This is a genomic window from Streptomyces melanogenes (genome assembly GCF_014649795.1).
Classification (GTDB): domain Bacteria; phylum Actinomycetota; class Actinomycetes; order Streptomycetales; family Streptomycetaceae; genus Streptomyces; species Streptomyces noboritoensis.
In genome coordinates this window covers 1-57671 of sequence record NZ_BMTS01000029.1, presented here as the reverse complement: position 1 = coordinate 57671, position 57671 = coordinate 1, and the positions used below count along the sequence as shown (strand labels likewise).

The window sequence follows — 57671 nt, the reverse complement described above, 5'->3', positions numbered from 1 at the left end:
GCAACCCATGCCGCTGACGACCGCACCGGACCCCGTCTCCACGAGCCTGAGCGCCTCGATCCTGAACCTGCTGCTGCCCCACCACCGCACGACCGACCACCATGAACCCGCGGTGAACGCGGAGTCGTTCCCGCACCAACTGCGCCAGATAGCGGCCTCCGTACGGGCCGGAGCCCCCGTCGTCTTCACTCTCCCCGGCTTCCCCTGCAAGTCCCCCAACCCGGCGAAGGTCCTCGGCCACCTCCCCGACCAGGGCGAACGCCTCTCGCTCCGGTTCCTGGACTCCCTGTGCAGAGACATCGGCCGGATATACCCACCGGGCGCCCGGATCGTCATCTGCTCCGACGGCCATGTCTTCGGGGACCTCGTGCACGTCCCCGACGACCACATCGACGCGTACTCCGACGAGTTGCGGGCACTCATCGCCGCGTCGGAGCTGGACCGGCTCTCCGTCTTCGACCTGCGCGATGTACTCGGCGATTTGTCGCACACCGCCAAACGCACCCACGTCCACGACCGTTACGCCCCGAGCGTGGAGACCCTGCGCGCCGAGGTCCGCACCGACGAGCAGACCCTCGCGCTGTACCGGGGCATCACACGCTTCCTGGTCGAGGACACGGCGGGTTTCACCGGTACCCGCTCGGCGCTGCAACGCGAGTGCCGCCTGCGGGCGTACGGCGTCATCCAGCGCAGCCGCGCCTGGGGCGACCTGATCGCCGAGCACCACGCGAGCGCGGTGCGTTTGTCCATCCACCCCCAACCGGTCGGCGCCGCCAAGTTCGGCATCCGCCTCCTGGACGCGCCCGACGCCTGGACCACGCCGTGGCACTCGGCGGCGCTGCGGCGGGCCGACGGCACATGGACGCTGATGCCGAGCGCGGCGGCGGCCCGACTCGGCCACCTCGTCGAGCAGGACGGACGGCCGAGCCACTTCGAGCAGCGGGCCTAGACCTCACCCGGTGGGCGCCGGGCAGATCCGCTTGGGCAACCCGCCCGCCAGGCTCCGGCGCTCCTCCGGGTCGAGGTCGCGGCCCAGGACCGCGCACACGCGGGTCTTCCAGCGGCCGGGGTCGAAGCGGAGCAGGTCCACCCGCCCGTCCTTGCCGACCCGCAGCACGACCTTGGCGTCCTTGGGGGCCGCGAGGAAGGTCTGGGATTCGTCGAAGTCGTACGACCGCACCTTGCCGGGGTCGGAGGGCTGGAGGAAGCGGACGGAGGTGTCGTTGGCCAGGAAGAACTCGGAGGTGTCGCCCACGAATCCGGCCTTGTAGCCGTCGAAATCCTTCAGCGGCCCGATCGGCCCGTACACCTTCTGCGGGTCTCCGCCGGGCCGTACCGACCACAGCTCGACCATGCCGCCGCCCGTGCGCACCGCCGCGTACCGTCCGCTGCGGTCGAAACCTGCGTCGACGACGTCCGTGCCCGGGGAGATGCGAAGTGGCTTGTTCTCGCGGCCCGTTCGCAGGTCGACGGCGTGTACGGCCGGGTCTCCGGAGATGATGACCTGGACGTGGCCCGGCACGCGGTGGCGGTACAGCTTGAACTTGGGGTGCTTGTCCTTGCTCAGCCCCGTGTCACCCATGTCGAACGGCTGCGACAGGCGTTTCCCGGTGCGGGCGTTCCAGTGCTCGACCAGGCTGCCGGAAACCGTGACGAGCTCGTCGTCGGCGGTGAAGACGTACTCCACCTGCTCCGGCTTGCCCTCCTTGTCGAGGGGCGGCTGGGCGGTGCTGATCTGCGCCACCTCGCGGAGGGTGGAGGTGTCCCGGATCATCACTCTCGTGCGGCCGACGAGGTCGGCCAGCAAGGTCTCGGCCCGGTTGATCTTCAGGTCGGACGGGGGCTGCGGGGAGGCCGCCAGGTCGCGTTTCACCTCGGTGAGGACCTTCGGGGGGCCGGGGGCATCCCATGCCTTCGCGGTCGAATCGATCAGCACCAACTGCTCGCCTTCCTCGCCCAGGTGGGCGAGCATCCGATCGCCGCTGTGGAGCAGCACCGGCGTGCTGGTGAGATGGGTGGTGTCCATCCCCAGCCTCCACCCGGTGACGGCGGTGTCCTCCCAGGCGACCATGGTGAGGGCGGGCTCCCGGCCGAGGAGACGCATGTTGGTGAGGGAGCTGATCCTGGGGCCGGAGAACTGCTTCGCTTCCCTTCCCGGGCGGGTGTCGACGAGGTGCCATTCCCCGTCCCAGACCCCGTAGTGCTCTCCCGTCCGGTCGATGGCCAGGCCGTGGCAGGGCGATTTGGCGGTGTAGCGGTGGATCTGGCGGCCGTCCGCGACCCGGACGGCCTGGTAGGTGGGGGTGCTCACGTTGGCGCCCGCGCGGCAGACGACCAGGACGCCGCCGTCGCCGGACAGGCCGAGCCGCGCGACTGACCCGTCCGTATAGGCTCTCTCCGCCAGCTGACGTGTCTTACCGGTGGCGATGTCGACCGCCACCATGGTCGACTCCTGGAGCGAGGGGCCGGGCCGCTGGGTCACCAGGGTGTTCTCGTCGGGGCCGTACCAGACGGCCTGCACCTTCGGCCCGGACGACGGCAGTTGCCGTCGCGTACCCGCGCGCAGGTCCCACAGCCACAGCCGCCCGTCGGTGTCCATCGCGACCGCGCGGGCGCCGCTCGGGGACAGGGCGGCGATGCCGTCCGTGCCCGAGAACCCCGACCGGACGAGGGTCTCGAAGGCGGCGCCGGGGATCGGGTTCGCGCCTCCCACCAGGTGTTTCGCGTCCCGTGTCGCCGGATCCACGGTGTGCCAGAACAGTGTGCCGTCCTTCGCCCCCAGGTAGGCGATCCGGCGGCCGTCCCTGCTCACCATCGGGGCGACGGCCTTGCCCGGCAGCGGTGTGCGCAGGACCCTGCCCCGGGCCCGTACGAACAGGGTCGCCCGGCCCGACCTGGTCGTCACCAGCGTCACCGTGCCGTCCGCGCTCATCGCGACCGCGTCGACCGTTCCCTGAGTGCCCGTCAGCGTCCAGTCCGCGTCCTTGAACTGGTCGTACCGCCGCAGCAGCGCACTGCGGGCCTCCTGGGTGGGGGCGATGTCGTACGCGGCGATCGCGGCCAGCGCCGCCTGGCCCGGGTCGGTCCTGGTGAGGTCGCGCGACATGATGGCCAGGGCGCGCGAGCGGGCCTCCGACCGGCGCTGGTCGCTGACGTGCGACTGGTAGACCAGGAACGTGCCGAGCCCGGCGATCAGCGCGAGCACCAGGGCGGCGGCGGTCCAGGCGGCGCGCAGCCGGGTGCGTCGGGCGCGGTGGCGGCGGCGGGCCAGTGCCAGGAACTCCCGCTCTTGTTCGGTGAGTTCACGCTCCCGTCCGCCGCCGAGCCAGTGTTCGGCTGCGGCGAGCTGGCGCGGGCCGGGCAGCAGGTCGGGGGTGCGGCCGCCGCGTTCCCAGCGCTGGCGGTCGTGGGCCAGTTCCGCCCGGCCCGCCAGGAACTCGCCGTCGGCCTTGACCTGGCGGCGCAGCGCGGGCCAGGCGGTGACCAGGGCCTCGTGGGCGAGTTCGGCGGTCTCCGGTTCCTCCTCGCCGCCGTGCAGGACGAGCAGGCGCCGCTCGGCGAACGCCCGCGCCAGCGCCCACCGCTCCTCGCCCGCCTCCTGTCGGGTGAGTCTGCGGCGCAGGGGGGTCTCGCTGCCGGGGTGGACCCGGACCAGGCCGGTGAGCAGCCGCAGCGCCTCGGCCTCCGTCCCCGGCCCGACTATCTCGTGCCAGGCCCGCTCCGAGTGGAGTGCGAGAGCGCCGCGTACGCCGCCCATCTCCTCGTACGCCGCCGAGCGCAGCCGTCCGGTGGCCCGCCGCTCCCACAGCTGTTCCAGTACGAAACCGAGCAGCGGCAGGATCCCCGGCTCGCCGCCCGCGTCGTCCAGGATGCGCCGCTCCAGGCCCGGGTCGTACGCCACCGCCGGGACCCGTTCCAGCGGCCGGACGACGACCTCGCGCAGTTGGTCGGGGGTCATGGGGGTGAGCGGGAGCGTGGCGCCGGCGCGCAGGGCGGGGCCCAGGCGCGGGTGCTTGAGCGTCGCGTCCATGAAGTCGGAGCGCAGGGTGAGCAGGACGCGTGCCCCCGGTGCGGGGTGCGCGGGAACGAGCAGGTCGGCGGCCTGGGCGAGCTCGTCCTCGGTACGGTCGAGGAGGGCCTCGGCCTGGTCGAGGACGATCAGGAGCCTGCCGGACGGGCTGCCCGTGGCCCGGTGGAGGGCATCGGCGAGGCCGAGCGAGGCGAGCCAGCCCTCGACCTGGTCGGCGCTGGCGGCCCGGGCGGGCAGCCCGTACGTCCCGGAACGTATCCGCTCGTACAGCTCGGTGGCGATCGCGGCCCGGGGGGAGGCGATGCGCCCGGCGTTCACCACCAGCACGTCGTATCCGGCCTGCCGCATCCGGGGCGCCACTCCGGCCAGGGCCAGCGACGACTTGCCCGAGCCGGACGGCCCGTACAGCGTGACGGCCCGGTGCTCGCCCCGCAGGGCGCGGACGACCTCGTCGATGTCGTCGTCGCGGCCGAAGTAGACGTCCGCGTCGCTCTCCTGGAAGGTGGCGAGTCCGCGGAACGGCGGGGCGGGGCTGATGACGGCGGCGAGCGCGGGCACCTCCCTCACCAGGGTGCGCGTACTGAGGACGAAGGCCTGCTGGGCGTCCTGTTCGGGCTGGGCGGCCACGACGAGGCCGACGGCGGCGCCGAGTTCGTTGTCCCAGACGGGGCTGCCGCTGAACCCCCGCCGGACGTGGGCGCTCTGCCCGTCGGCCCGGGAGAGCTGGATCCAGCCCTCGCTGGTGGCCCCGCTGAACTTGCCCCGGAACCACACCTCGCCCGGCTCCCCGCCGGTGAACCCGACGGCTCGGGCGCCGTGCTCCCAGACGGTGTCGGGGTCGGCCATGGGGAGGGGGGTGGTGCCGGGGACGGGCTCCGGGAGGCGGAGGACGGCTATGTCGCCGGTGCGGTCGGGGCGGGTGGGGATCCAGTGTTCGACGGTGGCGGGCTGGGCGGTCGGCGGGGTGTCGTCGTGGTCGGCCCCGGTCCCGGCCAGCGGGAAGTCGACGGTGAGCACGGCTCCCGTCGCCACGTTCTCCTGACGGGGCAGCCCCAGGGCGTCCGACACCACGTGGGCGCAGGTCACCACCAGGTCCGGGGCGACGAGGGCGCCCGCGCCGCAGACCGCGCCGTCGCGCCCCACGATCCGTACGACCGTCGAGGCCAGCACCTCGTCCGCGCTCCGCGACCGCGCCCCCGTCACCACGACCTCCGCGTCCTCGCGCCCCCGGGATGGCGGGACACCTGGTCAACTCCCTTGCGGAGTATCGTCTGCCGTCCCGCCTCTGCTGTCACTCCTGTTCCAGGTCAGAGTCACGGAGAAATTGGCCTCCGTGGCGGTGCTGGCGATCACGACGTCCGCCTCGGCCGACAGCGACACCCCGAATTCCAGGGTGATCTCGTCGGGCGAGTTCGCCAGGTCCCGGAACCGCCCCACGAAACTCTCCGCGACGGGCCGTACGGTGTCGAGCATCTGGCCGAAGGTCCGCTGGGCCCGGTTGACGGACCCGTCGCCCCGGCCCACCCGCACCAGGCTCTCGTCCACCTCGCGGACCTGGACGCGTATCGTCTCGTCGCTGCCTTCGGCCAGGGGCACTTCGACCGTACGGACAAGGCGTTCGCTCACGGCATCCTCCAGTTCGTCGGGGCTGGGGATCATAGCGAGCGGGTGCGGCGGCACCCGGCGGCGGCCCCGGGAACGGATCGCCCGCGAACGCCATCTACCGGGGTGCGCACCGACAGGACGGTAGAACTGGGCAGAGGGAACCCCCGTTCATCATCCGGCCATCCGACAGAGAGTCTTCAGGGTTCATGGGCCTCACAAGTACGACCGTTCTTCTGCTGGCCGTGATCTGCACGGTGCTGCTGTTCGCCGCCACGATCTGGGTGTGGCCGTTCCTGGCGCGGCGGGGGTGGATGCCGGTGGTGGGCCGGGTGGGCCTGATCCTCACGATCCAGGTGCTCCTGTTCTCCTCCGTCGGACTGGCGGCGAACAGGACGTTCCTGTTCTACGGGTCGTGGGCGGACCTGTTCGGGAACCAGTCAGGGGTGGGGGTGCTCGGCACACAGGCCATCGGCAACCCCGGGGTGAAGCTGGTGAGCAAGGAGGAGGTCCCCGTTCCGGGGTCCGGGACGCCGCACCTCAGCGGGGAGGTGCAGAAGATCTCGGTGCAGGGGGAACGGTCGCGGATCGTCAGCCCGGCGTACGTATATCTGCCGCCGGAGTACTTCCAGAAGGAGTACGAGACGAAGACCTTCCCCGCGGCCGTCGTACTGACCGGCTTCCCCGGCACCGCAGAGAACCTGCTCAAGGGGCTGCGGTACCCCAAGACGGCGTGGATGCAGGTCAAGCAGAAGAAGATGCAGCCGATGATCCTGGTGATGATGCGGCCGACGGTGGCTCCGCCGCGTAACACCCAGTGCATCGACATCCCCGGCGGTCCGCAGACGGAGACGTTCTTCGCGAAGGATCTGCCGAAGGCGATCTCGGGGACGTTCCGGGTGGGCACCGCGGCCCGCAACTGGGGTTTCATGGGTGACTCCACGGGCGGCTACTGCGCCCTGAAGCTCGCCCTCCAGCACCCCGAGGCGTACGCCGCCGGGGTCGGTCTGTCCGCCGACTACAACGCGGAGGTGGACCGCGACTCCGGCGACCTCTTCCACGGCAACAAGCAGGAGCAGAAGCGCGCCAACCTGCTGTGGAGCCTGGACCATCTGCCGCAGGGCCACTCGTCGTTCCTGGTCACGACGTCGAAGCACGGCGAGACCAACTACCGGGCCACCCAGCAGTTCATCGCGAAGGTGCGCAGCCCCGCCCGTGTCTCGTCGATCACGCTGGATACGGGCGGGCACAACTTCAACACGTGGCGGCGGGAGATTCCGCCGGCGCTGGGGTGGTTGAGCGGGCGGCTGCGGGCGGGGTGAGGCCTGCTAGTGGGCGACCCGCTCGGTGAGGAAGTCCTCCCAGGTCCGGGTCCCCACGACGGGGAGGTCGAGGGAGAGGTTGTCCCCGGCGCGGTAGGCGCGCCCGGCCTTGCCCGGCACGCGGACGGGCATCATGAGCCGGTGCTTGCCACGGGCCTGGAGGTAGCTGCGGTTGACGTCGCCCATCCCGTACACCTTGGGCCCGGCGAGATCGGCCACCAGCCCGGCGGGCTCGCTCAGCACCAACTCGACGAGCCGAGCGGCAACTTCCCGCGAATCAACCGGCTGAAAACGAATGCCACCGGGGACGGGGATGACCGGCATCTTGGCCATCTTCTCGGCCATGGTGAGCAGCAGGTCGTGGAACTGGGCGGCCCGCAGCGTAGTCCACGGAATCCCGGACTCGGCGATGGCCCGCTCGGCGCCGAGCTTGGCCTGGAAGTAGCCGAGGGGGACGGTGTCGGCGCCGATGACGGAGATGTAGACGATGTGCTTGACGCCGGCGCGGGCGGCGGCGTCGACGAGGTTACGGGTGGCGACGTCGTCCCCCTTGGGCCCACCGGCAAGATGCAGAACGGTCTCGACCCCGTCGAGGGCGGCATCGATCCCTTCCCCGCTGAGCAGGTCACACCCCACGTACTCCACACCGCTGTCGCGGCTCTCACGCGGATTCCGACTCAGCACGCGTACGGTACGCCCGGCCTCCCGCAGAAGGGGCAGGACGTGCCCGCCGAGGGTGCCGGTGCCGCCGGTGACCAGGATGGGGTTCGTCATGGCTCTTCGCTCCAGAACTCGTTACTCCGTGCCCCCGCCGGTGTCCGGTGGGGTGAGCCGCGCTTCTCGGTGGCTCTGCTTCTGTGAAACGTGGGGGTGGGGGAACGTGACACGATCGCGAGAATTTTTTGGAGGGGGTCAGGGGCAGGCCTGGCCGGGCGCTGTGGACGGGGGGCCGGACCGAGCACTCTCAGCCGGGCAGGTGAATGCGGGCGGCCGGGGGCGTGTCGGCTGGATTTCTGTCAGAAATGCCTGAATTCCTATTATGTGACCCATTATCAACGTATGATTTGTACTGTCCCGGTCGCGGTGTCCGCCGCCGCCCTCCTCCTGCCGCTGGTCGGCATGGCACCGACTGCTGCCGCACGTCCGCACCCGCCCGTACCCGGCACCAAGGAGATCCTGCGGGAGCGCGCCACCCGGCTGAACCCGACCGAGTACGAGTGGCTGTGCAAGCAGCCAGACAGTACGGAGCCCTCGTTGCACCCCGTACGCATGCACTCGTTCAAGCTTTTCAAGAACGTCCAGCCGGACGTGGACGAGGACCGGCTGGAACGCGACGGCTCCTCGCTGACCTGGACAGGACACGTGCGGGGCAAGCCGGAGTGGAAGGTCGTGGTGTCCGCGACCGGCATCTGCGACGTCAACCGGCATGCGACGAAGGCCGGCGTCGACGCGGTGTTCAACTTCGGTGAGCGGGTGTACCGCATCTCGATGCTGCACAACTGTCCCGGCTGGCTGCGGGTGACCGAGGAGGACCCGGCCCAGCGCCAGAAGCCGACAGGGGACGACACCGATCCCGAAAAGCCTTTCCCTCCCGCCGGGGAGCGCAGGGACGAGACCCTACGGCGGCTCAAGGGCCGGGTTTCCAGCGGGCCGGTGGTGATCGACATGATCGTCGGCTACACCCCGGCCGCGGCCCAGCGGATCGGCGGTGAGCAGGCCATCGCGTCCCGCATCCAGCTCGCCGAGTCCTACATCAACCAGGCGTTCGCCGACAGCAACGTCCAGGCGAGCGTGGACGTGGTCGGCTGGTACAACACCGGCTACTACGGCGACCAGACCGCGTCCGTGATGCTGCCGAAGCTCGAAAACCCCAACGACTACCAGCTCGGCGCGCGCGCCGCCCAACTGCGCCAGCAGTACGGGGTGGACCTGATCTCCGTCGTCAACGACGTGCCCTACGGCTCCTCCGGGCAGGCGAACCTGCCGATGCCGATCAGCGAGAAGAGCGACAACCAGGCATTCTCGGTCGTCGATGTGCAGTCGATCGTCAACTGGTACAACTTCGGCCATGAGATCGGCCACAACCTGGCTCTCTTCCACGACCGCGCGACGTTGACCCAGCAACTGGGCGGCCAGGACTACCGCCCCTACCTCACGACGCCGTACAGCACCGGCTACATCACCCCCAACCGGCAGTTCCACACCCTGATGGCATATTCCAGTGCCTGCGGACAGCCGTGCAGCGCGGTGAACCAGTACTCGAACACCGAGAACACCGTGAACGGTCAGCCGCTCGGCGACCAGGACAACAACAACGCCGCGGTCGCCCGTATGACCACGCCCATCGTCGCCGGGTACCGCGCCCTCAACATCTACCGCGAGCGCTACGCCCTGACGCTGGAGCCGTCCTCGGGTGGTTCGGTGCGCCCCTCCACGTACGGCCCCTACCGCCCCGGCGCTGCCGTCACCCTCACCGCCCGTCCCGACAGCGGGTACCGGGTGGCATGGTGGGAGGCCGACGGCATCCGGTACAACCTCACCACCACACAGGCCACGATCACCATGAACCGCGCTCACACCGTCAAGGCGGTCTTCACCCGCCTCTGAAGCTCCCCGCCTCGTTGAGCCGCACCGGCCCGTGCCCGTCCGTTGGCAGGACGGGGACGGGCCGGTCGGGGTGTTGTGGGGGCTTGGCGGACGCCGGTGCGAGCGCACCGCCACGTCCGGGGGGGCGCCCCTCGTCAGGATGGGCGACGCGGTCAGGCGTCCTTCTCCCCGAGCGCCAGGCGTAGCCAGTCCAGCGAGTTCTGGCTCAGCAGCTCGTCGGTCGGCCAGGCGGTTCGCCGTGTCGGTGACGAGGCGGGCGCGGCTGTTGTCGATCCAGCGCTGGGCGTGTTCGTAGCCCTGCGCCCGGTATTCGATGCCCTGGAGCATGTACTCCAGCTTGTCGGCGGCGCGGGCCCAGACGGCTTCGGGGGACTCCTTCGCCTCGTACTCGTCGACGAGCTCGCGTACCGCTGGTGCCAGCAGCTCGGGCATGCCCTCCGTCTGGTCAGCAGTCACCGCACGAGGATCTGCGGCGCCCACCGAGTACTTCTTGCCGAGGTAGTTGACGTCCCCGGTGCGCGTCTCCTGGGTGTCGTGCCAGACCGCCAGGAACGCGGCCCGGGCCGGGTCGGCGCCTTCCAGCTTCGCGATGATCGTGGCGATGAGGGAGGTGCGCCAGGAGTGCTCGGCGACGCTCTCCGGGTCGCGGACGCCGGCCATCCACCATCCCGTACGGCGGGCCTGCTTGAGCGTGCCCGCCTCGTACAGGAAGCGCGCCACCGCGAACAGGTCATCAGCCACGCCCGTCTCCTCAAGACGAAAGCCCCACCCCGGCGGGGGATGGGGCTACGCGTGCCCCGCGGAGCCAACCGCGAGTAGCGTTCTGGTGTCGAGTCAGAACGGAGTTCAGTATGCACGCTCTGCCGCATGACCACACCGGCGCACGCATCAAGCGCCTGCGCGCCGAAAGGCACCTCACCCAGAGGGCCCTCGCCGACCTCTCCCTCGTGCCCTACAGCACGCTGACCAAGACGGAACAGGGCGTCATCCCGACTTCGCCGTACGTGGCTGCCGCCGTCGCCCGCGCCCTCGGGGTCGAGGTCTCCGCGGTCACCGGGCAGCCGTACGTCGCCGAGCTGCGTGCCGACGAGCTGGACGTGCTGATAAGGCCGATCCGCGAGGCCCTGGACGTCTACGACCTCGGGGCAGACCCGGACATCACGCCACGCGCACATCGTCTCCTGGCCGACGACGCGGAAGCGCTCCTCGTCGCCGTGCGGGCGGGCGAGATCAAGCAGGTCGCGACCCGGGTCCCGGGACTGATCCAGGAGGCGACGACGGCCGCCCACTCCGCGCCGGGCCGAGACGCCTGGCTGCTGCTCGCCAGCACCTACCGCACGGCGTACGACGTCGCCTCGAAGCTTGGTTACTACGACCTGGCGACGATCGCTCTCACCCGCATGGACTGGGCCGCAGAGCGCGGATCGGACGCGGTCGTCGGCGGCATGTACCGGTACATGCGGGCCCTCACGTACATGCGTGCCGGGCAGTACCGCACCGGGGAGCGGTCGTCGACCTCGGCCTGCGCACGCTCGAACAGGCCGAGGCCGGCCGGGAACGCGACGTGTTGACGGGGCAGTTGCACCTCGGCGCGGCAGTCATGGCGGGCCGCTCGAAGGACGGTGGCCGAGCAACCGGGCACCTGGACGAGGCGGCGAGGCTAGCCGAGTCCACGGGTGAGGCCGTTGCCGTGCACTGGCTGTCGTTCGGGCCGACGAACGTCGGTGTCCACCGGGTCTCGGTGCTGGCCGAGCTGGACGAGTACGGGGAAGCAGCGGAGGCTGGACGGGGGCTAGCCATCCCGGCGGACTGGCCGGCGTCCCGGCGAAGCCATCACTACGCCGAGGTCGCACGGGCCCAGATGTGGACCGGCGATCTCGCCGAGTCGTTCCGCAATCTGGTGAAGGCGCGCAAGGCAGCCCCGCAGCAGGCGAGGTATCACCCCACGGTCCGCGAGACGTACTCCGGGCTTGAAGCCGCGAAGCGCCAACTGCCGGACTCGTTCCTGTCGTACGGCTCGTGGCTGGGCGCATAACCCTGCGCGAATCCTTGGCCCCGACTATCAACATGCCGTGATAGTCGGGGCCTTGGCGTGGGTGGACTCTGTCGGCACCAGCCCCGATGACATGGAGCCGACCATGGTCCGTCGCCACACTGCTGGGGGTCTTGAGCGCCGTCGCGTCGTTACTGACGCTGCGTCTGGCGTACCGGACCCCAGCCCCGCCGATCCCAAGGAGCCTGCCAACCCAGCGCTGTACCGGCACTGCGAGGTATGCCGCGAACCGGGCGCCGACATCGCCACCCGCATCTTCGTCGCCGACTCCGGCGCCAGCCACACCAGCTACGCGCACCGTGGCTGCGCCGAGGCGACCGAGCCCACCGGGGTGATCACGCCGTGATGAACCAGACCACCAGAGCCATCACCGACTGGCTCGCCTCCGCACACCACGTGCCCGCGCAGGCCCGACGCGAATTCGACGTAGGTATCGCCCTCGTGCCAACCGGCGACAAGTTCGACGCAATCCGTCTCCCCGCACCCATCGTCCACGCTGCCGCAGGCAACGAAAACCCCGACGCCGTCGCCGCGTTCCTCGCCAAAACCCTCCCCGGCGGAGCCGTCATCCACGACGCGTACGGCATCGGCGTCTGGTACTACGCACTCGTACCCCCAGGCACCCACACCCACTGGCGAACGCCAGACATCGAGTGCCTGCGCCCAGGCACCTGGCTAGGAGTCCCCCGCCTCGACCTCACCACACGCCCCGGCCCCCACTGGGCCCTCCCACCCCACGCCGTCGGCTCCCTGTGCCCGGCCGAAGCCGTCGCCGACCTCGTCGCCCTCGGGCAGGACAGGCTGCGTCAGACACCGAATCCCATGACTCCGTGACTCGCAGATCGTCTCCACCGAAATCCTTCGTGACGCCGACTTCCCGAACTTTCGTCTGCGGTTGACTCTCCATGAGCTCCTGACCGGCCCACAGAGAGAGCCAACGAAATTGAAGGCGATGCATTCCAAGAGGAAGCGGAAGAGAATTCTGGGCGCTGCGGCCACGCTCACCCTCCTCGGACTCATACCCACCGTCGCCATGGCGACCCAGGACGACGACAACGGCGGGAGACTGTCCGGAAGTCTGGAAGCCGGAAGCGGGAACACCTGGTACGCGGGCGGGAAGTTCCGTATATCCAATACATCCAAAAAACCCGTCGCCACCTGGAAGCTTGAATTCGACGTCACCGGAGGGAAATTCGAGAACCATTCGGCCTGGAACACCACCGCCGTACAGTCCGGCAGCCATGTGAAGCTCACCCCGAAGGAAGGTCATCCACTGCGCCCGTCGGGCACGCAGGACGTGCTGTGGGGCATCAGCGGACAGGGCACCTCCGGCCTGCGCATCACCAACTGCTCGCTCGACGGCAGCACGGTCAAGAGGTGCGGGAGAGACGCGCACGCCCCCGAGCCCAAGGAATCCGGCACGTACACGCCGAGCCCGCCGGCGAAAGCACCCGTTCCCCCGCGACAGGGCGGGTCCACTCCCCCACGGGACAGCGGCGTGGGGCAGGGGCCCGCCGGTTTCTCCGTCCGCGCGGCGTCGAAGACGGACGGCGCCACCAGACTCCGCCTGCTCCAGCTGACCTGGGCCGCGCCCGGCGGCTCGGACGCCATGCGGCGCTACGAGGTGTACGTGGACGACCGGCTCGCCTCCACCGTCTATACGAGCGCGAAGCGCGGCAAGGTCGCGCAGACCCTGCCCGTCGGCCCCTCCCCCGTACGCACCATGAAAATCAAGGTCAGGGCGCAGCAGAACGACGGCCGCTGGAGTGCCTTCTCCTCCGTACAGACAGTCGCCGTCCCCTGACCGCGCATCCCCCCCACACACCTGACGAGTAGGCAGATCATCAGCATGAGGAAACACCTCGGCGTCACAGCGGCGTGCGCGCTGCTGCTGGCGCCCCTGGCCCTCACCGAGGGCACGGCCTCCGCACACGGTACGTCCTTGTCTCCCCCCAGCCGGGCCCTGGTCTGCAAGGACCTCGGCGTCATGAACGGGGGCGGCGGCCGTACGAGGAGCGAGGCGTGCAACGCCGCCTATCAACGCAGTCGGGAGTACCCCTTCAAGGACTGGATGGGCGTGCTCCAGGCCGAAGTCGCCGGCCACCATCGCTCCTTCCTGCCCGACGGGAAGCTGTGCAGCGCCAACCGACCCAGGTTCGAAGGGCTCGACCTCGCGCGCACCGACTGGCCCGCCCAGAAACTGCGGTCCGACTCCGAGCAGACCCTCGTCTTCAGGGAGACCGCCCGGCACGCCCCCAGCCACTTCGAGTACTACGTCACCAAGGACGGCTACGACCCCGCCAAGCCGCTCGCCTGGAAGGACCTGGAGGCCATCCCCTTCCTCGTCGCCGAACAACCCGCCATCGACACCCACACCAGCTGGGCCACCCATCTGCCCGCCAAGAAGGGCAGGCACCTGATCTTCACCATCTGGCAGCGCGAACTCCCCTCCAGCGGCGAGGCGTTCTACGCCTGCTCGGACGTGGACTTCACCTGACAGGTCCCGGAAAGGAGGGATGGTGAACGCCTCTTGCGCGAAGTCGAGCAATCCACTGACCGGATTGTCACCAGCCGACTGATCGCTTGAAAAGTACAAGCGCGAGCGTTGAGTATGTCCGTGGACCGGCACGCTCAATTTAATGAGGTTGAACCGCATGACAGAGCTGGCTTCAGCATTGACCGAGGAACAGAGCACGCTGGTTCTCTTAGGGCCGTTCGCCGAGAAAGAGTCTCTTCCGGGCCATGGGGCAATGGGAGAAATACCGGTGGGGGTGCTGCGATCAGGCGGTGAATACCGACTGATCGCCTGCGAGTCCCTACGCGCCGGTGCGCCGCTGTTCTGGGTCGACGGCGAGACGACCGATGTGCCGAGCCGGTATTCCGTACAGGTCGACGAGGGCGTGCATCTCGATCTGCCCGAGGGGGTGGGGCAGGAGGAGATCATGGACGTCTACTTCTGGCGGTTCATGAATCACAGTTGCTCGCCGAACACCCGGATAGTGGGGCGGCAGGTGCTCGCCGTCACGGACATCGGAGCGGGCGAGGAGATCACCTTCCACTACGCGACCACCGAGTTCGCCCTGGCCGAGCCGTTCGACTGCCGGTGCGGCAGCCAGAACTGCGCGGGCCGTATCGCGGGTTTCTCCGCCGCCTCGGACGTCGAGCGCGCACGGCTGCGGCCCTGGCTCGCCCGGCATCTGCTGACCTCCCGGCTGTGACCACCGCCGCCGTACGGCATCCGGGCGCCGGCGCATGAGACGGATACGTTTCTCGCGAGCGGACGTCACCGCCTCGCTCGTGGTGTTCCTGGTGGCGCTGCCCCTGTGCGTCGGCGTCGCGGTCGCCTCGGGAGTGCCCGCCGAACTGGGCCTGGTCACCGGCATCGTGGGCGGCCTGCTCACCGGAGTGCTGCCCGGCAGCAGCCTCCAGGTCAGCGGGCCCGCCGCCGGACTCACCGTGTTGGTGTACGAGGCGGTGGAGACGTACGGGCCCGGCGCGCTCGGCGTCCTGGTGCTGCTGGCCGGGGTGCTCCAGATCGCGCTGGGCGCGTTGAAACTGGGGCGGTGGTTCCGGGCGATCTCCACGGGGGTGGTCCAGGGCATGCTCGCCGGGATCGGGCTCGTCCTGGTCGCCGGGCAGCTCTACACCCTCACCGGCGCCCACGCCCACGGCGGCGGCCTCGCCAACCTCACCGGGCTGCCCGACCTTGCCATAACCACGGCCTGTTCCGCCGATGCCGCCATTGCCCTGGGGATCGGTGGGGGCACCGTCAGTGTCCTCATTGCGTGGCCGCGCTGGCGCCGAGTCGCGCGCGTGGCTCCCGCACCCCTGGTCGCCACCGCCCTGGCCACCTGCGCGGTCGCGCTGTTCCACCTGCCCGTACCGCGCCTGGAGGTCAACGGGCTGGCCGACGCCGTCTCGCTGCCCGAGCGCGAGGACTTCGGCCGTCTCGCCGGTGGGCCGGTGCTGCTGAGCGCGCTCGGCACGCTCCTCGCGTTCACGCTGATCGCGTCCGCCGAGTCGCTGTTCAGCGCGGCCGCCGTGGACCGGCTGCACGACGGGCCGCGTACCGACTTCGACAAGGAGCTGATCGCCCAGGGCGTGGGCAACTCGGTCTGCGGGATCCTCGGTTCGCTGCCGATGACCGCCGTGATCGTGCGCAGCGCCGCCAACGTACAGGCGGGGGCCCGAACGAAGCTCTCCCGCGTCCTGCACGGTGTGTGGCTGCTGCTCTTCGCCGCGGCCTTCCCCGCCGCCCTGGGCGTCATCCCGCTGGCCGCGTTGGCGGGCGTACTGGTCCACGCGGGCGGCCAGCTCATCCCCGTACGGGACTTCGCACGGATGTGGCGTACGGACCGGGGAGAAGCCGTCGTCCTGGCCGGGACGGCCGCGGCGATCGTGGCGACCAACCTCTTCGAGGGGGTGCTCGCCGGGCTGCTCCTCGCGGTCGTCAAGACGGCGTGGGCGACCTCCCACGTGCACCTGGAGGTCAAGGACACCGAGGGAGGCGGTCTACGGGTGTACGCCACCGGCAGCGCCACGTTCCTGCGTCTGCCCGCGCTCCTGGACCAGTTGGAGGCGCTGCCGCGCGATCGCGCGCTGGAGCTCGACCTCAGCGGTTTGCGCCACCTCGACCACGCGTGCGCGACCGCGTTCGAGAGCTGGTCGAAGCGGCTGCTCGTGCCGGGCGCGCGGGCGGCCTAGGGCCTGTCCGCAGGGGCTCAACAGGGTGGGAGTGCGACCAGGCCGGGCGTACGACGTGTCCCGTCGCGCAGTCGGAGCCGTTCCTGCTCGACCGTCACCAAGGCCAGCTCCAGCGCGTGGACATGACTCCGGAGCTCCGCCTGCCGATCGCGCAACCCGCGACACTCGACGAGCAGATCGTCCCGCTCGGCGAGGAGTTCGTCGCGCTCCTCCTCCAGCGCCACGGCCTCCTGCGCGTCGAGCTCGCCGGCGGCCGCGGCCATGCGGAGCTCGGCCAGTTCGGCGGTACGGATCAGCTTGAACGGCGAGAAGTTCACGCGGACCTTCCTCAAGGGGCGGTGGTCCGACCGTCGTCCGGCCGGGGCAGCTTCGGGCTCCCGGCAAGCGAGTATCGCCGCCGCCGGGGCGTGCGCCGAGGGGTGTGGGGGTGCCTCGCCGGTGCCTCCCGCCGGCCATCCGGCCCTGGGCTCGTCCTTCCACGGGTGGATTCGAATAACGATCGTCTGCCATTTGATATCCCCCAACGGACAAGTGGAAATCAGCTTGCCCCCTATCCCCTGGAGCAGATTTGCACAAAAGGAAGCACAAGATGCGAGCAGCGCTCGCAATAAGCCTGACATTGAGTGCCGGGGGCACCGCGCTCGCCATGAACACCGCGCACGGCTCCGCCCCGCAGCGGTCGACGATCGGCAGCAAGCTGTCGAGCGCTTGCGCTGGTGCTCCGGCTTCGGGGGGCGCGAGCAGCACGCCTGACAGCCCCTCACCCGCCAAGCTCGGCACACCGGCTGAACCCGGCGCGCCTGCCGCACCCGCCCAGCCCGCCGAACCGACTGTGCCCGATTCGGGAGCCGTCGCCGAGGCCGGTGCGAGTGCCGGTGCCGGTGCCGCCGCCGAGGCTGGTGCCAGTACAGGTGCCAGCGCCGAGACCGGAGCCGGTGACAAGGCTGATCCCGCTACCCCCGACCCCGACCCCGCCGCCGGTGCCGGTGCCGACAACGCAACCCCGCCGGAGGCCAACGGCGACGCCGCCCAGTCCCCCGATCCCTCCCCGTCCGCCGACGGCAGCGGCTCGCCGACCTGCCGGGGCAACGAAGGCAAGCCCGCAGCCATCGTCTCCATGGGGGACAGTTTCATTTCGGGCGAGGGTGGACGCTGGAAGGGAAATGGCAGCGCACGGGGAAACAACATCGGCTCCATCTACGGCACCGACCTGGCATCCGTGAACTGCAATAAGTCCGAGAGCTGGTGCAATCACGATGCCACCCGGATCTATGGAGACACCGACGGCAAGTGCGACCGCTCCAACGTGGCGGAAATCAAGGGAGCCGATGTCGACGGGATCCCGCCGGAGCGACGCTTCAACATCGCCTGCTCCGGCGCCGAGACGCAGCATGTCACCAGTCAGACCTTCACGGGAGAGAGGCCGCAGACGGAACAGCTCGCCAAGATCGCCTCGACCAACAACGTCAAAGTGATCGCTTTGTCCATCGGCGGCAATGACCTGAAGTTCGCCGACATGCTCACCGACTGCGCCAAGAATTTCCTGAAGCCCATTTGGCCTCGCTGGCTCGGGGGCCACCCCTGCGAGGATCAGAAGGAACCCGAGTTCACCGGACGTCTTGAGCGTATGAAGACCGGAGTCGCGTCCTCACTGAAGGCCATCCGCACAGTGATGAAGGACGCCGGCTACGACGACGGCGCTTACACGCTGGTCCTCCAGTCCTACCCGAACCCACTGCCCGCCGCAGATCAGTTCCGTACTCGCGAAGACAGCTATGCCCGATTCACCACCGACGGCGCCCCCTTCTACAGTGCCGATGCCAACTGGGCGCGTACGTCTGTCATCCCCAAGATCAGCACAGCCCTACGGGATCTGGCCAGCAGTCAAAAGGCCGTATTCCTCGACCTGACCAATGCGTTCGCCGGGCACGAACTGGGCGCCGCAGATTCCCGTTTGGCGGCTTCGAACAACACCTTGACCAGTCCGTTGACCGGAGATCGAGCCGAATGGATCCGCTGGGTCGGATTTCCCCAAGGGTATCTACAAGAGGCGGTGCACCCCAACTACTACGGCCAGAAGGCGCTCAGCCGCTGCCTGACCGAGACCATTCGCCTGAGCACCAACGGGAAGCGAGAGTTCAGCTGCACAGGCGCCGCGAAGCAAGGGCCCGAGAGCGTGACGGTCTCATAGGCCGGCGGCTCGCATGCGATGTCTCCCCACGGCGAGGGGGAACTTCCCCTCGCCCCCTATCCCACGGAGCAGATTTGCACAAAAAGAAGCACAAGATACGAGCAGCACTCGCAGTGAGCCTGACGCTGAGCACCGGAGGCACGGCACTCGCCGTGAACGCCGCGCACGGCACCACCCCGCCCCGATCGCACGTCAGCAGCAAGACGTTGGCCGCCTGCCCCGGCGGCCTCCCGGGCGCCAACACGCCCGCCACCGCCGGAGGAACAGGCGCAGCCCCGGGCCGGGCTCCCGCCCCCGCCCCCGCCAAGGAACCTGCCGGTACCGACCGCAAGGACACCCCCACCCCGCCTACCCCCACCATCACTCCCACTCCCGCCCCGGCCCCTGGCACCGGCGATCAGGCAAGCCCTGCCAAGCCTCCCGCCCCTGCCCCTGCCCCTGCCCCTGCCCCTGCCCCTGCCCCTGCCAAGCAAGAACCCCCCGCCAGTCCCGACGACGGAAGCACCGCCGAGAACAGCAACACACCCGCTGACACCGACACCGCCGAGGCGCCTGCCGCCGACACGGACACCGAACTTCCCACTGACAGCACAAGCGTCACAGGCAACGACAACAGCGACATCGACAGCAACGAATCCGAAGGGAGCACTGCCGAAACAACCACGGCCGAGGAGACCGGACAAGCCGAGGAAGGCGAACAAGCCGACGCGGGTGGCGGACAGGCCGACGACAGCGGCGACGCACAGGCCAACGAGGAGGCGGACGTTCAGACCGAGGCCGCGCCCGGATGCCCGCCCGCCGGCTCGCCGGGAGCGGGCGGCACCACTCCGGCACCGCAGCCCGAAAGTCCCTCGGGTGCGGCAGATCCCGTAACCAAGGAGGACCCGTCCGCGGGCATCGACATCCACTGCGTGCCCGACGAGAAGAAGGCAGCGAATACACCGAAGAGCCAGATATGCCCGACCGATCCCAGCGGCGGGCCGACCCGGCAGGGTCGTAGCGCCCCGACATGGACCGAGGGGCTGGGACTTCCCTCGGAGCAGAATCCGGGAGCCGTATTCACCAAGGAACTGTACAAGCGGATCGCGAACCTCAACAACGACCAATTCGTATGGGTCCGGGATCACGTAATGCAGCAGTCTGCCTCGGATCCCGTCTGGGCGCGTCTGCAACGCAGCTTCTACGCGAACGGCTGCACGGGGGTGTCGTGGGTGAGCCAGCAGACCCTCAACGCCTGTCTTCAGCACGACTTCCGGTACACCGTCGGACCCAACTTGTTCCCGGGAACCCTCTCTTCGGAAAGGGATGCCGCCAACGTTCAGCTCGGGAACAATGTCGGCGGAGTTACGGGCTGGTTCGCGAAGTGGCTGACAAGGGTCGCCGGAGGGCTCTTCTACGCGTCTACGAAGGCTACCGGCCAGCCGGTGGGGAACCTCTTCGGAGTCATGGACCGAGGCGCGTGACCGGCCGGGCGCGCGGAGCGGTGCAGGGCCGGGCGGAGAGCACTCGGCCGTCCACCGTCCCGCCACGGCAGCGGCTGTCAGCCCAGCTCGACCGGCCCCGGCCCCGACCCGCCCGCCACCGGTTCGCCCACCGCCGGACCGGGCAGCTCGGGCAGCGACGGCTCTGCGGGCGGCGCCTGGGGCGACTGCGGCTGCTGCGCTCCCCCGCCCCCGCCCCCGGTCTGTCCGGGACCAACCCCGCCCGCCTGACCAGGGGTCGCCCCGCCCGTCCGACCGGGACCCCCTCCGCCGATCGAAGCGCCCACCCCGCCCTGCCCCCCGCCGGGGAACGACGCCAGTCCCAGCCCCCCTCCCAGAAAGCTGAGCCCGAAGCGTATGAGCTGCTGGATGGCCATGCCGAACAGGCTGGAGAGCTGCTGGTCGGCCGCGGCCAGCTCCGTCGTCCCCGCCGCCGCGTCGCGGGTGAACACCTTCGGGCCGACTGTGTAGCGGAAGTCGTGCTGAATGCAGCCGTTGACGATCTGTTGGGAGGAGAGACCCCTGACGGCCTTCCGCAATTCCTTCGGCGGGTCGTCCGTGCACCGCTTCGAGGCGAGACTGGTCCGCAGGAACTTCACCTGCACCTGGCTCACCCCCTTGTAATCACCCGCCTTTACGGCATCGCGCACCCTGATGAAGGCGGGGTTATCGAGATTCGCGATCTTCAGGTATTCGGTCCGCTCGACATCCGCCCCGGGTTTTTTCTCCTCGGACGGTTCGTCGCCCTTCCCGTCAGCTGCCCGGACCCTGACATCGGCGGCCCGGCCGGTCGCACGGGCGGGTTCCTCACCCGCGCCCGCATATACCGATGCCCCGGCCGTCACCGCGGCGAGCGAGGCCCCTACCCCAACCAGCACCCTTAACTTTGCTTTTTTGGGCATACCGTTCTCCGTCCCTCTGGGAGGCCAGACTCAGGCTGTTCTATCAGAGGCTCCACCCACGGGAATGGTGGCGGGTAAAACTTGCCCGAAGTGGACAAAGACTTCCGCATATTCGATGTCTAGAGCCTTAGCGCGAACGCCAGTTGGGGTCCGGAATCCCCCAATACCGGCAATGCCGCGTCGACCAGCGGGAGCGCCGCACCGGGCTCGCCCTCCCTCAGATGGCTGTACGCGACACCGGCCAGGCACGAGGCTGATAACTCACGCTCTCCGGCCACCGCGGCCGCCCGGGCGGCGACGAGGTAGTAGCGCTCGGCCGTGGTGCTCTCGCCGAGGCCGATGGCGAGTCCGGCGCACAGGCTCGCCGTCCGGGCGGCGAGGAAGAGGAGTTCGGCGTCGGTGCCGCGGTCGTCGGCCGCGGACAGGACGGTGACGAGCAGGGACAGATCGCTGCGGGCGGCCGGGAAGAGGATGTCCGGGCCGACGGTCTCCGCCATGGTCTCCAGGGCCTCGACCCTTGCCCGGGCCCACTTCACCGTGTCTGTACCGGTGTCGGGCGCCGTCCGAAGCTCCTCCGGGACCGGGACCGGGACCGGGACCGGGTCCGGCACGGGCCCCCCGTCGGCCACCGCCGCCCGCCACTGCTGGACGAAGGCATGCGCCAGCGGCGCGGTCACCGCGAAGCGGCGGGGGGCCGGGCCGGTGCCCAGCCTGCTCCCCTCGCGCAGGGCGTCCGTGGCTCCGGCCCGGGTCCAGGGCAGGGCGAGCAGGCCGGTGATGTCCTCCGTCGCCGACTCCAGCCAGGCGGGCCAGCCCAGCCGGGCCACCTCGCTCTCGGGAACGTGGTGGAGGTGGGCGATGGCCAGTTGCGCGGTGCGTTCCGGCACGGTCCTGCCGGACTCCCAGCGCGAGATCTTCTCACGACGCGCGGCCATGTGCCCGTACCCCAGCTGCTCGTGGGCGTCGGCCACCAGGCGGGCGTAGGACGGGTGCGAGGCCCCTATCGATTCCCGCAGGGAGGCCAAGGGGTGTTTTGCCATAAGGGGTTTTCGTCTTCCGAGAACAGGGCCGGGAGCAGGGACGGGAACGGGGTGCTCTCAGCGTTCGGCGTGCGGGGACCGGGACTCCCGCCACCGGGCCAACTGCCGGAGGACTTCGGCACGTTGCTCGCGGGTGAGGCGGTCGAGGTAGAGGGTCCCTGCCAGGTGGTCGCTCGTGTGCTGGAGGCGGCGCGCGAAGTGGCCGGTGCCCTCGACGACGACCTGGTTGCCGTCCTTGTCCCGCCCGCGCACCACCGTGCGGGCGGCGCGGAGCAGGTCGTGGCAGGTGCCCGGCAGGGACAGGCACCCCTCCTGGCGGAGGATGGGCGGGACGCCCGGGATCAGCGCGGTGTCGAGGACCGGGACGCAGAGGTGGCCGGTGTGGCGCACGCCCTCGTCGTCGACGCAGTCGTACACGAATACGTTCGCGTCCGCGCCCACTTGGTTCGCTGCGAGGGTGTCGCCCCGTACCTCGCACATCGTGGCGAACATGTCGTCGATCAGCCGGGAGAGGGCCTCGGTCGCGAACTCGGTGACGTCGGCGCACGGGCGGCGCAGGGCCGGATCGCCGAACTCCGCGAGCGGGCGGCGGGTGCCGCGCGGCACCTGCGCGGCCCGTGCGCGGTCGCGGGCGTGGCGGGCGGCAGACATGAGGTCAGTGGCCGTGCTGTTCGGCCAGCGCCTCGACGAGGTCGTGGGCGGCGGGATCGGCGACGTGGGCGGCGAAACGCTCCCGGTACTGGCGGGCGAGCCCGGGTGGCAGGATGCCGACCAGGGCGATGGCCCGGTGGGCGGTGGCCGCGGCGGCGTCGAGCTCCCCGAGGGCCAGTTGGGTGTCGACCACGGGCAGGAACTGCCGGGCGGAATAGGGGGACGGCGGGGTGTGCGGGCGCGTCGCGGGGCTGTCGTAGAGCAGCCCGACGAAGCACGGCAGGGCCTTCTTCGGGCGGCCCAGGTAGAGCCAGGCGGTCCCGGAGGCGGACGCCAGCCACGTCTCGTCGACGTTGAGGGCGAGCGGGTCGGGCGTGCGGTCGCGCTCCTGGGCGGTGAGCGCGGTGGTGGCGCGGATCAGCGCCCGGGTGACGGCCTTCCCGTCCCCGAGGAGGGCGAAGGCCTGGGCCTCCCGGGTGTACAGGGCGGCCGCGAGTTGCGGCGCCGGGCGCCGGACGGTGACGCGCGCGGCATTGACCAGGGCCAGCGCGTCCTTGGGGTCACCGACGAGCAGGTGGCGGGAGGCCAGCTCGACCAGGTAGCAGGCGACGTGCCTGGGCGCGCCGGCTGCGGCGGCGGCGCGGATGGCGGCGAGGCAGTAGCGTTCCGCCCGCGCTTCCTCTCCCAGGCAGCCGCTGAGCCAGCCGCACAGCGTGGCGGCGCGGGCGGCGAGCAGGAGCAGCCGTGCCCCGGTCGCGAAGTCGTAGCCGCACCTGCTCAGAAGGTGGGTGAGCAGCTGGTGTTCCGCGCGGGCGGCGGCGTACAGGACCGCCGGGGTGACCCTCGCACCCGCTTCCTGGAGCTCCAGTGCTTCCAGGCGGGCCTCGGCGTGGGCGAGCGTCTCGGGGGTGACGGGGGATCCGTTGCGGGAAGGCGGCTGCGGGTGGTCCAGCGCGCTGAGCGCCTTCTTGAGCAGGGACTCCAGGGCGCGGCCGGTGACGGCCAGATAGGCGCGGGGTCGGGCGTCGTCGAGCCGGGCGGTGTTGCGCAGGACGTCGATGGCGCTCTGCGGGGTCCACCGCCGGTACAGCAGCGCGGCGTCGTCGGTGACCAGGTGCAGCCAGTGGGGCCAGCCCATGCGCAGCACCTCGTCCTCGGGCACCCCGTGGACACGCGCGATGGCGAGCTGCGTGGTGTGCCCCGGCCCCTTGGGCGCGGGCGCGGTGCGGCTGTCGAGCGCGGTGAGCACGGCGCCGAGGTCGTTGCGGGCCTCGACGATCAGCCGCGCGTACGCGACCCGGGAGAGGCCGAGTGTTTCCCGTGCCATCTCCCATGGATGCAGGACGATGTCCGATGAGTCCGGTCCCGTGTGCATGCTCCACCCCCACCAGTGATTGAACGATCACTAACCATAGGGAGGGTTTTTGTACGGAGACGGCTAAGTAAGGCACACCTTGGTTGCAGGTCGGACGAGCCCCGTGCGACCCGCCCCGCCTCACTGTCCGAGCTGCTCGGACAGTGAGGCCAAAAGGTCCCGTACGGGGGGCTCGGCGGCGTGCGGAGTGAACAGCTGCCGGTACTGGCGGGCCATTCCGGGGGGCAGGCTGCCGACGACAGCGATGGCTCGGTGGGCGGTGTGCACGGCGGCGTCGAGTTCCCCCAGGGCCAGCTGGGTGTCGACCACGGACAGAAACCGCCGTGCGGCGTAGGGGGAAGGGGCGCCGGGACGGTGGGACTCGGAACCTTCCTCCAGCAGCGGGGCGAGGCACGACAGCGCCCTCCTGGGCCGGCCCAGGAGGAGCCAGACAGCCCCGGACGCCGAGGCCAGACACGTCTCGTCGACGAAGGCGAAGAACGGGTTGGGGCTGCCGTATCGAACGGACAGCGCGGCGGCGGCACGGTCCAGCGCCCGGTCGGCGGACTTGTCCTCGCCGAGCCGCGCGAAGGCCTGGGCCTCCCGGGTGTGCAGGATGGCCGCGAGCTGGAACGAGGGCTGCCGGACGACCCCCCGGGCAGCTGCGACCAGGGACAGCACGTCCGTGGGAGCCCCGGCGAGGTGACGGAACGCCAGGTCGGGCAGGAACGACGCGACGTAATCGGGCGCCCCCGCGGCGGCGGCGGTGCGGATGGCAGCCAGTGAGAAGCGCTCCGCCCGCGCCTCCTCTCCCAGGCAGCCGCAGAGCCAGGAGCACAGCCTGGCGGCGCGGGCGGCGAGCAGGAGCAGTCGGCTCCCCGTCGCGCGGCTGTAGCCGCCACTGGTCAGAAGGCTGGTGATCAGCCGGTGCTCCGCGCGGGCGGCGAAGTACAGGACCGCCGGAGTGATCTGGGCACCCACCTCCTGGCGCTCCAGCGCTTCGATCCGGGCTTCGACGTGGACCAGCCCCTCGGGGGTGACGCAGGGCCCGGAACGAGGAGTCAGCGGCGGCGGATCGTCCAGCGCGGTGAGCACGTTCCTGATCTGGGAGCTCAGGGCGGAGCCGGTGACGGCGAGGTAGGAGCGAGGTCTCCCGTCGGTGAGCCTGGCGGTGGTGCGCAGTGCCTCGACGGCGCTGCCGGGGGTCAGCCTCTGATGGAGCAGCGTCGCGTCGTCGGTGGCCAGGTGCAGCCAGTGGGGCCAGCCCAGGCGCCGCACCTCGTCCTCGGGCACTTGGTGGATGTGGGCGATGGCGAGCTGCGCGGTGGGCTCCGGCGCGGTTCCCCCGGACTCCCACCGCAGGACCTTGTGGTGGTTCTTGACGGCCATCGGCCCGAAGCCGAGTTCTTCGTGCGTCGTGGCGACCAGCCGTGCGTACGCCGTCTGGGAGAGGCCGAGCGCCCCCCGCGCGACCTTCAGCGGATGCCGCGCGCCGCCCGACGTGCCTGGTCTCTCGTACATGCCTTACCCGTGGTAGGAGGTTGGTCGCCGGAGTCTAGGGAGTTTCCGTGGTCTATACCACTTTGGTTTGGTCAGGCACCTACTGCACCGCCGGCCGGCCGTACGGCCCCGCAGTCCGCCCGTTCGGTACGGCACGGCTTGCACAGCCCGTCGGTGCACGCCGGGCCGACCAGGAAGATCCGGCACCCGCAGTCGCCGCAGGAGCCGCGCGGCGGGCCGTGGGGTCGCTGCCGGAATTCCACCTCGCGTACGGGGTCCGGTGCCCGGGCCGCTCGGCCGGTGCACCGGTCCGCGACGGCTTCGGCGCACACCCCGCAGCGGCGGCCGCTCGACCACATCACCCCGGCCTCGCAGTCGGCGTGCCCGCAGCCCCAGCGCGGCAGCGCCACGCCGAGGAGCCAGCGCCCCGGGTCCCGGATCCGGGCGGGCGAGGTGGCGGCGAACCGGGCCGTCAGGCGGTGGCGAAGCCGGTCGGCCTCGGTGCCGCCGCGCAGCTGGCGGCCGACCTCCCGGGCGATCTGGCGCTGCACGAAGGGGCTGTCCACGCGCCGCAGCAACCAGTGAACGGGTTCGAGGACGTGGTGGATCCGTGCGCTCAGGGTCAGCGGCGGCCCGCCGTACGGGAGGCGGGGCGGCCCCCCGCGCACACCTCCGGCGGCCCCACCTACCGGTATCTCGCCTTCGGCGGGTGGGACAGGCGGGCGCACGGCATCGGGTCGGTCAGTCCTAGGTGATTCCTCAGTCGCGAGGGACCCCTCACCGGACGGCGGACCCGATCCCTCACCGACCGGAGAACCGCGCCCGCTCTCCACGACCCCCTCCGACATCCCTTTCACCTCCGCCCCGCACCCCCCTGCCGCGCCCGTCGGCGCGATGTCGTGGGCCAGGAAGCGGTGCCGGCCCTGCGCCCCGGCCCGCCGGTGCACCGTCAGCCAGCGCGCCGCCTCCAGCTCGTCCACGATCACCCCGGCCGCCGTCACCGTCAGCGGCTGCCCGGCGCGTTTGCCCGAGTGGTGGAAGAGCGAGCCCGCCAGCTCCCCCTCGGTCAGCGCGATGCCCCGCTGACCCGCGTACACGATCAGCGCGTACGCACGTAATTGACGCGGCGTCAGGTCCTCGGCGGCCGCCACCGGTATCCACACGAACGCCTCCGTCCGCGTCATCGGACGCACCGCGCGCAGCGCCGACGTCCCCGTCCCTCCCCGGCTCGTACGTCGTCGGGAGACCAGCTCCACCACCCCGTCGGGGCCCGGGCGGCGCAGCGCGGTCAGCCCCCGCTCCACCGATGCCTTGGACAACCCCAGGTAGGCGGCGATGGTCGACGCCTTCGCCGTGCAGCCCTCGGGTCTGGCTCCCAGCGCCGCCACTTTCACGTACACCGATAGGGCGATGTCCGGGTAGTGCGGGGACGACACCAGCCGCATCGGCACCCGCACCCGCTGCCGAGTGACCGGTTTGCCGCCGTCCGTCGGCTCAGCCATCGTGCACGCCGCCGGGTCGTACCGGACCGGCTTGGACCGGGCGGCTCACACCAGGAGCTGTGTGGTCAGCGAGGCGAGGAGGTCGCGCACCGCGGGGACGGCGCGGTGCGCGACGAACCGTTTCCGGTACTGCTGGACGACTTTGGCCGGTGGGCCGTCGCACAGGGCGACGGCGCGGCCCGCCGTGTCGGCTGCGGCCTCCACCTCGCCCAGGGCGAGCTGGGTGTCCACCACGTGGAGGAGTTCGTGGACGGCAAGCGGCGGGAACCGGAAGAACCGCGAGGTGTCGAGGAGCGGCGCGAAGTGTCCGAGCGCCTGGCGGGGCCGGCCGAGGTGGAAGGCGGTGGTGCCCGCGACCGCCGCGGCCCACTCCTCGCACAGGTGCCGGGTGAGCGTGCACGGCTCGCCCTGCCGGGCGGCGGCGTGCGCGGCGAGGGCCGTCCCGGCGCGGTCCAGGGCGCGGGCGCAGGGCCCGGCCCGACCGGCCAGCGCGTGGGCGCGGGCCGCCAACAGGTGCAGCATGGCCGCGAGATGGTGGGTCGGCCGGCCCACGGTGGTGAACGCCGCGTCGACCAGAGGGATCACTTCGCCGGGTGCGTCTTCGAGGAGGTGGCTGTAGGCGACTCCGGCCAGGCAGGCGGCCGACAGCTCGGGGTGGCCGCTCGCCGCGGCCGCGCGGGCGGCCAGCAGGTAGTACCGCTCGGCGGTGGCGCTCTCGCCCAGCGCGATGCACAACCCCGCGCACAGGTTCGCCGTACGGGCGGCGAGCAACAGCAGGGGGGCGGCCGTCGCGGCGTCGTGACCGGCGGCGGACACCAGCGCGGTGAGCAGGGCGAGGTCACTGCGGGCGGCGGAGTGCAGGAGCACGGGAGACACCGTCGACGCCATGGTCTCCAGGGCCTCCACACGCACCCGCGCCCGGCGTACGATGTCCAGCTCGGCGGGACAGGGCTCGCCGGGTTTCGCCCCGCTCGCCGCCACCGCCGCCACCGGCGGCGCTGGGGCCGCCGCCGACGTCCACTGCCGGGTGAGGGTGTCCGCGAACGGGCCGGTCACGGCGAGGTAGGACAGGTCGCGGCGCTCGGCAAGGCGGCTCCCGTCACGCAGGGCGTCGATGGCGCCCCGGCGGGTCCAGGGGTGGGTCAGCAACACCGCGTCCCCGGCGGCCAGATGCAGCCAGTGCGGCCAGCCCAGACGGCGGACGTCCTCTTCCGGAACGCCGTGGATATGGGCCATGGCCAGCTGCGCGCTGAGCTCCGGCACCGTACGGCCCGACTCCCAGCGCCAGATCTTCTCGCGCCGCGCGGCCATGTGCCCGTAGCCCAGCTTGGCGTGGGTGTCGGCCACCAGCCGTGCGTACGAGGGATGGGACACGCCGGTCGACGCCCGCAGGGACGCCAAGGGGTGTGTTGCCATGTGAGTGTTCTCCCGCCTTCTGAGCACCGTCTCCGGCCTCAGTAGTTCAACGGTCACAGATCGTAGGAGTCGGTCCGGCCCCCTACCAGTGACCTGCGGCGGAAGGCACCTGCGAAGCACGCCCCCGCGCACAACCGTTCCCCGTCCGGGGGCGTCTTGCGGCGAGTTGGACTAGCGCGGGACCGCGGGCCGGGTCGGCACGCCTTCGTAGCGGCGCCCGGGCAACAGGCTCTCGCGCTTCATCACCACGCTGTGCGGGGCGACGACGGTATGTGCCCCGATGTCCGCCCCGTACAGCACCACGCTGTTCTCGCCGAGTGTGGCGCCCTCGCCCACCCGGACGTGGTCGATCTTCAGTACGCGGTCCTCGAAGGTGTGGGCCTGGAAGTTGGCGGCCACGGTGGCCCCGTCGGCGATGTCGAGCATGTCCGGGTCGACGACCTGCGCGAAGCCCTCGCCCAGCACGACCCGGCGCCCGATCCGCATGCCCGTCAGCCGCAGGTAGAGCGGCAGCAGCAGCGTGCCCTCAAGGGCGGTGAGCGGGGCCGTCGCGATGACACCCCACGCCACGTAGAGGAAGTCCCAGCGGCTGCACCAGCACGACCACAGCGGGTGCGACGCCGGACGCACCCGGCCGAGCAGGATCCATTTCAGCGCGAGCACCACGGCGCACAGCGCGAGTGCGCAGCCGAGCGTGACGGCCGGTACGGCGAGCAGCGGCCACGGAGAGGACCGGGTCGGGCCCAGGGCGTCGGCCCCCTGGAGCCAGGCCTCGGTAGCGGCGAGCGGGACGAGCGGCAGGAGGAAGCGGGCCAGCTCCCACAGCCAGCGGTTGAACCGCCGCAGCGGCGTCGGCTCGTGGGTGAGCGCCCGGTCCGCTTCGACGACCTCGCGGCGCGGTAATTCGAAGACGGGGTGGCCGAACCAGGCGCTGCCGGGCCGGAAGGCCCGGTCGTGGCCGGGGGTGGCGATGCCGATCAGCAGGTCGTCGGGGAGGGATGCACCGCAGGGCAGCACCGCGTGGTTGCCGACGAAGGTGCCGCTGCCCAGGCCCAGCAGTCCGAGCGCCACCGTGCCGCGGTGGATGCGCGGCCCGCCGAGGTAGATGCCGTCGGCGAGGAACGATCCCCCGCCGATGGAGACCAGTTCGGGCACCACGTCGATGATGGTGCTGATCTCGCAGTCGGGGCCGATGTCCATGCCCGCGGCGCGCAGCCAGCGCGGCCACAGCAGGGTGCCGCTGAGCCAGTTGCCCGCCGAGTCGACCAGCGAGGCCTTGAGCCACACCCGGATGTAGGCGGGGCTCCAGCGGCTGATCACCCCGGGCTCGACCGTGCCGAGCGCCCGTGCGGCGAGCGCGGCCAGGGCGACTGACGCGGCGAGCCCCAGACACGTCAGGGCGGCGATCCCGGCGAGCAGTACAGGGTGCTGCGCCGGGTGCGTCGGGGCGGCGAGCAGCGCGTCGTAGTCGAGGCCGAGTCCGCCTGCGAGCAGCGCCGCCAACAGGCCGTACGGGGCGGCCAGTACGCCCCGCAGCAGGGCCTGACTCAGCATCAGCGCCACGCCGTGGGCCTTGGGCGCAAGTTCCCGGTCGAGCCGGGTGAGCGGGGGCGGGGGCGGCACCCAGCCGCCGACCCGCGCCGGGACGCCGTCGGCCAGTTCGCCGTCGGGCACCTCTGTGTGGCGCGGCAGCGAGGACAGCGCGGTCAGCCACGCGCCCCTGCCGACCCGGGTGTCCGGTCCTACGCCCGCGCGGACGTCAAGGGTGGCGCCGTCGCCCAGCACGACGGGGCCGACGACAATCTGGCCCGCCTCCAGGTGCATCAGCCCCACCGACGCGTCCTGGCTCAGCGTCACGTCGTCACCGACGTCGAGCAGGTCCCAGCCGCCGCGCTGGAGGTTCACGCCCCGGTGGATATGGACCCGCTCGCCTATACGGGCGCCCAGCGCGCGCAACGCCATGCACTGGTACTCGGTGCCCGCCAGCGATCCCCACGGCACGATGCGCACCACCTGGCGGACGATCCACATCCGCACCGCGCGCTCGCTCCACACCGGGACCGTCTCCACTATGTACGTCCCCACCAGCGCCTTCTTGGCGAAGACCGCGATCCGTACGGTCAGCGGGGCCAGCAGCAGGCGTACGGGCGCGGCGGCCAGCGGGCCCAACAGCAGCAGGGGGACCAGGCCGACGGCGTCGGACAGCCACGGCAGCAGCCAGAAGGCGAGCAGGTAGGCGGGGACCGAGAGCGCGACGAGCTCGGCGGTCAGCCAGGCCGCCTGTTCGACCGTGGCGACGACGGCGTCGTCGCCACCGGCCGCCGCGGCACCGCCCGGATCGGGCTCCGGTGGCAGGGCCGTCGAGGGATGCCCGGGTCGGCGCACCCTGCGCGCCAGCTTCTCGACGGTGCGGGCCTCGTACACGTCGCGCACGGCGAGGGAGGCGGTGGCCGGGTCGGCGCGCAGACGCGAGATGAGCGTGGCGGCGTGCAGGGAGGTGCCGCCGAGATCGGTGAAGAAGTCCGCGTCGGCGGCGACGTGCGGCAGGTCGAGCACCTGGCCCACGGCCAGGGCGATCCGTACGACGGCGACGTCCGCGGGTTCGGGGCCCAGGAGCGCGCGGTCTCCGCCGGGCTCCGGTGGCTCCAGCAGGGGCAGTTCGGCCCGCCGCACCTTGCCGCCCGCGTCCCTGGGCAGCTCGTCCAAGGCACCGAACCGGGCGGGCACCATGTAGGACGGCAGCGCCTCGCGCAGCAGACCGGCCAGTACGCCGGACTCCGGCGGCCGGGAGGCGTCGGCCGGGACGATGTGGGCCGCCAGGAGCTGCGCGGCGCCCTCGCCCTGTACCCGGCAGGCGGCCTCGCGCACCCCGGGGCAGCGGGCGAGCGCGGCCTCGACGGCCTCCAGCTCGATGCGGTAGCCGCGGAGTTTGACCTGGGAGTCGATGCGGCCGTGGCAGACCAGCGTGCCGTCGGGCTCCTGGTGCACCAGGTCGCCCGTGCGGTAGATGCGGCCGAGGCGGGGGTGCGGGAGGAAACTCTCGTCGGTCCTCTCCGGGGCGCCGAGGTAGCCCAGCGCCAGCCCGGAGCCGCTCATGCACAGCTCGCCCCGCTCGCCGCGCGGCACCGGCTCCAGATTGCGGTCCAGGACCCAGGCCCGCATGCCCGGCACCGGCCGGCCGATGGCGATCCGCTCGCCGGGCACCACATCGTGGCGCACGCAGGTGACCGTGCACTCGGTCGGCCCGTACCCGTTGACCATGCGGCGGCCGGTGGACCAGGCGTCGGCGACATCGGGGGGCAGCGCCTCGCCGCCCACGTACAGCAGTCGCAGCTCGGGCAGTTCCGTGCCCGGGTCGTCGCAGCCGGCCGAGCGCAGGAGCGTCGGGGGCGGGCACAGCACGGTGACGCGTTCGCGCCGCAGCCAGGGCACCAGGTCGGGGCCCAGGCGCACCGCCTCGTCGTCCAGCACGACGACGGTGGCGCCGGAGGCCAGCGCCATCCAGGTCTCCTCGACGGAGGAGTCGTACGCGCTGGAGGAGCTCTGGGCCACTCGGTCGCCCGGTCCCAGGGCGAACTCCGCGACGTCGGAGGCGATCAGGGAGGCGATCGAGCGGTGGGCGATCATCACGCCTTTGGGGCGGCCCGTGGTGCCGGAGGTGTAGATGAGGTACGCGAGCGCGTCCGGGTCCACCGGCGCCGGTAACGTGCCGGGCGCGGGCTCCAGCGGCCGGTCGACCCGGATCACCGGGCCCTCGTACCCGGCGGCGAACAGCCGTAACTCGCCCTTCAGGTCGGTCAGGACGGCGGCCGCGCCGGACCCGGCGAGGACGGCGTGCAGCTGTGCGTCGGGGAAGGCCGGGTCCAGGCACACGTGCGCGGCACCGGCCCGCAGCACGCCGAGCTGCGCGGCGTAGAGCCGCTCGGTGGTCCTGGGCAGCAGAACGGCGGCGATCCCGCCCGGCTCCACCACCGCGGCGACGGCCGCGGCGAGTTCGTCGGCCCGCGCCTTCAGCTCGGCGTACGTCAGCGACCGGCGCGGGCGGCCCTCGGCGGGCGGCAGGTCGAGCGCGAGGGCACCTGGCCAATCGCGGGCCGCGGTCTCGAACAGGTCGAGCAGCGTGCTGTGCCCGGCAGCGGGCTGCCGCTCGGCCGCGACGGTCATCGCCACATCTCCTCTGAGGGGGTGGGGGTTACGGCGAAAGGAAGGGGAGCGGGGTTACGTCGTCCGGGCGGCGCGGTCCAGGGCACGGGTGGGGCGCGCGGTCATCAGCGTCCGGCTGCGCAGCGCGAGCTTCAGCTCCAGGCGGCTGCGGGGGTCGCGCAGCTGGGGGCCGAAGAGCTTGTCGATCTGGCGCAGGCGGTAGCGGATGGTCTGGGGGTGGACGCCGAGGAGTTTGGCCGCCTGGGTGGCGCCGCCGCCGTCCAGCCAGGCCTGGAGGGTGTCCCCGAGCCGTTCGCCGCGCTGGGCGGGCAGGGTGGTCAGCGGGCGCAGCCAGTGCGCGGAGTGCGCCTGGGAGAGGACCTCGTCCTGCAGCAGCATCAGGGTGGAGAGGTGGTCCTCGACGCAGAGGGGACCGCCCAGTTGGCCTTGGCGGGCGACATGGAAGTGGACGAGCCGGCGCGCCCAGCGCAGGGATGCTCCCGCCTCGGCTATGCCCACGGTCATCCCGACGGCGGCGGTGTGGGTGCCCAGGGCGGCCCGTAGCGCGGCGTACTTCTGCGGGGTCGGGTCGAGCAGCAGCAGGCACGGCTCCTGCGCCGCGGTGCCGACCAGGAGGTGCTGGGAGGAGGGCAGGCAGGGCACGGCGGCTCCGGGCGCCAGGGCTACCGGCTGGATCCGCTGGGGCAGCGCGGGCCAGCCGGCGGAGACCGCCAGGTCCTCCAGGACTCCGGAGGGCAGGGCCGCCTCGCCGACGAAGGCGTCGAAGAGCTGCCGACGGGCGTGGACCGCCTGGGCCGTGGTGTGCTGCCGGGGGAAGGGGAATCCGACCGGATCAGCCTCCGGCCGGGGGGCGGGGGGCACGACGTCACCGCCTCCCGGATCGCCGGCGGCGGTCAGCGTCCGCATCGCGATCGAGAGCGCGTACTCCGTCAGCGCCCGAAGATCGGCCGCCGACGGGGCCGGGCTCTGGGTGAAGACGACGAGCCCCTGCCGTTCGAGGATTTCCAGTGCCTCCTCCAGGAGAGAGGCCAGGGCCCGCAGGAATGTCTGCGAGCTCGCCTGCACAGGCTGCGGAAGCGAACCGTCCATAGTGATGCCATCACCCAACACAGAAGAGAGCTTTCCGATCCGGCCATGACAGGCGCCGCGCCGTGCGCGCTCGCGCCGAAGTGCCGTCGTCCCAGGGAATCTTCATCGCCGCGCAGAACCAAGATCCGCCGGAGTGCCTCGGTGTGCCTCGCGCTGCGGCCCCGGCGACACAGCCGTCCACGCACCCCCGAGTTCCGGCGTCCCGGTCCTCAGGAACCGGCGAACCGGCCGCTCACCGCCTCGAAGACGCCGCGCGCCTCCGGTCCCAGCCGCGGCCCGGCCAGCCAGGCCGCCGGTTCGGGTCCGATGGAGGTGTTGGAGACCAGCGCGAACTGGCCCTGCGCCGTCCGGGCGAACCAGCCACCGCCCGACGAGCCGCCCGTCATGGTGCAGCCGATCCGGTACATCGTCGGCTGGTCGGACTCGACGGAGAGCCGGCCGGGGCGGTCGACGCACCCGAAGATGCGGGTGCCGTCGAAGGGTTCCGCCGCCGGATAGCCCATGGCGGCCAGTAACGCGATGCCGGCGGGCTGGGGAGCGTCGAAGTCGACCGGCATGGCCGAACCGACGGCCTCCTCCAGGGAGGTGGTGATCCCCGGGGCGGGCTGCACGTGGAGTACGGAGAAGTCGAACGGCGCGCCCGCGCCGCCCACGGCCTCCCCGGTGTCGATCCACTGCTGCGAGGTCTGCGCCCAGTCGGCCCACCAGGTTCCCAGCGGGGCCACCCCGCTCGCGCCCTGGGGAGCGCCGGAGAAGTCGGACGCCTCGGACGAGGTCGAAGGGGTCGCCGTGTCGTTGAAGTCCGGGACGAAGGCGATGTTCCGGAACCAGCCGCCGTTCCTTCCCGCGTGGACGCAGTGCCCCGCCGACCACACCAGGTTGGACTTCCCCGGATGCGCGGGGTCCTGCACGACGGTGCCCGAGCACACCGCCGTGCCCTCCGGGGTGTCGAAGAAGATCTTCCCGACCGGGGCGGCGTTCTGGCGGTACGGGAGGGTCGCGGCCTGGGCGGCCACCGGCGCGGGCTCCGGGTCGGACACCCCCTGGCCCGCCATCTTCGCATCGACCGCCTTCTGGGACCCGCTGGCGGCGCGCATCCGGTCCGGCCCCCACAACCCGGCGATCACCGGGTTGAAGAAGTCCTTCGCCGAACGCAGCCACAGCCGCGGGTCCCAGTCCTTCCAGCCGCCGTTCTTCCACTGCTCCAGGTCCGCGGGCCGCGTCGTCCCGGTGGCGGGGGCCGCACCGGCCCGCCCGTCCTGGTGCCCCCCGGATCCGCACATGGTGGCGGTGAGCGCCAGCACCGTGATGAGTACGGCGGCGGCGACCGCCGGCCGTCGCCTGACGAGCCTCATGGACGTTCCTCCAGGGATGGGATGGACGGCGGGTACCTCAGCGCGGCCACCGAGGAGGCGACGTGCTCCAGTTGGTCGCGCCCCTGTCCCGGGCCGATGAGCGTCAGGGCCTGCCGGGGCACGATCGAGTCCGCCAGCAGGTAGCACCGGGTGGGCGGCTGCCCCGGGCCGGTGTGCGCGGCGATCACCGCACCCGAGGGCTCGGGCCAGTCCCGGGGGTCGTCCACGTGGCCGGGCGCCGCCAGGACGATGGCCCACACGTCCCCGCGCTCGTCCGAGACGTACCGCTCCAGGCTCCCCAGCGGCAGCCCGTCGCCGCCGTGCGCGGCCGGGCCGTCGAGGTCCCAGCCGGTCGCCAGCTCCGGGCGGGCCCGGTAGAGCGCGGTGCGGTCGGGGAAGAGGGCGGGCGGCTGGGCCGTGCCCCTGAGCGTGCCGCCGATCCAGGACCGGTAGAGGGGATCCGCCCGCTCGTACCAGGAGGCGAACGACGGGGTGCCCGCCATCTTCCGGAACTCCCGCTCGGCCCGGTGCGCCAACTCCTTGATGCCGTGGACGAGTTGGTGCTCCGGCGCCCTGACGGCCAGCTCGCGGCAGATCGCGTGCTCCGCGTGCACGCTGCACACGGCCTCCACCCAGGCCCGGTGGGCGATGGGCGCCTGCTGCGGGCGCGGGCGCGGCAGCCTGCCGGGCACCGGAACCGCCGCCTCGATGGCCGCGCCCAGCACCTGGGCCGCGTGGGCCGTACCAGCGCCGCAGGCCCGCAGCAGGTCGTCGCCCCGGCTGCGGGGCGCCGCGACTCCGCGCAAGCGCGCGTGCAGGTCCTCAGCGAAGTGGACGAGCTGCTTGACGCGGTAGAGCCAGTACAGGCAGTCGGCCACGCTGGGTCCCCCACCAGGCGTGTCGAGGGCGGCGGGACCGGCGGGGCCGGGCAGCAGCACGGGCGACGGCATGCGCCGGACGACTTCCGGCTCCGCCGCACGGGTCTGCGGCAGCCGGACCGGATCCGGGACCGGCGGCACCGGCACCAGACCGGTCGGCCGCCGCTCGGGACCCGCGGGCCACTCGGGGTCTGCCGGGCGGCCAGGACCCGACGGCCGCTCAAGACCTGCCGGGCGCCCAAATCCTGTCGGCTGCCCAAGACCCGTCGTCCGCCCGCCGTTCAGGGGTACGGGCGCCGGTCCGTCGGGGCGGTTCGGCGGCTCTCCGGGGGGGTACGGCGGAACGGGCGGCAGTGGCTCGCACGGCGGCGACTCGCTGTCCTGCGGGGCTTCCCAAGGAAGCCGGCTGATTCTCATGACGTCGGTCACCCCGTCACCCACGGCGACAGCCGGACACCCCGCCGCCTCTTCTCGTGGAGAGTCCGTCTCGTCCCGCGAGGAGCCCGGACTTTCTCGTAGAGGATCCGGCGAGCGTCGGGCCCTCTCATTTGGCCAGGGACTGGAAGTTGACCAGCCCGGTCTTCTCCAGCATGCCGATGTGGTCGAGGACGGTGTTGTTCGCCTGGTCGGCCAGCGCGCGCACCAGGGTGTTCTGTGTCTTGGCGCGCGTCTCCGCGACGATGGGGAACACCTTGCCGTGCGCACTGCGCAGCAGGTTGGCGAAGTCCCGGTCGAAGGCTTCTCCCTGATCGGCGTTCATCTGGTTCAGCCACCCCTGCTGCTGCGGGTTGGGCTGCTGCGGCAGCGGCACGTTGAGGATCTGGGCGTCCTGGACCACGGTGCGGTCCAGGTCCGCATGCCCCATGATCAGATGCATGCCGGCCTCCTTCACCGAAGGGTTGCTGCTCTTGCTCTGTGTCATCTGGCCCGACGGGTTCTCCCACAGGCCCGCTAGGCGGATCCTGCGCATGAACTCCCGGTCGGCCGGAGTGAGCGGCCCCGAGGGCGTGTTGACGACACCTTGACCGTCGTCGGCCAGTGCGGACGCGGTCGCGACGCCGATGCCTTCACGGGACTCGGCGAACGGCTTCACCGGGAAGAGCAGCGCGGACACGGTCGTCGCCAGGCCCAGGACGATCATCCCGGTCACCAGGGGCCTGGGTATCTGGAGTTCACGGCCGGGGGCGGAGGGCCCCCTGGGGGCCGTGGTGGTGCGGCGGAACATCACGACGGGATCCTCCTCGGTGGTGGGTGGGGCGGCGGCGCGCCCGTGAAGCCCGAGGGCAGAGGGGGATTGGCGGGTCCCTGCCCTCGGGCCACCCGGTGCGGCCGACACCTACGAACGGCCGCACCGGGCCCCCTCGCCCGTGGGGAGGCGAGGGAGTCTGGAAGGGGATGGCGACAAGGCCGTACGGGCGCAGGGGCCCGTCACCGGCCGGCTCAGTAGCCCCGGGCGTCCATGGGGCGGGCCCCGGGGCCCAGTTCGAACCACGTGACCTTGCCCAGCCGGTGGCGCCGCCTCCCCCAGGCGTCGGCCAGCGCGTCGACGATCACGAGCCCCCGGCCGTGTTCGTCCTCCGGGCCCGCAGGCAACGGCTCCGGGGCGGCGGGGCCGACGTCACTGACCTCGACCCGCACCCGGGCGCCGGTCCAGGACACGGACACCTCGTTCGGCGCCCCGCCGTGCTGAACGGCGTTCGTTATCAGCTCGCTTGCCAGAAGTTCCAGACAACACATCAACTCCTCGTCGAGCGGATACCTTCTGGCACGCGCGACCCCGACGACTCGACGGCGTGCGCGGCGCACTGTGCCTCGGCCCCCCGGCACGCGGAACGTGTAGGGGCTGCTCATATCCTTCACTCGCCCCATCGGCACGGGCCTTTCGTTCGGAAGAGCCGGCCCTCAGACTCTCCGGCCTCGATACGCACCCCGTAAAGGCCTTTTTGGAAACCGGAACAGTTCTCGTACGGCATTGCTCGCGGATTGCCAAAAGGCCGCGGCACCGTGAAGCCGCGAGCCAGTCTTGGGAGCGGGTCGCACCGAGGCACCCCGAAGACACTCCCCCTGCGCCGCGGTCGGGCCCGCGCCCTTGTAATTTGTGACCGGTCCCCACGCCTCGCCCCGCGCGCTGCCGTTCCCGTGCGCGAGAGGAGAACCCGATGGTTTCGACGCTGAACCAGAAATCCACCTCCGCCACCGCACGCGCACCGGACGACATCCTCATGTCACGGGTGCGGGCGGGCCACCCAGCCGAATTCAGACCGCTCTACCACCGGCATTATCCGGCGGTATTCGCCTACGCGCTCACCTGCGCCCGGACCTCGCTGGACGCGTACGAGCTCACGCTCCAGGCGTTCACCGAGACGCTCCAGCGCCTCATCGGCGGGGAGCGCCCGAAGGACCAGCTGGCGGGATCGCTGCGGCTCCAGCTGATGGACTGTCTGCGCACCATCGCCGTACGCAAGTGCGCCCGGGACGGCGAAGGGTTCTCCTCGCGCTTTCGCGAGTGGGTCGCCGACGGGGCGCCGTGGCCGCTGCAGGAGAGGGAGCAGTTCACGCTCGCCTGGGAGAAGTCCTCCCGGGAGACCCGCTGCCTGCTGTGGCACACCGTCCTCGACCGGGACGAGCCGCTGCTCGCCTCGCGGATCACGGGCATCGCCCAGCCCTCGATCGAGGACACCCGCGCCAGCACCCTGAGCTCCTTGCGGTACGGGCGCATGGCGCTCTACCTGGGGCGGATGGACATCCTGCCGGAGTGCCGGGAGGCCATCCAGACCCTGGCGGTCCAGCCCAACTACCCGGCCCCGCTCCACCACGCCTACGCGTGCGAGAGCTGCTACGAGGCGTACCAGGACATCGCGCACCTCGACGCCCGCCTGGAGGCGCATCTGCCCGGCCACCTCCTCGGCTGGTGGCCGGCCCTCGAATACCCCGTCCTCAAGGCGTCCGTCACCTCGCCCCCGTCCGACCCGCCGTTCCTGGAACGGGCGATCCAGCAGGCGAGGACCGCCTACGACCACGGCACCAAGGCCACCGGGCCACTGGCCGCCCTGCGCACCCGCGTGGGACTGGCCATCGCCGGATTCGCCCTCGGCGCCACCCTCGGCGCCGTCGTCACCCACGCCCTGCTGGACGGGCACCGGGGAAACGGAAAGGCGGTCACCAGCGACCTGATTGATCTTCAGCAACAGCACGACTGAACGCCTTGTCACCGACGCGTACAGTTTCCGGCGACCGCTTCCGGGATCACCATCCGTCCGATACAACGGAGGGGCAAGATTTTCGGTACGGAATTGTTTCCGCCGGGATCCCGAGAGAGGCGAACAGCGTGTCCGTCATTCCCGCACCGCCATCGGAAGCTTTTGGGGTAGCAGTCTTCGATCCCCATCTCTACCGACTCATAGCCGGAATGCGCAACGAGGATTTCACCAAACTCCGTGCGCGCGTACTCGTCAGGCATTCGGACGTCCCCGAGATCTGCGCGCTGCAGACGAGCTTCTACTCCCCCGCCCATACGGACATGCCGGGCGTCGTCACCACCGACGACACCTGGAAGGCGTTCGCCCAGCACGACTTCCGTTACACGATCGGGCCGAACAGCCTGCCCCGGCGCGAATGGCGCAAGGACCGTACGGAGGCTGACGTCCAGCTCGGCAGGAACGTGCGCGTCCAGGCCGACGTGCACCGGTGGGTCGCGGACGTCCACGCCTATCTGGAGCAGCGCCCGGCCACGTCGATCGGCGGGTGGGTCTACACCCCCACCCCGTTCGTGGAGAGCGCGAAGTACCGGACCCTGATCGACATCTACCGCGCCGTGGGGTGAGAACCCGGGGCCGCTCCCGGCCCCGGCTCGCGTTCAGCCTTCGATGCGCAGGGCGAGCGCCGGGCACCGCCGTACGGCCTTGAGGGCGTCCTCGCCGTACTCCGGCCCCAGCGCCATCCTGGGCGACACCGGATAGGAGTCGGGGCCGAGCTGGACGACGTCCGGCAGGACGTCGGCGCACAGTCCGTGGCCCCGGCACAGCGTCCAGTCCACCACCAGGCTCTGGTTCTTCGCCTCCTCCTCGTTGGTCAGCGGGAGCACGCCCAGGACGGGCCGCCCGCAGCCGTCCGACTGGACGTGGCGGGCGACATCGTCCTCGAAGACCGAGATCGCGGAGGCGACGAAGTCGGACGTACCGTCCGGATGGCTGCACGCGCCGCGCCCCTTGACCCCCTTGATGTGGGTGAACACCGCGTCGTACGCGGGCAGTCCGCCGCCGCTCGCGAGCGCCGCCAGCTCGTCGGCGAGCCGGGCGAGCCCCCACACGCACGGGCCGCACTGCTGGGCCGACTGGTCGGCCATCCACCGGGCCACCCGCGCGACCTCACCCAGGGGACAGGTGTCCTCGGGCACCGGCAGCACGGCCCCGGCGCCGAGCCTGGCCCCCAGCGCTTTCATGGACTCCCGGGAGACCAGCGCCTTCTGCGCCGCGACCGGGTCGAGCCACAGGCCGTGGTAGCCGCCGACCAGCACCCCCTGCCCGGCCGCCATGCCACACATCTCCAGCACGTAGTTGAGCGGGACGCCGGTCGGGCACTCCACCACGAGGGCACCGGACATGGTCAGCAGCACGGTCCCCGGCTCCTCGTCCAGACCCGTCCTGCGGTAGCCCGCCGCGCCGAGCCGGGAGGCCACGGCCAGCTGGGCGAACGTCTCCGTGTTGGAGAACAGCGTCGGCACACCGTCCAGGCCCCGCTCACTGGTGCGGACCTTGCGCCCGGTGGGCAGCGCCGGGCCGTTGTTGAGGCCGTTGGTCATGGCGGTGCTCTCACCGGTGACGAAGCGCTCCGGCAGCCGTTCGGCCGCGATGTCGATGACGGAAGGGCCCCGCTCGGACAGCGCGTCGAGAAGCGCCTTCTCGACGTCGGGGCGGGTCACCCCGATGACGACCTGGTCCGCGCCGATGGCCGCCGCCGCCAGCTCCGCCCCGTCGATCACCAGGTGCGGGGTGCGCAGCAGCAGCGCCGTGTCCTTGAGGCAACTCGGCTCCCCCTCACTGCCGTTCACGATCACGGCGGGTTTGACGGTGCCGCCCTCCGCCGACTTCATCACGGCCTGGAGTTTGCGGGCGAAGGGGAATCCCGCGCCGCCACGGCCCCGCAGGTCGATGGCGGTCGCCAGCTCCACGAGGTCGTCGGTGCGCAGCAGCCTCAGCGGCCCGTGGGCGTCCAGGTGCTGGTCGCGGTCCATCCGCTCCGCGTTCTCCAGTCCCGCGAGCAGGGTGGGAGGCCCGAAGGACATGATGTCGGGCTGGACGAGGCTCATTCCGACCGCCTCTCGTAGACCAGACGCGAGGGAACCCCCTGCGTGGGGGTGCTGCCGGGAGCCGGGCCCCGTACCGCCGAGGGCGGCGGGTAGGCGGGCGTCTGTTGCTGGGGCGGCGCCGCCGACGGCGGCGCTGCCCGCGCCTCGCGCCGCGGCTGCTTCTGCCCGTCGAGCCCGGTCCCGGCCCGCAGCCGCAGCAGCAGGACGACGGCGACGAGTGCGACGCAGGCGGTGTACGAGAACGTCACCCAGTCGGCCGCCTCGCGCCCCGCCTTCAGCCCGTGGAGCAGCGCCGCGCCCCAGCCGAGGTAGGCCGCCATGTGCAGCACCCGCCACTGCCGGGACCGCTGCGGGGAGGTGAACGCGCTGCGCGCCGCCCCGGTGAGGGCCACTCCCACGAACGTGTAGCCGGCCAGCGTGCCCAGTCCGACGAGGACGGGCTGCGTGGAGTCGGTGAACGGCAGGGCCGCCGCCGAGGCCGACGTCCGGTCGCGGGCGACCTTGATCCAGATGTGCAGGGCGAGGAAGGCGAGCCCGGCGACCGCGAGCACGCGGTGGACGCGCTGGGTGAACAACCGGTGTTCGGAGTAGAGGAGTGTGCGGTCGGGGGCCAGCAGGCCCCACATGACCGCCGAGGTGAGGGAGACCAGGGCCAGCACTCCGGCGCCGAAGTCGAGGAAGTCCTGGATGAGGGGCGAGAACTGCACGGCGGTGACGAACAGGGTGGCGAGCGCCGCGACGACCAGGAGCCCAACGCCGGGCAGCAGGCTCATGCGCCGGGCCACGGCGTCTCTGATCGCCTCCGTCTCGGGAGGCCCGGCCGACCCGCCGCGGGGTCGGGAACGCTGACTGGGGGGCATAGGGCTTGGTCCTTCGGGTCATACGGGTGCGGTGCCCGCAAGGGGCTGCCCGCACAAGACGGTCGTGGGTCGAGGTGATCTGGGCGGGCGGCCGGTCAGTGGGCCGGGGTTTGCCCGTGTGCGCTCTCGTGGGGCTCGGCGCTGGGATCGGCGTGGGGCGCGGTCCCGTGGGAGGCCGTGGGGTGCCCGCTCTCGTGGGGTTCCGTATGCGGCTGACCGGTGCCGTGGGGGTCCGCGTGGGCAGCGCCGTGGGAGGGCGCCTTCTGCAACTCGCCCCCGAGCTTCGCCTTCAGTGCCTCGGTCGCGCCCTCGGGCTGGCAGACGATGACCCACCGCGGCCCCACCAGGTAGGTGCCGCCGTACGCCTCCGCCTCGTCCAGCCACACCTGTTCGCCCTCGCGGGTGGCGAAGCTCATCACCCGGTATTGGGTCCCCTTGGCCGCGCAGGCCGCCTCGTGCAGTTCCTCGGCGGTCACCGCCGTATCGAGCGTGCAGCCGATGGCCGCGGCGATCTTCTCGGTCGGCGGAGGCTCCTCCTGTTCCTCGCCCACGAAGTCCTCATGGACCGAGAGGCCCAGCGAACCCAGTGCCACCACCAGACAGGCGGTCAGGACGACCAGACGCTTCATGGTGTGCCGCCTCCGTCGCCGAGTGCGCTATTTGAGCAGGCCGTTGCCGCCCTGTCCGACCGCCGACCAGCAGCGGTGGAGGCCCTGTCCGTTGGCGTCCCCGGACCGCCGGTCACCGTTGAACGTGAACATGGGCTCTCCGTTGATGACGAGCTGGAGGGTTCCGTCGGAGCGCGGCACACTGGTGATCAGTTTGACGTCGATGCCGCTGACCCGCGAAGGGTCCACGGCGCGGGCCGGAGTCCAGTTCCTGAGGCATTCGCCCCGGCAGGTCGACTGCTGCCTGCCGCCGCCGTTGCGGTACAGCGTCCGCCCGTTCGCGTCCCCGATGATCTGTCCGAGGACCGGCTGGACGATGACGACCAGGTCCTTGTCGCCGCGTCCGTTGTCGCCGCGTCCGCGCCCGTCCCCGGACGACCCGCCGCGCTGGCGGTTCTGATCGGCGTAGCCCGCGCCTCCCGAGCCTCCCATGTCACCCATGCCGCCGGAGCCCTGCGGCTTCTTGTCCTTGCCCTGGCCCTGGCCGCCTCCTCCGCCACCGGCCTTCTTGCCCTCGGGTGTGGACGCGAACCAGGTGCCCTTGACCCCCTGGCCCTTGGTGTCACCGGGGCGCGCGTCCTGCGAGTACCGGTAGAGCGGCCAGCCGCCCAGGGTCGCCTGCCGGGTGCCGTCGGTGCGCTGGACCGAACCGAGGTCGGCGGCCTTGATCCCGGTCCCGCCGGACACACCGTCGGCGGGCACCGGGGGCCATGTCTTGGCGCAGTCGCCGTCGCAGCTCGACTTGGGGGGCTGGGGCGTGTCGTTGTCGAACCGGTAGAGGGTGTTGCCCTGCCCGTCCGTCACGATGGATCCCAGTGCCGCATCCTGGCGTATGCCCAGTTGGCCGGGGCCCGAGCCGGCACCGGGCGCGGCGCCACCGGGAGCACCGCCAGGAGCGCCGGGGGGTGCGCTGCCTCCGAGGGAGGGCAGGCCCGGGGCTCCCCCGGCCCCGGCCCCAGCGGCGGGAACGGCCAGGGACGGCGCCGGGTCGGAGTCCTTGCTGCCGCACCCCGCCGTGAAGAGGAGGACGGCTGAGACCGCCCCGGTGACGACCGCACGGAGATGGCGTTTCCTCAACATCACTGCCCTTTCGTTTCGGCGGCACGGCTGCCGCCGCTCAGTCCTCGCACTGGCGGCCGCTGTTGATGCACTTCACGGCCTTGCGCATCAGGTCCTGCGGCATCACGTTGATGAAGTCCCCGTGGTCGGTGACCGGCTTGTGCACCTGCTCCGGGAAGCTGTCGATCGCGAAGAACGCGTTCTGGGGAACGTCGTAGGCGAGCCGCATGGTGAGCTTGGGGACGGCCTTGAACCGCTTCTGGCACGACCCGTCGTCCTGCGGGAACACCACGTGCGTACGGTGGTTGGCACTGTCGATGTTCTTGCCGTCCCAGCAGCTCGGAAATTCGAGGTTCCGCTCGACCCGGCTGCCCTGCGGGCAGATCGGGTACTTGTCCTTGAGCCGACGGTCCTCGAAGCCGGTACAGGTCCACGAGGCGTTGGCGTTCTTGATGCCGTCGGTGAAGGCCTTGGCGTCGCCCGTGATGACCCGCATCAAGGGCGGCATCTCCGTCACGTTGTCGGCGGGGTTCCCCTCCATGACGAGCTTCACGTCGGCGGGCTGGAGGATCTTGCCGACGTTCTTGTCCTGCCCGCCTCCCGGCGCCTTCGCGTCGCGCTCGCGCGAGCCGTCCAGCACACGCAGGACCGGCCAGTAGTACGCCGATTTGTCACCGTTGCGGCAGGTCGTGCCCGCTCCGGCGAGTTTGTTGTCCGAGGAGAACGCGCCGGTTTCCAGGTTGCCCACATAGTCGTGCATGTGGTGCGCGCCATTGCTCACACCGGGCGCCACGATGACGTTGTCGGGATTCGAATGACCGTTTTCATTACGACCGCACTCGGATGTGAATTGTCCGCCGCCGGATGCCTTTTGCTTATCCCCCTTGCTCCCGCCATCGGGGCGGACCTGGGTAATGTCCGCGAAATCCTGGCGAGAGAGACCCCGGCCCCCCTTGGCGTTCTTCCCTTTACCGCCGCCGCGCCCCCGCAGGGAAACGATGCTGTCGGCCTCGCTCGATGCCGTGACGACCTTGCAGGACGCCATCTGCTTCGGGTCCATGGGAGGCGAGGAAGACCGGGCCAAGGCGTCGGAGATCCGCGTGAGCACCGGCATGCGCTGGGCGTAGAGGTCGTTCACCAGGGCGTCGCGCTTGGCGACCGGAGTCTTCTGGAGGCGGTCGTAGGCGCTGCCGACCTGCACGTCCAGGAGGGCGACACTCTCGTCGACCACGCGCTGGTCCGCGCCCGACACCTGGCTGAGGCTGTCGGTGAGGTCAGGGCACTGAAGGGTGCTGGCGAGCGCCACCAGGCCGGACGAACCGTCCTCGTAGTTCGATACGGCGACCATGGCCCCCGACCCCACGAGCCCCGCCACGGCGAGAAGGGGAATCCACTTCCCACGCTGAGACCGATTTCGATATCGATATCGACGACCACGCCGCATGCCGCTCTCCTAATCTGTGGCGATTCGCACTCGACACACCTGCAGGTAGCACGGTCCCGTAAATCAGCGACACGCTCAGGACAAGGATGACAATAAAGCATGGACATGCGGAGACCAGCGGTCCGTTCGAATTGGACAAAGAATGCGTCCGGTTGTCTTTGGATTGCCAAGGGGGTTCTCGGCGCACGGGCAGGGCTCATGAGTCGAGCAGCCCGGCGGTGCAGGCGAGCGTGGCCGCCTGCACCCTGTTCGCCACACCGAGGGCGCCCAGGAGTTCGCTGACCTGGGCCTTGACGCGGGACTCGGTGATGCCGAGCTCGACGCCGATCTGCGCGTTCGACAGACCGCGGGCGAGCAGCGCGAGGGTGCGGCGCTGCCGGCCGGAGAGCCGGTCCAGCTGTTCCTGGGCGCGGTTGGCGCGTACCGCGGTGGAGCACGCGTACCGGTCGATGAGGCGGCGGGTCATCGACGGCGAGATGAGGGCGTCGCCCGACTGCACGGTACGGACGGCGGCGATCAGGTCGTGGGGCGAGATGTCCTTGACGATGAACCCGTCCGCCCCGGCGTCGAGCGCCGCGTAGAGGTGCTCGTCGAGCGCGTGCGCGGTGAGGACGATGACGCGCGGGCGGAACGCTCCCCCGCCGAGCAGCTCACGGGTGGCGGCGAGCCCGTCTACGCGGGGCATGTTGATGTCGACGAGGACGATGTCGGGCCGGTGCGTGCGGACGGCGTCCACGACCTGCGAGCCGTCGCTGCCCTCGGCGACGACGACGATGTCGCCGGAGGCCTCCAGGATCAGCCGGATGCCCTGCCGTACGAGGGTCTCGTCGTCGACGAGCAGGACGCGGATCATGGGCTGTTCCCTCGGGTGGGGCCAGTGGGGATGGTCGCCTCCAGGAGGAAGCCCGCGTCGGAAGTCGGGGTGCTCACCAGCGAGCCGCCCATCGCCGTGACGCGCTCGCGCATGCCGACCAGGCCGTAGCCGCCGCTCGGCGGGCGTCCACCCGGCGGACTCGCGTCCGTGGCCGCCTCGTTGCGTACGCGTACGTGCAGGTCGCGCGAGCTCGCGGCGACGGTGAAGTGGACCGGGGCACCGGGTGCGTGCCGCAGGGAGTTGGAGAGTCCCTCCTGGACGACGCGGTAGGCGATGTCGTTGGCGGCCGCGCCCGCCTGCGTGAGCTCGCCGCTCATCTCCCACGACACGGCCGCGCCGGCCTGCTGGGTACGGAGCACCAGGTCCGCCACTTCGCGCTGCCAGACGGCGGTGACCTCCGCGTCCGGCACCGGCTCCCGCGCCGTGGGGTCGGAATCGGTGCGCAACACGTCGAGCAGATCCCGGAGTTCGGACATGGCCCGACGCCCGAGGTCGCCGATAAGCCGGGCGGTGTCGGCGACGGGGGCGTCCGTGGCGCGGATCTCCAGGGCCCCGGCCTGGATGACCGACAACCCGACGTAGTGCGCGACCACGTCGTGGAGGTCACGGGCGATACGGGTGCGCTCCTCCAGGCGGGCGTTGAGCGCCGACAGTTCCTGCTCCCGCTCCAGGCGGCGGGCGCGGTCGCGGGCGACGTCCAGGTACATGCGGTACGTACGGACCGATGCCGCGATCAGTACGGGGGCGGCGACCGCGGGGACGAGGTAATCCAGGACGTAGGTGTCGATCAGTACGGGGAGCGGGGGCGCGGGCAGCCCGGGCGGGGGTGGCGGGACGACCGCCGTGCCCACGATGGGTATCGCGGCACCGGCGAGGCCGGTGAACCCGGCCCAGCGGTAGCGCCCTTGGACGACGAGGGTGTACAGCGCGATCGGATAGAGGCCGCCCGCCCCGTGCAGCAGCAGGGCGGCGGTCGCCAGTACGGCGGGTATGAGGGGCAGGCGCCGCCGCAGGAGCAGCGAGACGGAGGCGGCCACGGAGACCGCGACGGCCAGGGGGGAGGTGTGGGGGACCGGCGCGCCGGGGCCGGCCGGGGGCGCGGGGGTCAGGGCGAGGGCGAGGGGGGCGAGCAAGGAGTAGGCGGTGGTGGCGGCGGCGAGGGCCACGTCCTGGGCGAAGCCGCGGAATTTGGAGCGCGGGGCCCTTCCCGGCCCCAGTCCCGGATCCGATCCCGATCCCGATCCCGGATCCGTCGTCGCCGTCGGCTCCAGGCCGGGCACCCTTTACACGCCCCGCGTAAACGGGGGTTGAGGCAGCCGTGGCGTGGGCGCCCCGGAGATGCGCCCACGTTTCCCGGCCTCCACGAGATCTGCCACGAAGGGGAGCGTAGTGAACAGTGGAACCGTAAAGCGGGGATTTGTCCGTTACTGACAGATCTCTGCGGGGCGGCCGTCCGGTTCATCAGGGGAGGATGGGGGGGTGGGAGAGGTGAGGGGTCGTCAGATGAAGGGCGGCATCTCCGGCATGACCCCGGGACCGCCTGGCATCCCCGGAGGGCCTTCGGGGCCGCCGGGCATCCCGGGAAGGTCTTCGGGGCCGCCCGGCATCCCGGGAAGGCCGGGCATGCCCGGTCCGATGGGACCGATAGGGCCGATGGGACCGCCCGGCCCGATGGGGCCATCCGGGATACCGGGCATACCCGGCGGACCCGGCATCCAGGGAGGCTCCGGCGCACCCGGCCACCCTCCAGGACCGCTCGGCATGCCGGGCATACCTGGCATGCCCCCAGGACCGCTGGGCATGCCAGGAGGCCCCGGCACACCGCCACCGCCACCGCCACCGCCACCGCCACCGCCCGGCATACCTCCGCCGCCCGCACCACCAGGCATCCCACCGGGCATTCCGCCAGGCATTCCGCCAGGCCCATGCCCGGGGAACCCCGGCATACCACCACCGCCCGGCGCCCCACCGGGCATCCCGCCCGGAAGGCCGGGTCCACCTCCGGGCCCACCCCCTCCGGGCGCACCTCCCGGCCCACCCCGGGAGTTCTGCCGCACCCAGTCCCGGAAGACAGTGACGTCCGCGTAGATCGCGTTGCCGGTGTCGCAGCGTGTTTCGTCCTCCGGCTTGTCCCCCGTACCCCTGCTCGTAGCCCCCACCAACTGCCACTTGTCGGCATTCTTGACGAGCGCGGGACCGCCCGAGTCACCGAAGCAGGCGGTGTCGCTCGCTGTCCCGCCGACGCACAGCTCCTTGCCCGCCACGAAGGTGCTGCCGCACGAACCAGCGGACTTGACCGCGGTGTTCAGCATCTTCAGCCGACGCGGCGGCTCCGGCTGGCAGCCCTTGACGGGGCACTTGTCCTGACCCCACCCGATCAGCCGCAGCTCCGCGTCCGCCTTCGGCGCGGCCGGAGCGATGGCGACGGGCGTGTTCGGTACGTCGCGGGCCAGGATCAGCAGCGCGATGTCACTGCCGCGCAGGTCCTTCGAGCCGCCGTAGGGCACCGTCCTGGCGACCTGGGCGAGGGTGCCACCGGCGGCGCGGTCGTTGGACCCGATACGTACCGTCATGGAACCGGGGGGCGGCCCCACCACACAGTGCTTCGCCGTCACCATGACGTGCGGGCCAACGAGCGTGGCACCGCAGCTGTGCTGCCCGTTGACCTGCAACGACCCCATGAAGGAGTACGTTTCCGCAGCGGGCTGCCCGCCGATGATCAGCGGTGCGTCCGCGTAGGCCGCGCTCAAGGCCGCCGCCGTACCCCCGCCGACGCCCAACGCCGCGAAGAGTCCCACCAGCGAGCGATTGATCTTCCTGCGATGCTTCATACCGACTGACCGACTCCGCCCGCGACTGAGTGGGAGACGAGCGGAGAGGGGAACCGCTCGTCAGCTACGGAACCAGCCAATACCGGCCGATCGTCGCAGGCGTCCGCCCCACGGCGGATCCTCAGCCGGCCGACCGGCCCCGCTCGGCGGCGAACCACTCCCGGCGCAAGTAGGCCCGTACGGCGTCGCGTTCGCAGTCCTGACACCCGTCCCCGAGCGCTGACGGCAGCGCGCCGGTGACACTGGTGCCGTGCCGCAGGTCGTACCGCACCAACTCGTCCGCGAGGTCCGAGGAGTCGGTACGAAGCTCGTCCCCGGCGGGCGGCCCCCCGGCCACTTCCCGGTACGGCCGAGGCAAATACCCACCAGGCACCTGGCACAAGGCAAGAACATCCAGAACGACCCCGCTCTCCAGCAGATCGTCCCGGCACTCCAGCGCCACCCCGAACGCCTCGCTCCGCAACACCTCCGTCGCCCCGCCCACATGGGCCGCCGCCAGGGAAAGGCGGTCCATGACATACCGGTACACCAACGCGGGAACGAGCTCGGCCACCCGCCCCAGATGCTCCCCGTAAGCGGCCCACGCCGCCCCACTGGCACCCCAGCCCTGCCAGGGCTCCTCCGCGACCGCCCGGTGTGCGCTCATGCCACGACGCTACCGGGGGGTGGGGGTTGGCGGGAACGGATCGATCCGGTTGCCCCGACCGGCCGGGGCGCGGACCGCGCGCTTGAGCGCGGGGGTGTTCTCCGCGTCAACTGTGCGCATGGCTTCGAGATCCGGGGCGACGTTGCCGTGCGCGCGGACACCACGGGCATGCTGATCGGCCGCGCTGCGGCGCAGCAACTCGTCGGCGAGGTCGGGGCGCTGCGAGGTCATGGGCTGCCCTCTCGGTCGCCAAGGGTGGCCTCCCACTTGCCTCACGAGAGGATCACGCCGTCGGGCGAGATCCTGGCGCGAGCGCCGTGTGGGCGAGGTAGGCGGTCCGGGTGCCGTCGCGTTCCTCGTAGCGTGCTTGTACACCGGGAACGGCGATTTCGGCGGCTGCGCGCGAGGGCAGCTGGTCGACCGTGGCGGCCCATTCGGCGCTTCCCGACCAGCACAGGCCGCCGACAGCGGACGCATGCCCGCGACGAACGAGCCTTCCTGGCTTGGTCAACTGTGTGAGTTCTGAGGGCTGGCGGTAGCCCTGACTCCTAGAGCGGTCGGACCCCAGTGGCGCAAGTTGTCGAGCGGCGTGGTTGGCCTCGATGCGGGAGATGACGGGGTCGGCCTTGATGTGTCCGTTGGCGGAGCAGACTCGATGGGGGCGTTGCCGGAGTCGGTGCCGGGGGCGGGCGTGTCGTCGAAGACGACTGCGACCCATGTCACCTTGGAGGGAGGGTTGTCGATGCGCCAGCGAACATGCCACCGGCCGTCCTGTGCCCGCGTCGCCTTGGGGGAGACCATCCACGATCCTGGCGAACGAGAAGCTGACCCTCCACGCTGCTGGGCAGCTTGAGCAGGGCTGGCGATCTTGGCCACCACGTAGACGTCCCAGCGCATCGGCAGCCCGGTGACCTGTCCGACAAAGTCGAACTCTTTGGCGGGCGGGTGGACCGTCGTTTCGGTCCACGACGTGAAACTCAGGGACAGCTGATGAACAGAGTCCGTTGAGTTGCTCGGCGGACCCTCAACCGGCGGGGGCGCCGTGCTCCGTCCGGCATTGGCCGAAGTATGGTCGCTCGCATTGCCGATCAAAGCCACGATGACGGCGCCGAGCAGCGCCACGACCGCGGCTACCAGTGTCTGCCATCGGTGCAAGCGGCTGAGGCGGTTCCGGATGCCAACCATGTAGTCCCCCGGCTCATGTCCTGAACTCAGCATGGAGCGGGGCCAAGCATCACGTCGGGTCCATGGGAGAACTTCCCTGTCTTCTTGGCGCATTGCATCACGCGCGCTCCCTCAGCGAGGCGCGATCACCCCAGGCCGAGGCCGGCGCGAACGTCTCGATGACGGCCGCCTCCCCCGCCAGGCAACAGCCCTCCCCCTCCGGCCAGTTATCACGGCGTGATAACCCGGCGGCGTTCCCGGAGGCAGCGAAGAAAGACGGCAGTCGTAATCCAGCCGGGCCAAGCAACCTAAGCCGATCGTCCGAACCCTCGCCCGATGCGCTTCCCCACGCCCGCTGCTCGGATAGTGGCGTGAGTGATCTTGTCAATGACCCAGAACCCGCCATCCGCCAACGCCTCGCCGAGGATAAGAACGTCTGGCTATGCACCGTACGTCCGAACGGCTCCGCCCACGTCACGCCCGTCTGGTTCGTCTACCAGGAATCCCGCTGGTGGATCGGAACGGACGCCACCTCCGTCAAGGTCAGAAACCTCCGCAAGGAGCCGCGCGTATCCCTGGCCTTGGAGGACGGCCGGTTCCCGGTCGTCGCCGAAGGAGACGCCACACTGATCCAGGAGGACGGCTTCCCCTACGAGGTCGTGACCGCCTTCGAGCGGAAGTACGGGTGGGACGTATCCGCCCCCACCCGCCCCGGAACCAGGCGCGTGCTGATGGAAGTGCGCGTACGCCGATGGCTGCTGGCCGGCACGGCCCAGTGACAGCGAGCGAGCGAGCGATGGACGTCGAGCAACCCCCGGGCCCAAACCCGCTACGCCGCGAACCCCACATTCGTCACATACTCATACTGCCCCCACTGCGACCCCAGATCCTCGATCACATCCGTCCACGCCCCGTCCAGCGCCTCCGCGTCCGCCGCCGCCCAAGCCTCCACGATGCGGTCCCACCGGCGTACGTTCAGCGCCCGGTACTCCACCACCCGCTGACGCGGACGCGGCACCTGGGACTGGTTCAGGGGGTGCAGCTCCACCCGTGTGCCGCCCGCCGAGTTGAGGCGGCGCAGCAGGTGGCGGGCCACGTTGTGGCGGCGGACCGTCCAGTACGCCGTGTCGATCCGCTCCAGGTTCGCCCGCGACGGACCCCGGCGCCCCTCCAGCCACGCCTTGACCGTACGGTCGGTCACCGTCAGCCCCGCCTCCCGCGCGGCGGCCCACGCATGCGGCGTACGCGTCAAGTAGTGCAGCCGCGCCATCAGGCCTCGCCTCACCGTCACCGGCGTCGCGATGCCGCCCGCCAGCGAGTCCAGGACCCGGGACACGGCCTCACTGCCCTTGATACCTCGGGCCCCGTACTTGCCGAACTCAAGGTTCTGCTCCGGCACTTCAGTCCTCCGTGCCCACCGCGCCAGCGGTATACGTGTCCTTGACCTTGACCTCCGTCACACCCCGCCCCTCCGCGAACACCCCGCGCCAGTCGCCGATGACATGGAGCTCGTCGGTGCCCATCGCCCGTACCACCGCCAAACCCTCGTCGTGCGCCTTGTACGCCTTCATCCAGAGGTTGGCGAACGCCTGGGAGCGGATGATGTGCATCCAGTCCGGACGGTACAGCTCGCGGTTGTAGTTCGACTCCCCCATGGTGGAGACGAACTTGGAGTACATCGCCTTCACGTACTCCAGTGTCACCTCGTCCCCGTCCGCGATCGCCGCGTCACGGGCGTCCTTGAGGGCGATACGGAACTTCTCCAGCAGGTTCTCCGTCGCCCCGGACGTGAACGACTCGTGGATCTCGGGGGGTTCGCACAAGCCGTACTTCGGCCCCGACAGGCGTTGCAGCAGGCGCAGGGTCGGCTCGGTCACCCACAGCGGGCCGGGCTCGTCGCGGTTGCCGATCGGGTTCGGCAGGACGTCCTCGTGCTCCCACACCGGCGGTGTGATCAGGTGGACGCCCGCCCGGCGCCGGTCGTGCGCGAAGCCGGTGGAGTGCTCCAGCTGCCCGAGCGGGAGGTGGGTCTTCAGGGCCGACAGGTACGCGCCGTTGATGTCGAGCGCCGTCACCTCGTGCTCCCCCGGCGGCAGCTCGCGCCGCGTCCACTTGGGGCGCGCCTCCCAGATCTGGTCGGCGCCCTTGGCGGTCTGCTTGCGCAGTACGTCCGGGATCCAGGGGTGGGCGATGATGTCGTAACGCGCCCCCTTGCGCGACTCGTCCAGCAGCCGCATCGCGTCCGGGATCGCCCGCTTGACCAGCGCGGCGGTGGCCGCCTCGATGTCCCCGTGGTGCTCGGCGAGGGCGCCGCGTACGGCGTGGGTGACGAGGTCGGTGGGCTCGGGACGGGGGGGCTGGAAGGCGCGGCGGGTCGAGGGTTTGGCGGACGGGGCTCCCGAGGGGCGCGCCGCTGCGGGCTGCGGCCGTGCATCGGCCGCTTTCTCGGTACGGGCCGGAGCCGCCGGGGCCGGAGCCGCCGGGGCCTCGACCACCTTCTCGGTACGGGCCGGAGCCGCCGCCGGTGCCTCGGCGTCGCACTCCGCCGGATCCAGATGCTGCGCAAACCCCGCCACCCGCTGCCGCGCCGGCCGCCCGCACAACACACACGGCTCGGGCGACCCGAGAAACTCGACGTCGTCCCCGGCGTCATCCACCTCATCCACCGACGAGGTCTCAGGCTCCACCACAGGTTCCGGCTCCGGCTCCGACTCCAGCCGCTCCCGCAACCCCTCCAGCAGATACGCGTACCGCGTACGCACCTCACCCGACGGGTCGCGCCCCGTCTCCCACCCGGTGACCGTCGACGGGCTCACCCCGAGCGCCCGCGCGACCTGCGCCTTCGACAGGCGGGCGGCCTCGCGCAGCCGCAGGCGCTGCTCGGGCGCCGGGAGCGCGGCCTCGGGCCCGACCGAGGCGAGCAGCGAGTCGATCGCGTCGAAGTCGCTCACGGTCCCACCACCCCGTCCTTCACGTTCACGTTCACGTTCACTTCTCGCCCGTACACAGGACATCGCAGTCGCGCGGCTAGCCTAGTCGCTCGGCGAGAAACGCCTCCCAGGTCCGCTCTCCCAGCACGGCCGTCCCGTCCAGGGACAGGTTCTCGCCGGCCCGGTACGCCCGCCCCGCCTTGCCCGGCAGGGGCACCGGCACCAGCAGCCGTCGCGTACCGCGCGCCTGGAGGTACGTACGGATCAGCTCCCCCATCCCGTACACCTTCGGCCCGGCCAGGTCCGGCGCCTGCCCGCACGGCCCGGCCAGGGTCAGCGCCACCAGCCTGTCCGCCACGTCGCGCGAGTCGACCGGCTGGAAGCGCAGGCCCGCCGGAACGGGCACGACCGGCAGCTTGGTCATCTTCCGCGCCATCAGCAGGACCAGGTCGTGGAACTGGGCCGCGCGCAGGACCGTCCACGGGATGCCGGACAGCCGCACCGCCTGCTCGGACGCCAGCTTCGTCCCGAACCAGCCCAGCGGGACGCGGTCCGCGCCGATGACGGAGATGTAGACGAAGTGGCGCACCCCGGCGCCGGAGGCGGCCCGTACGAGGTTGCGGGTCGCCTCGTCGTCGCCCTTGGGCCCGCCCGCCAGGTGCAGCACGGTGTCGGCGCCCTCGACCGCGCCCCCGAGCCCGTCGGACCGCAGCAGGTCGGCGGCGACGTACTCGGCACCGCCGCCGTCGTCGCGGCCGTGCCGGCTGAGTACGCGTACGTGGTGGCCCGCGTCCAGCAGGAGCGGGACGACGTGGCCGCCGAGCGTGCCGGTGCCACCGGTGACCAGGATCGTTGACGCCATCGCTGCTGCGCTCCTCGACTCATCGACGTACGTACGGGGACTCCCCCAGGAAGATGAGCAGGTCCGCGGTGATCTACTTCTCAGACACACCGCGCGTGAAGAAGGCGACCGGAGGAATGGGGCCAATGGACGAGCACATAACGCAGGAGCCGACGCAGACGCAGGCGCAAACACCGGAGCAGACCCGGACCCTGACGGACCGTTTCGAGCAGGACCGGACCCATCTGCGCTCGGTGGCGTACCGGATGCTCGGCTCGCTCGCCGAGGCCGAGGACGCCCTCCAGGACGCCTGGCTGCGCGCGAGCCGCGCCGACATCAGCGAAGTCGAGAACCTCGGCGGGTGGTTGACGACGGTCGTGGCCCGGGTGTGCCTGAACATGCTCCGCTCCCGCCGCACCCGGGGCGAGGACCCGCTGGACGAGGCGACCCCGGACGTCGAGACCGGCCCCGGCCAGGAGGAGGGGCGGCCCGACCCCGAGCAGGAAGCGGTCATGGCCGACTCGGTCGGGCACGCGCTGCTGGTCGTGCTCGACACGCTCGGCCCGGCGGAGCGGCTGGCGTTCGTGCTGCACGACATGTTCGCCGTGCCGTTCGACCAGATCGCCCCGATGATCGAGAAGACCCCGGCCACCGCCCGCCAGCTGGCCAGCCGCGCCCGCCGCCGCGTCAAGAGCGGCACCGCCGCGCCCGACCCCGACCAGTCGCGCCGCCGCCAGGTCGCCGAGGCGTTCCTGGCCGCCACGCGCGGCGGGGACTTCGAGGCCCTGGTCACCCTGCTCCACCCCGACGTGGTCCTGCGCGCCGACAAGTCGGTCGTCCCCTCCCCCGAGCCCATCTTCCTCGGCGGCGCCGTCACGGTCGCCAAGGCCGCGATGGCCGCGATCGGCCGCGCCCGCTTCACCGGAGTGGCCCTGGTCGACGGCACCCCCGGCCTCACGATGGCCCCCTACGGCCGCCTGCGCGTGGCCCTCCGCTTCACGTACACCGACGACACGATCACCGAGATCGACGTCATCGCGGAACCGGCCAGCCTGCGCGAACTGGAGATCGCGGTGGCCGACGCCTGACGGCGACCGCTCCCCCGGCCCCGACTCGACTCCACGAGAGTCGGGGCCGAGGGACATGGCTTCGGGCTCAGTCCAGCTCCACCGGTCCGTAGAGCGCGGACGCCACCCCGGTCATCAGAGCCCAGTAGCGGTCGCCGTACGACCAGTGCCACCACTCGGTGGGGTAGTTGACCAGCCCGGCCCGGGTCAGCGCGCCGCCCAGGATGTGGCGGTGCGAACGAGCGGCTTCACCGACGTTCTCCGCCCCGGTATAGCAGGCCCCCGCGCTCTCCTCCGGTGTCGCGTTCATCCGCGTACCCAGGTCCAGTTCGCGCCCTTCGGCGTCGGCGAGGGTGACGTCGACGGCCGCTCCCGCGCTGTGCGGGGCGATCTCCGGCGGAGAGACGTGGCGGCTGGCGGCGGAACGGATCCGGTCGGCGGGCCAGTCGGGGTGGTCGCCGCGTAACCGCGCCGCGTACTCGTCGAAGTAGTGGCGCTGCAACGACGGCGGGCGATACCCCTCGACGTACAGCAGCCGCAGCCCGTCAGGCAGCAGAGCCTGCGCTTCGAGCAGCCGGTCGAGCACCCCCTGTCGTACGTACGCGAAGGCGCCCCCGGAATCCTGCTGCTTGCGCTCGTCGACCAGGAGCGGAGCGGTCCGGTGCACGCTCACCAGACGGTCGCCGCACTCCTCGACACCCACGCGCGCGACCCTCGGATCCGACATCAAGATGATCTCAGTCATGACGAGATCCTCGCGCACCACCGAGGACAGCCATCCCCTGCACGACCTGCACCGACCCACCGACTACGCTCCCCGATCATGCACTTCTCAGCCGACGCCCTCCTCTTCGACAGCGACGAGACGCTCGTCTCCAGCATGCGCTCGGTCGTACGCGCGTGGACGAGCTGGGCCGAGGCGTACGGCATGACGCTTGAGGACGTCGCCCGCGTCGAGGTGCACGGGCGGCCGGCTGCCGCGATCGTGGCCGAGCTGCTGCCCGCCGCGCAGGTCGCCGAGGCCGTGGCGCGGCTGGAGGACGCCGAGGTCGCGGACGCGGTCGGGGGCGGCGTGGTGCCCGTACCGGGCGCGCCCGAACTCCTCGCCGCGCTCCCGCCGGACCGCTGGGCCGTGGTGACGTCCGGCACCCGGCGCGTGGCCGAGGCCCGGCTCGCCCAGGTCGGCATCCACCCCGCCCACCTGATCACGGTCGACGACATCACCCACCACAAGCCCCACCCCGAGCCGTTCCTCCTGGCCGCCGAGCGCCTCGGCGTCACCCCGGCCCGCTGCCTGGCCGTCGAGGACGCCCCCGCGGGCCTGACCTCGGCCCGCGCCGCCGGAATGAAGACCCTCGCCCTCGCCAGAACCCACAAGCCCCACGAACTCGACGCGGACGCGACGGTCACCGACCTCACCGCCGTATCCGTACGGGTCACGGCTACCGGCCTGGGAATTACCGTCAACTGACCGGCGGGGGCCCGTTACAAGCTGTACGAAGCGGCCCGCCGAAGTACCGGCGGGCCGTTGCGAAAGAGTCGAGCTGGAGACCCTCAGTGGGAGCGGACTGGCTCGGTCAGGAGGGGCAGCACAGCGGGAACTCCCGCAGCGGTCTGCTTGACGGTCGCACTGGCTACCTCACTCTGCATGCCGACGACGCTGCCTACCAGCCCTCCTCCCAGCGCCACAGCGCCTGCCGGGCCCGCCAGGGCCGACTCGGCGTCAGCCGACGCCACCGGCGCGGTGGCCAACATCCCCCCGGCCACCATCACGCCGATGGCTGTGATCTTACGAAGAACTTCCATCAGAAACTACCTGTTCCCTTTCCGTCTTTACGTGTATTCGGGAGTCCGTGACGGTGCGACACCTACATCCCGAGGCGCTCCGCGGCCATTCGAGTTCCTTCGACCCGCGCCCTGATCTTGGCGAATGCGGTGTCCCGGGGAGTCGACTGGTCGTCGGCGAAGGGGGCGAACCCGCAGTCGTCGCAGGTACCGAGCTGATTCACCGGGATGTATTGCGCGGCTTCCAGGACCCGGTCCCGTACCTCTTCCGGTGTCTCCACTTCGGGGTTGATGGGATCGGTCACTCCGATGAAGACGCGCTGGTTGGGTTTCACGTGGTCGCGCACCATCGC

The 57671-nt window shown here is 71.3% G+C and carries 47 protein-coding genes and 3 pseudogenes; 17 read left to right on the top strand and 33 right to left on the bottom strand.

Annotated features, from left to right (window positions below; translation table 11 throughout):
* The first annotated feature begins 7 nt into the window (after positions 1-7).
* Complete coding sequence (locus tag IE252_RS37130) at positions 8-949, top strand: L-tyrosine/L-tryptophan isonitrile synthase family protein (protein ID WP_190093892.1); 942 nt, start codon at positions 8-10, stop codon at positions 947-949.
* A 3-nt stretch (positions 950-952) separates the two neighbouring features.
* Here IE252_RS37130 and IE252_RS37125 read toward each other — a convergent pair whose 3' ends face one another.
* A complete protein-coding gene (locus IE252_RS37125) occupies positions 953-5233 on the bottom strand; it encodes an nSTAND1 domain-containing NTPase (protein ID WP_190093891.1) in 4281 nt (1426 codons plus the stop codon).
* Between the two features lie 45 nt (positions 5234-5278).
* Positions 5279-5656 carry a CU044_2847 family protein gene (locus IE252_RS37120; protein WP_190093890.1) on the bottom strand — a complete coding sequence of 126 codons (378 nt, stop codon included), beginning with the start codon at positions 5654-5656 and terminating at the stop codon, positions 5279-5281.
* 185 nt (positions 5657-5841) lie between these two features.
* Here IE252_RS37120 and IE252_RS37115 point away from each other — a divergent pair, with 185 nt between their 5' ends.
* Positions 5842-6954 (top strand): alpha/beta hydrolase, encoded by a 1113-nt coding sequence (locus tag IE252_RS37115; RefSeq protein WP_190093889.1) that lies wholly within the window; start codon positions 5842-5844, stop codon positions 6952-6954.
* A gap of 6 nt (positions 6955-6960) precedes the next feature.
* On the opposite strand, the gene IE252_RS37110 is transcribed toward IE252_RS37115, so the two are convergent.
* Positions 6961-7728: an SDR family oxidoreductase gene (locus IE252_RS37110; RefSeq protein ID WP_190093888.1), complete on the bottom strand. Its 768-nt coding sequence runs from the start codon at positions 7726-7728 to the stop codon at positions 6961-6963.
* Between the two features lie 285 nt (positions 7729-8013).
* On the opposite strand from IE252_RS37110, the gene IE252_RS37105 reads away from it, so the two are divergent.
* The gene (locus tag IE252_RS37105; protein WP_190093887.1) at positions 8014-9561 is read left to right on the top strand and encodes an InlB B-repeat-containing protein; all 1548 of its coding nucleotides are present in this window, start codon (positions 8014-8016) and stop codon (positions 9559-9561) included.
* Between the two features lie 152 nt (positions 9562-9713).
* Here the strand turns inward: IE252_RS37105 and IE252_RS37100 are convergent.
* Positions 9714-10302: pseudogene (locus tag IE252_RS37100) on the bottom strand (HD domain-containing protein).
* A 110-nt stretch (positions 10303-10412) separates the two neighbouring features.
* Here IE252_RS37100 and IE252_RS37095 point away from each other — a divergent pair.
* The 7 genes and pseudogenes from IE252_RS37095 (at position 10413) to IE252_RS37065 (ending at position 16318) form a co-directional block, all read left to right on the top strand.
* A pseudogene (locus tag IE252_RS37095) lies at positions 10413-11596 on the top strand (helix-turn-helix domain-containing protein).
* A 103-nt stretch (positions 11597-11699) separates the two neighbouring features.
* The gene (locus IE252_RS37090; RefSeq protein WP_190093886.1) at positions 11700-11960 is read left to right on the top strand and encodes a hypothetical protein; all 261 of its coding nucleotides are present in this window, start codon (positions 11700-11702) and stop codon (positions 11958-11960) included.
* Entirely contained in the window at positions 11960-12448 is a 489-nt protein-coding gene (locus IE252_RS37085) for a hypothetical protein (protein ID WP_190093885.1), read from the top strand. Before IE252_RS37090 ends, IE252_RS37085 begins: the two co-directional genes overlap by 1 nt.
* 118 nt (positions 12449-12566) lie before the next feature.
* Positions 12567-13418 (top strand): cellulose binding domain-containing protein, encoded by an 852-nt coding sequence (locus tag IE252_RS37080; RefSeq protein WP_190093884.1) that lies wholly within the window; start codon positions 12567-12569, stop codon positions 13416-13418.
* Positions 13419-13463: 45 nt separating this feature from the next.
* On the top strand, positions 13464-14111 hold the full coding sequence (locus IE252_RS37075; RefSeq protein ID WP_190093883.1) for a lytic polysaccharide monooxygenase auxiliary activity family 9 protein: 648 nt from the start codon (positions 13464-13466) through the stop codon (positions 14109-14111).
* Positions 14112-14364: 253 nt separating this feature from the next.
* Positions 14365-14832 (top strand): SET domain-containing protein-lysine N-methyltransferase, encoded by a 468-nt coding sequence (locus IE252_RS37070; RefSeq protein WP_190093882.1) that lies wholly within the window; start codon positions 14365-14367, stop codon positions 14830-14832.
* A 34-nt stretch (positions 14833-14866) separates the two neighbouring features.
* On the top strand, positions 14867-16318 hold the full coding sequence (locus IE252_RS37065) for a SulP family inorganic anion transporter (RefSeq protein WP_190093881.1): 1452 nt from the start codon (positions 14867-14869) through the stop codon (positions 16316-16318).
* A gap of 17 nt (positions 16319-16335) precedes the next feature.
* Here IE252_RS37065 and IE252_RS37060 read toward each other — a convergent pair whose 3' ends face one another.
* Complete coding sequence (locus IE252_RS37060; protein WP_190093880.1) at positions 16336-16635, bottom strand: hypothetical protein; 300 nt, start codon at positions 16633-16635, stop codon at positions 16336-16338.
* Between the two features lie 272 nt (positions 16636-16907).
* Between IE252_RS37060 and IE252_RS37055 the strand changes: the two genes are divergently transcribed.
* Positions 16908-18509 carry an SGNH/GDSL hydrolase family protein gene (locus IE252_RS37055; protein WP_190093879.1) on the top strand — a complete coding sequence of 534 codons (1602 nt, stop codon included), beginning with the start codon at positions 16908-16910 and terminating at the stop codon, positions 18507-18509.
* A 74-nt stretch (positions 18510-18583) separates the two neighbouring features.
* The gene (locus tag IE252_RS37050) at positions 18584-19972 is read left to right on the top strand and encodes an ICP22 family protein (RefSeq protein WP_190093878.1); all 1389 of its coding nucleotides are present in this window, start codon (positions 18584-18586) and stop codon (positions 19970-19972) included.
* 77 nt (positions 19973-20049) lie between these two features.
* Here the strand turns inward: IE252_RS37050 and IE252_RS37045 are convergent, their stop codons facing one another.
* The 13 genes from IE252_RS37045 to IE252_RS36985 form a co-directional block, all read right to left on the bottom strand.
* Entirely contained in the window at positions 20050-20892 is an 843-nt protein-coding gene (locus IE252_RS37045) for a hypothetical protein (protein WP_190093877.1), read from the bottom strand.
* Between the two features lie 119 nt (positions 20893-21011).
* Positions 21012-21932, bottom strand: a complete 921-nt coding sequence (locus IE252_RS37040) for an NsdA family TPR-like regulatory protein (protein ID WP_506417303.1) — start codon at positions 21930-21932, stop codon at positions 21012-21014.
* Positions 21933-21989: 57 nt separating this feature from the next.
* Positions 21990-22583, bottom strand: coding sequence for a peptide deformylase (locus IE252_RS37035; protein ID WP_190093875.1), 594 nt, complete (start codon positions 22581-22583; stop codon positions 21990-21992).
* A 4-nt stretch (positions 22584-22587) separates the two neighbouring features.
* Positions 22588-23910, bottom strand: coding sequence for an NsdA family TPR-like regulatory protein (locus IE252_RS37030; RefSeq protein WP_190093874.1), 1323 nt, complete (start codon positions 23908-23910; stop codon positions 22588-22590).
* A 168-nt stretch (positions 23911-24078) separates the two neighbouring features.
* Positions 24079-25458, bottom strand: coding sequence for an NsdA family TPR-like regulatory protein (locus IE252_RS37025; protein WP_190093873.1), 1380 nt, complete (start codon positions 25456-25458; stop codon positions 24079-24081).
* Positions 25459-25529: 71 nt separating this feature from the next.
* On the bottom strand, positions 25530-26939 hold the full coding sequence (locus tag IE252_RS37020; RefSeq protein ID WP_190093872.1) for a hypothetical protein: 1410 nt from the start codon (positions 26937-26939) through the stop codon (positions 25530-25532).
* 45 nt (positions 26940-26984) lie between these two features.
* Positions 26985-28355, bottom strand: a complete 1371-nt coding sequence (locus IE252_RS37015) for an NsdA family TPR-like regulatory protein (protein WP_190093871.1) — start codon at positions 28353-28355, stop codon at positions 26985-26987.
* A gap of 171 nt (positions 28356-28526) precedes the next feature.
* A complete protein-coding gene (locus tag IE252_RS37010; protein ID WP_190093870.1) occupies positions 28527-32519 on the bottom strand; it encodes a non-ribosomal peptide synthetase in 3993 nt (1330 codons plus the stop codon).
* 54 nt (positions 32520-32573) lie between these two features.
* Positions 32574-33608 carry a PucR family transcriptional regulator gene (locus IE252_RS37005; RefSeq protein ID WP_190093869.1) on the bottom strand — a complete coding sequence of 345 codons (1035 nt, stop codon included), beginning with the start codon at positions 33606-33608 and terminating at the stop codon, positions 32574-32576.
* 209 nt (positions 33609-33817) lie between these two features.
* Entirely contained in the window at positions 33818-34963 is a 1146-nt protein-coding gene (locus IE252_RS37000) for a trypsin-like serine peptidase (protein ID WP_190093868.1), read from the bottom strand.
* A complete protein-coding gene (locus tag IE252_RS36995) occupies positions 34960-35913 on the bottom strand; it encodes a hypothetical protein (RefSeq protein ID WP_190093867.1) in 954 nt (317 codons plus the stop codon). Before IE252_RS36995 ends, IE252_RS37000 begins: the two co-directional genes overlap by 4 nt.
* A gap of 472 nt (positions 35914-36385) precedes the next feature.
* Complete coding sequence (locus tag IE252_RS36990; RefSeq protein WP_190093907.1) at positions 36386-37066, bottom strand: DUF4142 domain-containing protein; 681 nt, start codon at positions 37064-37066, stop codon at positions 36386-36388.
* Between the two features lie 215 nt (positions 37067-37281).
* Positions 37282-37692 carry an ATP-binding protein gene (locus IE252_RS36985; protein WP_190093866.1) on the bottom strand — a complete coding sequence of 137 codons (411 nt, stop codon included), beginning with the start codon at positions 37690-37692 and terminating at the stop codon, positions 37282-37284.
* A gap of 308 nt (positions 37693-38000) precedes the next feature.
* Between IE252_RS36985 and IE252_RS36980 the strand changes: the two genes are divergently transcribed.
* Positions 38001-39041 (top strand): RNA polymerase sigma factor, encoded by a 1041-nt coding sequence (locus tag IE252_RS36980; protein ID WP_190093865.1) that lies wholly within the window; start codon positions 38001-38003, stop codon positions 39039-39041.
* 209 nt (positions 39042-39250) lie between these two features.
* The gene (locus tag IE252_RS36975; RefSeq protein WP_190093864.1) at positions 39251-39664 is read left to right on the top strand and encodes a hypothetical protein; all 414 of its coding nucleotides are present in this window, start codon (positions 39251-39253) and stop codon (positions 39662-39664) included.
* 33 nt (positions 39665-39697) lie between these two features.
* On the opposite strand, the gene IE252_RS36970 is transcribed toward IE252_RS36975, so the two are convergent.
* The 10 genes from IE252_RS36970 to IE252_RS36925 all read right to left on the bottom strand — a co-directional run bounded on the left by IE252_RS36970 (position 39698) and on the right by IE252_RS36925 (position 49762).
* Positions 39698-41149: an NADH-quinone oxidoreductase subunit NuoF family protein gene (locus IE252_RS36970; RefSeq protein ID WP_190093863.1), complete on the bottom strand. Its 1452-nt coding sequence runs from the start codon at positions 41147-41149 to the stop codon at positions 39698-39700.
* Positions 41146-41922 (bottom strand): hypothetical protein, encoded by a 777-nt coding sequence (locus tag IE252_RS36965; protein WP_190093862.1) that lies wholly within the window; start codon positions 41920-41922, stop codon positions 41146-41148. The genes IE252_RS36970 and IE252_RS36965 overlap by 4 nt, the downstream gene beginning before the upstream one ends.
* Before the next feature lie 182 nt (positions 41923-42104).
* On the bottom strand, positions 42105-42638 hold the full coding sequence (locus IE252_RS36960) for a hypothetical protein (protein WP_190093861.1): 534 nt from the start codon (positions 42636-42638) through the stop codon (positions 42105-42107).
* Between the two features lie 27 nt (positions 42639-42665).
* Complete coding sequence (locus IE252_RS36955) at positions 42666-43757, bottom strand: SCO0930 family lipoprotein (protein WP_190093860.1); 1092 nt, start codon at positions 43755-43757, stop codon at positions 42666-42668.
* Positions 43758-43794: 37 nt separating this feature from the next.
* A complete protein-coding gene (locus tag IE252_RS36950) occupies positions 43795-45111 on the bottom strand; it encodes a DUF1996 domain-containing protein (protein WP_308434598.1) in 1317 nt (438 codons plus the stop codon).
* A 265-nt stretch (positions 45112-45376) separates the two neighbouring features.
* The gene (locus IE252_RS36945; protein ID WP_190093858.1) at positions 45377-46033 is read right to left on the bottom strand and encodes a response regulator; all 657 of its coding nucleotides are present in this window, start codon (positions 46031-46033) and stop codon (positions 45377-45379) included.
* Positions 46030-47220 carry a sensor histidine kinase gene (locus IE252_RS36940; RefSeq protein ID WP_190093857.1) on the bottom strand — a complete coding sequence of 397 codons (1191 nt, stop codon included), beginning with the start codon at positions 47218-47220 and terminating at the stop codon, positions 46030-46032. The genes IE252_RS36945 and IE252_RS36940 overlap by 4 nt, the downstream gene beginning before the upstream one ends.
* 333 nt (positions 47221-47553) lie before the next feature.
* Complete coding sequence (locus IE252_RS36935; RefSeq protein WP_190093856.1) at positions 47554-48885, bottom strand: S1 family peptidase; 1332 nt, start codon at positions 48883-48885, stop codon at positions 47554-47556.
* A gap of 121 nt (positions 48886-49006) precedes the next feature.
* Positions 49007-49531, bottom strand: coding sequence for a hypothetical protein (locus IE252_RS36930; protein ID WP_190093855.1), 525 nt, complete (start codon positions 49529-49531; stop codon positions 49007-49009).
* Positions 49532-49540: 9 nt separating this feature from the next.
* Complete coding sequence (locus IE252_RS36925; protein ID WP_190093854.1) at positions 49541-49762, bottom strand: hypothetical protein; 222 nt, start codon at positions 49760-49762, stop codon at positions 49541-49543.
* A 1304-nt stretch (positions 49763-51066) separates the two neighbouring features.
* Between IE252_RS36925 and IE252_RS36920 the strand changes: the two genes are divergently transcribed.
* A complete protein-coding gene (locus tag IE252_RS36920; protein WP_229849038.1) occupies positions 51067-51474 on the top strand; it encodes a TIGR03618 family F420-dependent PPOX class oxidoreductase in 408 nt (135 codons plus the stop codon).
* A 50-nt stretch (positions 51475-51524) separates the two neighbouring features.
* On the opposite strand, the gene IE252_RS36915 is transcribed toward IE252_RS36920, so the two are convergent.
* The 3 genes from IE252_RS36915 to IE252_RS36905 all read right to left on the bottom strand — a co-directional run bounded on the left by IE252_RS36915 (position 51525) and on the right by IE252_RS36905 (position 54487).
* Positions 51525-52094: a transcriptional regulator gene (locus IE252_RS36915; RefSeq protein WP_190093853.1), complete on the bottom strand. Its 570-nt coding sequence runs from the start codon at positions 52092-52094 to the stop codon at positions 51525-51527.
* 1 nt (position 52095) lies between these two features.
* The gene (locus IE252_RS36910) at positions 52096-53646 is read right to left on the bottom strand and encodes a helix-turn-helix domain-containing protein (protein ID WP_190093852.1); all 1551 of its coding nucleotides are present in this window, start codon (positions 53644-53646) and stop codon (positions 52096-52098) included.
* A gap of 76 nt (positions 53647-53722) precedes the next feature.
* Complete coding sequence (locus IE252_RS36905; protein ID WP_190093851.1) at positions 53723-54487, bottom strand: SDR family oxidoreductase; 765 nt, start codon at positions 54485-54487, stop codon at positions 53723-53725.
* Positions 54488-54732: 245 nt separating this feature from the next.
* On the opposite strand from IE252_RS36905, the gene IE252_RS36900 reads away from it, so the two are divergent.
* Positions 54733-55554, top strand: a complete 822-nt coding sequence (locus IE252_RS36900; protein ID WP_229849044.1) for a sigma-70 family RNA polymerase sigma factor — start codon at positions 54733-54735, stop codon at positions 55552-55554.
* 67 nt (positions 55555-55621) lie between these two features.
* Here IE252_RS36900 and IE252_RS36895 read toward each other — a convergent pair whose 3' ends face one another.
* Positions 55622-56278 (bottom strand): M15 family metallopeptidase, encoded by a 657-nt coding sequence (locus tag IE252_RS36895; protein ID WP_190093849.1) that lies wholly within the window; start codon positions 56276-56278, stop codon positions 55622-55624.
* A gap of 78 nt (positions 56279-56356) precedes the next feature.
* Between IE252_RS36895 and IE252_RS36890 the strand changes: the two genes are divergently transcribed.
* Positions 56357-57004 carry an HAD-IA family hydrolase gene (locus IE252_RS36890; RefSeq protein ID WP_190093848.1) on the top strand — a complete coding sequence of 216 codons (648 nt, stop codon included), beginning with the start codon at positions 56357-56359 and terminating at the stop codon, positions 57002-57004.
* 397 nt (positions 57005-57401) lie between these two features.
* Here IE252_RS36890 and IE252_RS36885 read toward each other — a convergent pair.
* Positions 57402-57671 (bottom strand): annotated as a pseudogene (locus tag IE252_RS36885) (5-methyltetrahydropteroyltriglutamate--homocysteine methyltransferase); the annotation flags it as partial.

Excerpts from the sequence above, each read along its gene's own strand:
- IE252_RS37130 (WP_190093892.1), top strand. The coding sequence starts at position 8 with ATGCCGCTGACGACCGCACCGGACCCCGTCTCCACGAGCCTGAGCGCC.
- IE252_RS37115 (WP_190093889.1), top strand. The coding sequence starts at position 5,842 with ATGGGCCTCACAAGTACGACCGTTCTTCTGCTGGCCGTGATCTGCACG.
- IE252_RS37110 (WP_190093888.1), bottom strand. The coding sequence starts at position 7,728 with ATGACGAACCCCATCCTGGTCACCGGCGGCACCGGCACCCTCGGCGGG.
- IE252_RS37105 (WP_190093887.1), top strand. The coding sequence starts at position 8,014 with ATGATTTGTACTGTCCCGGTCGCGGTGTCCGCCGCCGCCCTCCTCCTG.
- IE252_RS37090 (WP_190093886.1), top strand. The coding sequence starts at position 11,700 with ATGGTCCGTCGCCACACTGCTGGGGGTCTTGAGCGCCGTCGCGTCGTT.
- IE252_RS37085 (WP_190093885.1), top strand. The coding sequence starts at position 11,960 with ATGAACCAGACCACCAGAGCCATCACCGACTGGCTCGCCTCCGCACAC.
- IE252_RS37080 (WP_190093884.1), top strand. The coding sequence starts at position 12,567 with ATGCATTCCAAGAGGAAGCGGAAGAGAATTCTGGGCGCTGCGGCCACG.
- IE252_RS37075 (WP_190093883.1), top strand. The coding sequence starts at position 13,464 with ATGAGGAAACACCTCGGCGTCACAGCGGCGTGCGCGCTGCTGCTGGCG.
- IE252_RS37070 (WP_190093882.1), top strand. The coding sequence starts at position 14,365 with ATGGGAGAAATACCGGTGGGGGTGCTGCGATCAGGCGGTGAATACCGA.
- IE252_RS37065 (WP_190093881.1), top strand. The coding sequence starts at position 14,867 with ATGAGACGGATACGTTTCTCGCGAGCGGACGTCACCGCCTCGCTCGTG.
- IE252_RS37055 (WP_190093879.1), top strand. The coding sequence starts at position 16,908 with ATGCGAGCAGCGCTCGCAATAAGCCTGACATTGAGTGCCGGGGGCACC.
- IE252_RS37045 (WP_190093877.1), bottom strand. The coding sequence starts at position 20,892 with ATGCCCAAAAAAGCAAAGTTAAGGGTGCTGGTTGGGGTAGGGGCCTCG.
- IE252_RS37040 (WP_506417303.1), bottom strand. The coding sequence starts at position 21,932 with ATGGCAAAACACCCCTTGGCCTCCCTGCGGGAATCGATAGGGGCCTCG.
- IE252_RS37035 (WP_190093875.1), bottom strand. The coding sequence starts at position 22,583 with ATGTCTGCCGCCCGCCACGCCCGCGACCGCGCACGGGCCGCGCAGGTG.
- IE252_RS37030 (WP_190093874.1), bottom strand. The coding sequence starts at position 23,910 with ATGGCACGGGAAACACTCGGCCTCTCCCGGGTCGCGTACGCGCGGCTG.
- IE252_RS37025 (WP_190093873.1), bottom strand. The coding sequence starts at position 25,458 with ATGTACGAGAGACCAGGCACGTCGGGCGGCGCGCGGCATCCGCTGAAG.
- IE252_RS37020 (WP_190093872.1), bottom strand. The coding sequence starts at position 26,939 with ATGGCTGAGCCGACGGACGGCGGCAAACCGGTCACTCGGCAGCGGGTG.
- IE252_RS37015 (WP_190093871.1), bottom strand. The coding sequence starts at position 28,355 with ATGGCAACACACCCCTTGGCGTCCCTGCGGGCGTCGACCGGCGTGTCC.
- IE252_RS37010 (WP_190093870.1), bottom strand. The coding sequence starts at position 32,519 with ATGACCGTCGCGGCCGAGCGGCAGCCCGCTGCCGGGCACAGCACGCTG.
- IE252_RS37005 (WP_190093869.1), bottom strand. The coding sequence starts at position 33,608 with ATGGACGGTTCGCTTCCGCAGCCTGTGCAGGCGAGCTCGCAGACATTC.
- IE252_RS37000 (WP_190093868.1), bottom strand. The coding sequence starts at position 34,963 with ATGAGGCTCGTCAGGCGACGGCCGGCGGTCGCCGCCGCCGTACTCATC.
- IE252_RS36995 (WP_190093867.1), bottom strand. The coding sequence starts at position 35,913 with ATGCCGTCGCCCGTGCTGCTGCCCGGCCCCGCCGGTCCCGCCGCCCTC.
- IE252_RS36990 (WP_190093907.1), bottom strand. The coding sequence starts at position 37,066 with ATGTTCCGCCGCACCACCACGGCCCCCAGGGGGCCCTCCGCCCCCGGC.
- IE252_RS36985 (WP_190093866.1), bottom strand. The coding sequence starts at position 37,692 with ATGAGCAGCCCCTACACGTTCCGCGTGCCGGGGGGCCGAGGCACAGTG.
- IE252_RS36980 (WP_190093865.1), top strand. The coding sequence starts at position 38,001 with ATGGTTTCGACGCTGAACCAGAAATCCACCTCCGCCACCGCACGCGCA.
- IE252_RS36975 (WP_190093864.1), top strand. The coding sequence starts at position 39,251 with ATGCGCAACGAGGATTTCACCAAACTCCGTGCGCGCGTACTCGTCAGG.
- IE252_RS36970 (WP_190093863.1), bottom strand. The coding sequence starts at position 41,149 with ATGAGCCTCGTCCAGCCCGACATCATGTCCTTCGGGCCTCCCACCCTG.
- IE252_RS36965 (WP_190093862.1), bottom strand. The coding sequence starts at position 41,922 with ATGAGCCTGCTGCCCGGCGTTGGGCTCCTGGTCGTCGCGGCGCTCGCC.
- IE252_RS36960 (WP_190093861.1), bottom strand. The coding sequence starts at position 42,638 with ATGAAGCGTCTGGTCGTCCTGACCGCCTGTCTGGTGGTGGCACTGGGT.
- IE252_RS36955 (WP_190093860.1), bottom strand. The coding sequence starts at position 43,757 with ATGTTGAGGAAACGCCATCTCCGTGCGGTCGTCACCGGGGCGGTCTCA.
- IE252_RS36945 (WP_190093858.1), bottom strand. The coding sequence starts at position 46,033 with ATGATCCGCGTCCTGCTCGTCGACGACGAGACCCTCGTACGGCAGGGC.
- IE252_RS36935 (WP_190093856.1), bottom strand. The coding sequence starts at position 48,885 with ATGAAGCATCGCAGGAAGATCAATCGCTCGCTGGTGGGACTCTTCGCG.
- IE252_RS36930 (WP_190093855.1), bottom strand. The coding sequence starts at position 49,531 with ATGAGCGCACACCGGGCGGTCGCGGAGGAGCCCTGGCAGGGCTGGGGT.
- IE252_RS36925 (WP_190093854.1), bottom strand. The coding sequence starts at position 49,762 with ATGACCTCGCAGCGCCCCGACCTCGCCGACGAGTTGCTGCGCCGCAGC.
- IE252_RS36905 (WP_190093851.1), bottom strand. The coding sequence starts at position 54,487 with ATGGCGTCAACGATCCTGGTCACCGGTGGCACCGGCACGCTCGGCGGC.
- IE252_RS36900 (WP_229849044.1), top strand. The coding sequence starts at position 54,733 with ATGCTCGGCTCGCTCGCCGAGGCCGAGGACGCCCTCCAGGACGCCTGG.
- IE252_RS36895 (WP_190093849.1), bottom strand. The coding sequence starts at position 56,278 with ATGACTGAGATCATCTTGATGTCGGATCCGAGGGTCGCGCGCGTGGGT.
- IE252_RS36890 (WP_190093848.1), top strand. The coding sequence starts at position 56,357 with ATGCACTTCTCAGCCGACGCCCTCCTCTTCGACAGCGACGAGACGCTC.